Below are 56,534 nucleotides of genomic sequence, written 5' to 3'. Positions count from 1 at the left end.
CAGGCACCGATGCCGTGAACCAGGAGGCGCAGCGAATCAAGACGCGCCTGCCCTGCCTCGAGTTCGAGGCCGTCTTTCTTCTCGAGCTGCTGCCGCAGACCGCCGCTCGCCGCGTTGCGAGGGTTCGCGAACGCCGGGAATCGCCGCTCGGCGCTCAGCGTCGCCCGGGCCTCGTCGAAGCCCCTGCCTCGCGAACGCGCCTCGTCGACGACGCGCTCGCGCATCCGAGCCTGCAGGGCGTTGAGCTGCTCGAACGACGCGACGGGGATGAACACCTCGCCGCGCACCTCCACGATCGGCGGGTGCCCGGTGCCGGTCAGCCGCTGCGGGATGCCGTGCACCCGGACCGCGTTGATGGTGACGTCCTCGCCGGTGCGGCCGTCGCCGCGCGTCGCAGCCGAAGTCAGCACGCCGTTCTCGTAGCGCAGGCTGATCGCCAGCCCGTCGATCTTCAGTTCGGTTAGCCACCGCACGGCGCGTCCGGCTGCCGCCTGGGCCTTCTCGCACCACTCGCGCAGTTCGTCGGCGCTGAAGACGTTGTCGAGGCTGAGCATGCGCTCGGCGTGCTGGACCGGGGCGAACATGGTGCCGGATGCTGCGCCGACGGAGAGCGTCGGGCTGTCCTGCCCCTGCAGTTCGGGGTGGAGACGTTCGATGGCCTCGAGCCGCCGCATCCACCCGTCGTAGGTGGCATCGTCGACGAGCTCTGCGTCGGCGCCGTAGTACGCGTCGCGCGCGCCGAGGATGCGCTCGACCAGCAACGTGACCTCGTCGCGCGCCTCATCGAGGGTGAGGTCGGGGAGTTCGTCGACGCCGTCAGCCATCCCGTCAGTTTAGAGAGCGGCGCAGACATCTCCGCGGGGTGGACACCACCGCGCCGTCGCGTCAGACGATGGCCGGGACCGCCGACACGGTGCGGGCGATCGTGAACTGCCCGAGCACGCGTGTCCCGTCGTAGAGGACGGCGGTCTGGCCGGGAGCGACCCCGTCGAAGGGCTCGTCCGGCACCACGGTGACCCAGCCGTCGGCAACCGTCGCACGCGCGGGCACCGGATCCGAGTGCGCACGGATCTGCACGTCGCAGGCGAACGCCGTCTGAGCCGGCGCGCGACCGGCCCAGGAGTGGCGCTCCCCCGCGATCTCGGCGGTCGCGAGGGCCTCCTTCGGACCGACGACCACCGTGTTCGACACCGGGCGCACCTCGAGCACGAACCGGGGCTTGCCATCGGCGGCCGGAACCCCGAGCTGGAGCCCCTTGCGCTGACCGACGGTGAAGGCGTGCGCGCCGTCGTGACGACCGATCACCGCGCCCGATCGATCGAGGATCTCGCCCTGCTCGGCGCCGACGCGCTCCGCGAGCCATCCGCGCGTGTCGCCGTCGGGGATGAAGCAGATGTCATGGCTATCGGGCTTCTGCGCGACGGTCAGCCCGCGCTCGGCGGCCTCTGCCCGCACCAGCGCCTTCGACGGCGTGTCGCCCAGCGGGAAATACGTGTGCGCCAGCTGCTCGGCCGTCAGCACGCCGAGGACGTAGGACTGATCCTTCGCGGAGTCGGACGCCCGGTGGAGCTCGAGCCCGTCGGGTCCGTCGACGAGGGTCGCGTAGTGCCCCGTGCACACCGCGTCGAACCCGAGCTCGACGGCGCGCTCCAGGAGAGCGGCGAACTTGATCTTCTCGTTGCAGCGCATGCAGGGATTGGGGGTGCGGCCCGCGCGGTACTCCGCCACGAAGTCGTCGATCACGTCGTCGCGGAAACGCTCGGAGAAGTCCCAGACGTAGAACGGCATCCCCAGCTTGTCGGCCGCCCGCCGGGCATCCATGGCGTCCTCGATGGTGCAGCATCCCCTGCTGCCGGCGCGGAGCGTGCCGCCTGCGCGCGAGAGGGCGAGGTGCACGCCGACGACCTCATGGCCCGCGTCGACGGCTCTGGCGGCCGCGACGGCCGAATCGACGCCACCGCTCATGGCTGCAAGAATCCGCATTCCTCCAGTCTACGGAGCGCCGCGCGCCGGGGCTCAGCGAGCGGCGGCGGCGCGCTCGTAGGCGAGCGGCAGCGCACGGGCGACGGCCTCAGCATCCGCGGCGGTGGAGGTGCGTCCGAAAGTGAACCGCAGCACCGAGCGCGCGTCGCGTTCGCTCCGCCCCAGAGCCAGCACGACGTGCGAGGGTTCGGGAACACCGGCCTGGCAAGCCGACCCCGTCGACACCGACACCCCGGCCTGATCGAGCAGGAACAGCAGGGTCTCCCCCGCCGCGCCGGGGAACAGCACGTGCAGATTGCCCGGGATGCGGTCGACCGGGTCGCCGAGCACCTCGGCTTCCGGAAGGGCGTCTCGGATGCTGCGTGCCAGCGCGTCGCGAAGATTGTCCAGACGCCGCGCCTCCTCTTCGCGCTCGCCCACGGCGAGCTCCGCGGCCACGGCGAACGCGGCTGCGCCGGCGATGTCCTGCGTCCCGGCTCGGAGGCCCCGCTGCTGCCCGCCGCCGTGCTGCAGCGGCGTCGGGGTCGCCGCCCGGCCCACGACGAGCGCACCGACACCCACGGGCGCTCCGACCTTGTGCCCCGATACGCTCACCGCGACGAGCCCGGTGGGGCCCGCCGCATCCGCCCGCCACCGCCGGAAGGACACCGGCAGGTGTCCGAAGGCCGAGACGGCGTCGAGGTGGAGCGCGACCCCCGCGGCTGCGGCGGCAGCGGCGAGCCCGGCGGCGTCGTTGACCGTGCCCACCTCGTTGTTCGCCACGAGAGCGGTCGCGACCGCCGCGCCGGGAAGCGCGTGCGCGAACGCGCCGGGATCGATGCGACCCACCGCGTCGAGGGGCACCGGGACGACCGCGGCGCCCTCGTGGTCGGCGAGCCAGCGGACGGCGTCGAGCGTCGCGTGGTGCTCACCATCAGGCAGCACCACAGAGGCGGCAGCCGGACGCCGTGACCACCACAGTCCCTTGAGTGCGAGGTTGATCGACTCGGTACCACCCGAGGTGAACACCACCTCGACCGGGTCGCAGTCCAGCACCGCGGCGAGACGCTCGCGAGCGCCCTCGAGCACGCGGCGGGCCGCCTGTCCGCCGCCGTGGATCGACGAAGCGTTGCCCACGACGTCCTGGGCTTCGAGCCACGCGGCTCGCGCCTCGGGGCGCAGCGGCGTCGTGGCCGCATGATCGACGTAGACGGCCACGCCGCCTCCTTGCGTAACTTTCCGGACTTCCGGCCTCATTACTCTAGGACGCATGGTCCGCACCGAGACGCCCTCCGTCCTCTCCGGCCCCCGCTTCCTCGGTCCCGCGCTCGATGACCTGGGCGTGCGACGGGGCGCGGACGGGATCGCCACCCTCCGGGTGTGGTCGGGCACCGCCGACGCGATGGATCTCGTCGTCTTCGACGACACCGATCTCGACTGGGCGACCGCGGTGCTCCCGATGTCCGACGCCGGTGACGGCGTATGGAGCGTCACGAGCGAGCTGCTGCGTCCCGGCGCGCGGTACGCGATCCGGGTCAACGGTCCGCACGGCTCCGGGAACACCTTCAACCCGACGACACTCCTGGTCGAGCCGTACTCCCGAGGCCTCGTCTCCGGCGGATACGAAGACTGGCGCTCCGTCGTCGTCGACGGCGGGTTCGACTGGGGCGACGCGCGCAAACCGCGCATCCCTCTCGATCGGACGGTTATCTACGAAGGTCACGTCAAGGGCCTCACGAAACGCCACCCCGATGTGCCCCCGGCGCTCCACGGCACCTACGCCGGCCTCGCGCATCCCGCGATGATCGAGCATCTGCAGACGCTCGGTGTGACCAGCGTCGAGCTCCTGCCCGTGCACGCTTTCGCCACCGAGCCACGGCTGCTCCAGCTCGGGTTGACGAACTACTGGGGGTACAACTCCCTCAACTTCTTCACCCCTCACGGTGCCTACGCGACGGCCGAGAGCCGGCGGGAGGGGCCGGAGGCCATCCTCCGCGAGTTCAAGGGCATGGTGAAGCTGCTCCACGAGGCGGGCCTCGAAGTGATCCTCGACGTGGTCTACAACCACACGGCGGAGGAGGGCATCGGAGGACCGCGCACGAGCTTTCGCGGCATCGACAACCGCAACTACTACCGGCAGACCGAAGACGGCACGTACATCGACGTCACCGGGTGCGGAAACGCCGTCGACACCTCGACCGACGCGGCCGCGAGACTGGTGATCGACTCGTTGCGCTACTGGGCTCAGGAGGTGCAGGTCGACGGTTTCCGTTTCGACCTGGCGGCCACACTCGGCCGTGACGAGACTCACGCGTTCACCCCGCAGCATCCGCTCCTGCAGGCGATCCTCCACGACCCCCAGCTCGCCGACGTGAAGATGATCGCCGAGCCCTGGGATGTCGGGATGGGCGGATGGCAGACCGGCAACTTCGGGGCCGGCTGGTCGGAATGGAACGACCGCTACCGCGACCGTGTGCGCAATTTCTGGCTGAGCGACGTCGACTATGCGCGACGAGCCGACACCGCGCCCGTCGGGGTCGGCGGCTTCGCGACGCGCCTCGCGGGGTCGTCGAACACCTTCAGCGTCGAGCGCGGGCCCCTGGCGAGCGTGAACTTCGTCACCGCTCACGACGGCTTCACCCTCCGCGACCTCGTCTCGTACGACGTCAAGCACAACATCGGCAACGGCGAGCACAATCGCGACGGCGCCGACACCAACCGCTCCTTCAACCACGGCGCCGAGGGCAAGACCGACGACGAAGGCATCCTCGCAACGCGCCGCAAAGCGATGCGCAACCTGCTGGGCACGCTGCTGCTGTCGGCGGGCGTACCCATGCTGACGGCGGGCGACGAGTTCGCACGCACCCAGCGCGGGAACAACAACGCCTACTGCCACGACTCGGCGCTGACCTGGCTGTCGTGGCAGCACGAGCCCTGGCAGGAAGACCTTTTCGCCCACGTGCGCGAGCTGATCCGCCTCCGGCAGGCCAACCCCGCGTTGCGCCCGACGCGCTTCGCTCGCTCCGGCGAGTCGACGCCGTCCGCCTCGGTGATGGCCTGGTACGACGAGCGCGGCGAGACGATGTCGGAGGACCGGTGGACGAACCCGGCGCACCGCACGCTGCAGTACGTGGCCACCTCCACTCCGGAGTTCGAGGACCCGAACACGGTGCTCCTGATGGTGCACGGCGACGAACGCCCCATCGACGTCACCCTTCCTCTGCTCGACGGCGTCGCACGCTACGTGCCGGTCTGGTCGAGCGCGGACGAGCGGCCCGCCGCGCAGGACGGCGCTTCAGCGCCCGGCGACACCGTCTCCCTCGTGGGCACCTCGATGCGACTTTTCGTCGCTGAGTGATCACGACGCATCTGTCAACCGCTTCCGGTCCGCTGTCATGCGCCGGAGAGCCACGGTAGGTTTCAACCGTGGCTCCGACGACGCGAACTCCTTCCCCCTCGGCGTGGCGTAGCGCCTCGTCCATCCCTGTCCGACCGGTGGTCGCGACGCCCTCTCCGGGGGCGACGCAGACTCCTCGCATTCCGCTTGCCCTCCCCTTTCCGCAGGTTCCGGGCGGCAGGTTCGACCCGTCCGCCTACGTCGGCGAGGCGGTGCCGTTCACCGTCACCGCCTTCCGTGAGGGCCACGACCGCATCGGCGTGCACGTGCGGCTGTTCTCTCCCGGCGGCGACGAGTCGCTGCACCGCCTGAGCGCGCTCGGCGACGGCTTCGACCGGTGGTCGACCCTCATCGTGCCGCTCGAGCAGGGCGTCTGGAAGTTCCGTTTCGAGGCGTTCGCCGACGACTTCACGACCTGGCAGCACGCGGCCGACGTGAAGATCTCCGCCGGCGTCGACGCGGCGCTCATGCGTGAGTCGGGTGCGCTCCTGTTCAGTCGGGCCGCGAAAGAGAAGTCGCGCCCGGCCGAAGAACGGCGCCTGCTCGAGCGCGGCGCCGTGACCCTCCGCGACCCCGCAGCATCCGACGAGACCGCACTCGAGGTCGTCCGCTACGCCGAGATCGAGAAGTCCTTCGCCCGGCGCCCGCTCGCGTCGCTGGCCACCGTGGGCGACGAGCACTCGCTCCTCGTCGAGCGCGAGCGCGCCGGTGTCGGCGCCTGGTACGAGTTCTTCCCGCGTTCCGAGGGTGCCGTGCGCGCCGAGGACGGCACGGTCGTGAGCGGCACGTTCCGCACCGCCGCCGCGCGACTGGCCGGGGTCGCCGGCATGGGCTTCGACGTGCTCTACCTCCCGCCGATCCACCCGATCGGCGAGCGGAACCGCAAGGGACCCAACAACACGCTCGACCCCAAGCCGGGCGATCCCGGATCGCCGTGGGCGATCGGCGGTGCCGCGGGCGGACACGACGCGATCCACCCCGACCTCGGCGACCTCGACGATTTCCGCGCCTTCGTGGCGGAGGCCCGACGCCACGACATCGAGATCGCTCTCGATCTCGCCCTGCAGGCCTCCCCCGACCACCCCTGGGTAGCCGAGCACCCCGAGTGGTTCACGACGCTCCCCGACGGCTCGATCGCGTACGCCGAGAATCCGCCGAAGAAGTACCAGGACATCTACCCGGTCAACTTCGACAACGACCCGGAGGGCATCCGCGCCGAGGTGCTGCGCGTCGTCCGCCACTGGATCGCGCAGGGCGTGAACATCTTCCGCGTCGACAACCCGCACACGAAGCCGCTGCAGTTCTGGGAGTGGCTCATCGCGACGGTCAACGCCGAATCCCCCGACGTCGTCTTCCTCGCCGAGGCCTTCACCCGCCCGGCCCCGCTGCAGGGGCTCGGGATGGCCGGGTTCCAGCAGAGCTACACCTACTTCACCTGGCGGAACACCAAGGAGGAGCTCACCGAGTTCCTCACCGGTCTCGCCCACGAGACGGCCGACTTCCTGCGGCCGAACCTGTTCGTCAACACCCCCGACATCCTCACGGAGTATCTGCAGTACGGCGGTCGGCCGGCGTACAAGACCCGCGCGGCGCTCGCCGCCACCGCGGCTCCCACGTACGGCGTCTACGCCGGGTACGAGCTCATCGAGAACGTCGCACGGCCGGGGTCGGAAGAGAACATCGACAACGAGAAGTACGAATACAAGTTCCGCGACTGGGCCGGAGCCGAGGAGCGCGACGAGTCGATCGCGCCGTACCTGCGCCGCCTCAACGAGATCCGCCGCGCGCATCCCGCGCTCGCGCAACTGCGCAACATCTCGTTCCACTGGACCGACGACGACGCGATCCTCGTCTACTCCAAGCACATCGACGCGGCGCTGAGTCCGACCGGTCGCGACGACACGATCATCGTCGTGGCGAACCTCGACCCGCACTCTGCTCGCGAGACCACCGTCCACCTCGACACGAGGATCTGGGGCGTGGACGGCGCAGCCGGTGAGACGTTCGAGGTGGAAGACCTCGTGACAGGAGCCCAGTGGACGTGGGGCCAGCACAACTTCGTGCGTCTCGACGCGTTCGTCGAGCCCGTCCACATCCTGCACGTGAAGGAGACCCGATGAGCCGCTCATCCACCCCCGACGACGTCGTCCTCGACACCATCGCGACGGGCAGCTACCACGATCCGCACTCGGTGCTGGGCGTCCACACCGACGCGGACGGCACCGGGGTGGTGCGCACGCGACGTCCTCTCGCGTCGACCGTCACGGCGGAGCTCGCCGACGGCTCGAGCGTCGAGTTCAGTCATCTCCGCGCCGGGATCTGGGAGGCCGACATCGCCGCGGCGCCCGGGCGCTACACGATCACCGCGACCTACGACGACGGATCGTCGCACACCGCCGATGACCCGTACCGGCACGTGCCGACCATCGGGGAACTCGACCTGCACCTGATCGCCGAGGGGCGTCACGAAGAGCTGTGGCGGGTGCTCGGCGCGCACGAGCGCGTGCTCGACGGCACAGCGGGAGTCGCATTCGCGGTGTGGGCACCCGATGCGCGCGCGGTGCGCGTGATCGGTGATCACAACGGCTGGGACGGCCAGGCGCACTCGATGAGGTCCATGGGGGGCAGCGGCGTCTGGGAGCTGTTCATCCCCGAGATCGGTGTCGGCGCCCGCTACAAGTTCGAGATCCTCACGCGGGCGAGCAACTGGATCGAGAAGGCCGATCCGATGGCCCGTCTTGCCGAAGTTCCCCCGGCCACCGCATCCGTGGTCACCTCCTCCGACTACACCTGGACCGACGACACCTGGATTGCCCAACGGTCCTCGGCGCCGGTGACCGATCAGCCCATGTCGATCTACGAGGTGCACCTCGGCTCGTGGCGGCCCGGCCTCGGCTATCGCGACGCGGCCGACCCCCTGGTGGAGTACGTGACCCAGCAGGGGTTCACCCACGTCGAGTTCATGCCCCTGGCCGAGCACCCGTTCGGCGGATCGTGGGGGTACCAGGTGACCGGGTACTACGCTCCGACGAGCCGGTTCGGCGGACCCGACGATCTGCGGTATCTCATCGATCGTCTGCACCAGGCGGGCATCGGCGTGATCATGGACTGGGTTCCCGGGCACTTCCCGAAGGATGCTTTCGCTCTCGCGCAGTTCGACGGCGAGCCCCTGTACGAGCACCCCGACCCTCGGCGCGGCGAGCACAAGGACTGGGGCACGCTGATCTTCGACTACGGCCGCAGCGAGGTGCGCAACTTCCTCGTCGCGAACGCCCTCTACTGGTTCGAGGAGTTCCACGTCGACGGGCTGCGCGTCGACGCGGTCGCATCGATGCTCTACCTCGACTACTCGCGCAACGAGGGCGAGTGGGCTCCGAACCAGTACGGCGGCCGCGAGAACCTCGAGGCGATCAGGTTCCTGCAGGAGGTGAACGCCACCGCCTACAAGCGCTACCCCGGCATCGCGATGATCGCCGAGGAGTCCACGAGCTTCCCCGGGGTCACAGCCCCCACCTCGCACGGCGGGCTCGGCTTCGGCTTCAAGTGGAACATGGGGTGGATGAACGATTCGCTCCAGTACATCTCCCGCGACCCGCTCTACCGCGCCCATCACGAGGGCGAACTGTCGTTCTCGTTCGTCTACGCGTTCACCGAGAACTTCGTGCTGCCGATCAGCCACGACGAGGTCGTCCACGGCAAGGGCAGCCTCTTCGGCCGCATGCCCGGAGACCACTGGCAGAAGCTTGCGAACATGCGCGCCTACCTGGCATACATGTGGGGGCACCCGGGCAAGCAGTTGCTCTTCATGGGCCAGGAGTTCGGCCAGATGTCCGAGTGGTCAGAGGGCCGAGGACTCGACTGGTGGATGCTGGAGCAGCCCGCCCACGCTCAGCTCCACGACTTCGTGGCAGCGCTGAACCGCGTGTACCGCGAGGAGTCGGCTCTCTGGGCGCGCGATCACGACGGCGCGGCCTTCGGCCGGCTCGGGGGGCCCTCGTGGAACCCGAACGTCTCGGCCTTCTCGCGCCGAGACTCGCACGGGAACACCGTCGCCGTCATCGCCAACTTCTCGGGTGAGCCGGTGCACGACTACGCCATCGACCTGCCCGCGGGCGGCGTATGGACCGAGGTGCTCAACAGCGATGCCACCGTCTACGGAGGTTCGGGCGTCGGAAACTACGGCGTGGTCCACGCCGACGACCACGGGCGCGCGACCCCCACGCTCCCCCCGCTCGGAGTGCTCTTCCTGAAGCACACCGCCTCCTGACCGCGAAACCCGTTCCACGCAACGAGACCCCGACATCATGTCGGGGTCTCGTTGCGTGGAACGCGGTCTCGCCGGTTTAGAAGAGAAGCGACGTCAGGCGGCGGCGCGCGACGCCGACGCGCGGGTCGGCATCGCCGACCAGGCCGAACAGCTCGAGCAGGCGCTCCCGCACCGGAGCGCGGTCGTCGGAGGGGAGAGCCGCGAACAGCTCGAGCAGGCGATCGAACGCGTCCTCGACGTGGCCACCGGCGATGTCGAGGTCGGCCACCGCGAACTGCGCCTGGATGTCGGAGGGTGACGCAGCGGCAGCCGCCCGAGCGGCCTGCAGGTCGAGCCCCTGCACGCGATCGAGCAGACGCACCTGGCCGAGCCCGGCGCGGGCGTCGTCGTCACGCGGGTTCTCGGCGAGAGCCTTCTCGTAGGCGGCGATGGCACGCGGGTAGTCGCCCGCCTCGATGGCTTCGAATGCCTCGGCGTGGAGCGGCGGCAATGCGGGCTCCTCGGGCTCGGCAGCATCCGCCGGCTCTTCCGTGACCGACAGCGAACCGGTCACGCCGTTCTGCGCGGCCAGCTGAAGGAGCTGCGCGAAGACCTCGCGCACCTGCTGCTCGGGCACCGCGCCGGTGAACATCGGCACCGGCTGTCCCGCGACGAGTGCGACGACCATGGGGATCGACTGGGCACGGAAGCCCTGTGCGAGCTGCGGGTTCGCGTCGACGTCGACCTTCGCCAGCACGACGCGTCCGCCGAGCTCGATCACGACCTTCTCGAGGATCGGGCTGAGCTGCTTGCACGGCCCGCACCATTCGGCCCACAGGTCGACGACGACCGGAACGGTGCGCGAGAGCTCGAGGATCTCGCCGAACGTCTGATCGGTGACGTCGCGAACGAGGGCTCCGGCGTCGCCGGACGGCGCCGGCGGTGCCGCTCCCTCGGCGGGGGGCTGCGGACGGTTGCGCAGGGTGGACAGGTCCACCGCTCCGCGCATGACGGCACCGGGTGCGGGCGTGCTCACGGGATCACCTTTGCTTCGAGGATGCTGGACCGATACCCGAGCAGACGGATCTGCTCGCTCGAGCCCTGGGCGGGGACATAGAAGAAGAGCTGGTCGGAGTAGGTGGTGAAGAAGCCCGTCGACGACTCCTCGACGCCGGTGAGGGTCTTCACCGCCGGGTTGTCGAGCAGCTTGATGACGGCATCGGTGTTGGTCGGCTTCACCGTGTCGTTGTCGTTGACATTCACCGCCACGATCGCGCCGCCCTCGAGCGTCGCGAGGGCGAAGGGTTCCTGCGACCCGGCAACCGACTCGAAGGCGATCTCGGCCGTGTTCGTGCCGGTCTGCGCCAGATCGGCGGTGCGCTGGTCCTTGTTCGCCTGGATGCCGGCGAGGAGAAGGTCGCCCTGCGTGTCGAACTTCGACCAGTACTCGCTGTTCTCGCCGTTGTTGATGACGTCGGCGTACGCGGCGGCGAGGTCGTCCGGCGCGAGCGAGAGGAAGCCCGAGTCGGGCGGCACCTGGTATGCACCGACATAGGATGCGGCGACGTCGGGAAGCTCGGTGGATGCTTCGAGGCTCGCCACGTACATCGCCTTGTAGTCCGACCAGGGGTCTTCCTGGGTCAGGAGCATGATGGTCGGGGCGACAGTGGTGTCGGCGTCGTTCTCCACCACGGTCAGCACCGAACGGGGCCAGCCGTCGAACGCCTGCGGCAGCACGATCTCGACGGGCGACGCGGGGATCGCCGGCAGGGCGGGGTGCTCGGGGATCGCGGCGCGAAGGGTGTAGTTGGTCTGGCGCTCCGCCAGGGCCGCGCCGCCGAGACGGGTGGCGGCGAGACCTGCGTCGCCCGCGGCATCCGCCGAAGCGATCGTCGCGGCCATCTCGGAGACAATCCGCTCCGCCTGGTTCTCGGTGACGGCCGGGGCCTGCTGACCCTCGGGCACGATCACCGTCTCGGTGGGCGTCGGGGTGGCCGAGCTGGCGAGGTCGGGCCACGCGTCGGCCGAGCAACCGGCGAACAGGAGGGTCGTCGCCGCCACCGCAGGCACGACGACGAGGGCGCGTCGACGCGACGACACCGACCTGCGCGAGGCGGGGGCACCGGAGGTGATCACGCCCTTGTCGGCACCCTCGACGGCGAGGTCGATCGGTTCGGTCACAGGCATGGGCAGGCCCTTCCTGCGCGGGCCGCGCGACCGGCGCGAGTGCCGGATCGCGAGCACGTACAGGAAGATGCCCACGAGGAGCACGATCGATCCGCCCACGATCAACGGGCCGGCCCAGGGGGTCGTCACTAGAACGGGCCACGACAGCACGATGGTCGACGGTGCGGGTTCGCTTCCGTCCGAGGCGAGCAGCACGCTCATGGTGTCGGGAAGCTGGAGCGGCATGGTGAGCGAACCGTCGCCCTGGAACTCTTCCAGCCACAGGTCGGATCCTGCGGGGTTGCGCACGACCGGAGCGGCCGCGTCGTCACCGGCGGACTCGCCATCGGTGGCGGCCTCGTCGGCCGCCGCACCCGCAGACGCGCTGGGGCTCGGAGTGGATGTCGGGGTGGGTGTCGGGGTGCTCGTCGCATTCGACACGGCGCCCTCGCCGTCGACGGTGACCTCGGTGAAGGTCGTGTCGGCGAGCCACGCGCGAAGATCGGCGGTGCGCCCGTAGGCGGCGAAGACCGCCCCGTCGCCCTCGGCGGTCACCGTCTGAGCGCCGGGGAGACGGGTGAGGACCGCGCCGTCGATGAGCGTGTAGGCGGCCGAGCCGTCGGTCTGGATCGTCTGCGTCTCGGTAGAAGGACCTTCGAAGACCGTCCGCTGGGCGATGCCCGCTCCGATCATGACGGCAGCGATGAGGAACGCCACCACGGCCCACACGAAACGCACGAATACACCTACCCCATCGCCGGTCTCCGGGGCGGAAACCGCTACTCGACATTCCAGACTATCCAACACCGCCTGAAAGTTGTCCCGATGGGCCCGCTTCCGCGAATCACCCCCGCCGCGCCGTATTCTGACCTCACCCCCGGTAACGACCGGTCCGAGTCAGGAGCAGCGCACCGTGAAAATCCACAACCCGTTCCGCGTCGCGCTCGTTGCGACGCTGGGCGTCGGCGTCGGGCTTCTGCTGATCGGCAGCATCCAAGCACTCTCGACGATCCTGCTGTACGTCGGAACGGCTCTGTTCCTCTCACTCGGCCTCGAGCCGATCGTCGGCTGGCTCGAGAAGCGCCGACTGCCGCGCTGGGCGGCGGTGCTCGTCACCATCCTCGGCGTCCTCGCGGTCTTCGCCGGTATCATCCTCGCGGTCGTGCCGATCATCGTCGACCAGATCGTGCAGCTCATCGGTCAGATCGACGTCATCGTTCAGACGAGCAACCTCGACGACATCGTCGAACAGGTGCGGCAGTGGGTGCAGACGAACTTCCCGGGCATCAACGTCGACCAGGCGTGGCAATACGTCGAGAACTGGTACACCTCTCTCGACGTCGGCTCGATCGGCGGCGAGATCGGCGGCAGCATCATCGCGATCCTCGGCGCCGTGATCACCGGTTTCGGAGGGGCGTTCATCGTGCTCATCCTGACGATCTACTTCACCGCCTCGACCCCGTCGCTGAAGTCCGCGGTGTATCAGCTCGTTCCCGCCTCGAAGCGTCCGCGCTTCATCGACCTCGCCGAACAGATCGTCGACTCGGTCGGCTTCTACGTCATCGGCCAGATCAGCCTCGGCGTCATCAACGGCGTGCTGAGTGCGATCTTCCTGACGATCATCGGCGCCCCGTTCCCGGCCGTGCTCGCCGTCGTCGCCTTCTTCTTCTCGCTGATCCCGCTCGTGGGCACCTTGACCGGCTCGACGATCATCGTCTTGACGTGCCTGATCCCGGGGCTCGGCGGCGGGGGCGGCCTGTTCGGTCTCCAGTCGCCGACTCTCGCCCTCGTCGCGGCGGTCTACTACCTCGTCTATATGCAGATCGAGGCCTACATCGTCTCGCCGCGCATCATGAACCGCGCCGTGTCCATTCCCGGGGCGGTCGTCGTGATCGCCGCCCTCGCCGGCGCGGCGCTCGGCCAGCTGCTCGGCGCGCTCGTGGCGATCCCGGTGGCTGCCAGCATCCTGATCATCTACCGCCAGGTGATCATTCCGAGGCAGAACGAACGCTGACGCGGGTCAGGACGCCTCGGGGTTCTCCGGCCATTCGGTCGGTAGCGGCAGGGCGCCCGGGTTGACCGCTGTGACGATCTCGGTGAGCACGCGCGCGGTCTGCGCCTCGCCGACCCAGAGGTGCTTCCCGCCCTCGACGGCGATCAGCTCGGCATCGGGGATCGACGCGAACCGTTCGGCGGCCTCGGCCGGGCGCAGGTAGTCGTCGAACTCGGGGACGAGGATCACGACGCGACGGTCGTCACCCGCCCACGCGGCCACCTCTTCAGGCGTTGCCCGGTGCAGCGGAGGCGAGAGCAGGATGATGCCCTCGATGTCGTGCTCGCGGGCGTACTTGAGCGCGAGCTCGGTGCCGAACGACCACCCCACGATCCAGGGTCGGGGCAGGCCCCGCTCGCGAACCACGTGCATGGCCGCAGCGACGTCGAACCTCTCCCCCACCCCTCCGTCGAAGGTGCCCTCGCTCGTCCCCCGCGGCGAGGTGGTGCCCCGGGTGTTGAAACGCAGGACCGCCAGATCGGCGAGGGCAGGCAGCCGCGCCGCAGCCTTGCGGATGATGTGGGAGTCCATGAAGCCGCCGGCCGTGGGTAACGGATGCAGCGTGACGAGGGTCGCTACCGGTGCGGTGTCTTCGGGCAGAGCGAGCTCTCCGACGAGGCGGAGGCCGTCGGAGGTCTGCAATTCGATGTCCTCGCGGCGCGCGGGGAGCACGATCGGTCCTCGGATCTCCATGTCAGCCCAATCTCCAGCAGTGCGTGTGCCAGTGTCGTCGATTCGCGAGGTCGGCAGCATCGCCGAGGACGCCGTCTGCGCGCCAGGTCACGACGTGCGCCGTGCCGGCCGCGATCGTGCGGCCGCACCCCGGGCAGGTGTAGGCCTTGACGGCCTTCGACGCCGAGATGGGCTGAACGGTCCATTCGGCGCCGCGACGGGTCTCCGAGCGCTTCCACCCTGCGATCAGACGGTCGAGGGAGTCGTCCGACGAGGAGGGGTCAGGACGACGGCGATGTGAGCGGGGCATGACGCGGCTCGCTCACCACCAGTGGTTGCGGGTCCAGAAGTCGTACGCGGCCGACCAGCTGCCGTACCGCCCCTCGGCGTATCCCGTCGCCCATCGCAGGTTGTCCACCGGGTCGTAGCCGTTGCCCGGCACCTTGCTGCACGGCAGGGCCTGCACGAGCCCGCAGGCCCCCGACGAGGCGTTGGTGGCGTTCGGGTTCCAGCTGCTCTCGCGCGACACGATGTAATCGACGTAGCCCCGGTCGCTCTCGGCGATGCCCGCGGCGGCCATCCACTCCGCGGCCGATCCGCCGCCGGTGTACTGCGGGCGCGCGGAGATCGACTGCGGAGATGTGCCGCCCGACGCGCTCGCACTCGGAGTCGGCGTCGGGGTCGGCGTGGGCTTCGGGGTCACGTAGACGGAGTAGCCCGCCCTGTCGAGCGATGCCGCCGCGCCGTCGGCCCCGCTCGCGAACGACTGGGCGTCGTCCATCGCGACGGCGTAGAGCGAGACGCCGTCCGACTCCGCGGCTCGCGCGTCGACGACCGCCCCTCCGAGAGGGCCGACGTAGGCGACCGCGAACGCCAGTGCGGCGCACCCGGCGAAGACCGACAGGACACCGCGACGCCGCGACCAGCGCGGCTGCGGACGCACGGAGGCCACCGGCGAGACGACGTCGACCGTCGCGTCCGACCGACGTGCGAGGCGGCGCGAAGAAGCGCGAGTCAGGTCGGTGCCGGGAGTCACAATGCGGTCGAGTCTAACGGGCGGGCAGCGGGGCTGTCACCCGCGTGGGGCGCGTCTGGTCACCCGACCGCGAGCATGACCTCGACGACGGCGTCGAGCACGGCGTCTACCTGCGTCTCGCTGTATCCGCCGCGTTGCATGCGGAAAGCGACCGCCCGTACCTGGTCGGGTGTGACGGGGTCGCCCGACGCGATGTAGCGGGCGATCTTGTCAGCCACGAGATCGACCTCGTCGATGCGGTAGCCGTACCGGAGCACGCCGACCCGGTCGAAGCGATGCCTGCGGGGCCTGGTGAGCCTATCGAGCACGACCTGCGCGGTCTGACGCGATTCGGCGACCCAGGCGCGGGCTCCGCGCCGCGACATGGCCTGCTCGCGCTCACGAGCGGCGAACGCGTCTTCGATCCTTCCGAGCGCGGCGTCCACGGGGGCGATCGCGTAGCCCTTCTTCACGAGAGGGAACGCGGTCTCCCGAACGACCGCGGATCGCAGGGTGCCGGGCTCATCGGCTTCGAATGCGGCTCGCGCCTGCGCGAGGAACGCGTCGACGGCACGCTTCTCGTACCCCTTCTGGCGCCCGAACGTCTCGGGGAACGGCGACTCGGTCGCGGCCGTATCGACTTCGGAAGACATCGTCAGGACACCGCCAGAGGTGAGAGGAGGTAGAAGAGCGCGAGCGCAGCCGTCGCCGACGGAAGGATCGAATCGAGACGATCGAGCACTCCGCCGTGTCCGGGGAGCCAGGAGCTCATGTCTTTGATGCCCAGGTCTCGCTTGACCATCGACTCTCCGAGATCGCCGATCGTGGCCGTTCCCAGAATGACCGCACCGATGATCAACCCCGTCCACCACGGCAGGCCGAGCATGTACAGCGACAGGAGCACGCCGGCGATCAGCGCCGCCACGAACGCGCCGCCGAAACCTTCCCACGTCTTCTTCGGACTGATCCGCGGTGCCATCGGGTGCCGACCGATCGTCAGCCCCGTGACGTAGGCGCCGGTGTCGGCGGCCACCGTGATGATGATGAAAGCGAGGGCCCACCACTCCCCGCCGTCCTGGCTGAGCAGGATCATCGCGAGGCTCCCGAGGAACGGGACGTACAGGACGACGAGACCGGTGATCAGCACGTCGGACAGAACCGCGCCGTACGTGCGCCCGTCGTGGGAGAACATCTGCCCGAGGAGCCGCCAGACGATCAGCACGACGACGACGACCACCGTGAGCACCCAGTGCAACCAGAGATCGACGAAGTAGCCGCTCAGCATCAGCACCACGCCGCCGAGCAGCTGCGGGATCAGGTCGACGCGGCGGCCCGACGCTCGCAGAGCACGGACGAACTCGAAGACGCCGAGCGAGGTCGCGCCGATCGCGAACAGCAGGAAGATCCACTTGAAGAAGATCAGCGACGCGACGACGACGACGCCGATCGCAACTCCGATGACGATCGCGAGGATGAGATCACGGCCCGTGCGCTGCTTGATCCGCTCGTTCGCCTCTTCGAACTCCGCCCGCGCGTGCGCGACGTGGGTCTCGAACTCCGCGCGCGCCGAACGCGCGCCGGACGCCGTCGTGGCGGGGGCATCGGCCGCGCTGTGCGCGCGTCGGAGCCCACCGCTCTCACGGCGGCTGATCGGAGGATCGGACGGCTCAGAGCCTTCCGACCCGGGGGCGTCGGTCACGGGGATTCTCAGACCTCGAGCAGCTCTGCTTCTTTGCGCTTGAGTGCATCGTCGATCGCGTCGACGTGCGCACGCGTCAGGGAGTCGAGCTCCTTGTCGGCACGGGCGATCTCGTCTTCGCCGATCTCGCTCTTCAGCGCATCGAGGTCATCCTTCGCCTTCCGACGGATGCCGCGGACGTGCACCTTCGCGTCCTCGCCCTTCGTGCGCACGATCTTGACGTACTCCTTGCGACGCTCCTGCGTCAGCTCGGGAAGCGTCACCCGCACGAGGTTGCCGTCGTTCGTGGGGTTCGCTCCGAGGTTCGGCATGTCGCGGATCGCCTGTTCGATGGCCTTCAGCGCCGACTTGTCGTAAGGGGTCACGACGAGCGTGCGAGCCTCGGCGTTGTTCAGCGATGCGAGCTGCGCGAGCGGCGTCGGCGTGCCGTAGTAGTCCACGAGGATCTTCTGGAACATCTGCGGGTTCGCCCGCCCGGTGCGAACGGTGGCGAAGTCGTCCTTCGCCGCCTCGACGGCGCGATCCATGCGCGTTCCTGCATCGGCCATAACTTCGGCGATCACGGTGACTCCATTCGTAAAACCTGTGCCATAACTCTAACGGCGGTGCGGCGCGCTTCCCGGGCGCGACGAACCGTCATACCGAGACGCGCGTACCGATCGGCTCCCCGACCAGCGCACGGGTGACGTTGCCGGCGGGCTCCATCCCGAACACGCGCATATCCATCCGGTTGTCCATGCAGAGGCTGAAGGCCGTGGAGTCCACGACCTTCAGGCCGCGTTGCAGGGCGTCCATGTAGGTGATGTGGTCGATACGGGTCGCCGTCGGATCCGTGCGCGGGTCGGCGGTGTAGACGCCATCGACCCCGTTCTTCGCGACCAGCACCTCGGTGCAACCGGTCTCAAGAGCGCGCTGCGCGGCCACCGTGTCGGTGGAGAAGTACGGAAGCCCGGCGCCCGCACCGAAGATGACGATGCGACCCTTCTCCATGTGCCGGACGGCGCGGCGCGGGATGTAGGGCTCGGCCACCTGTGTCATCGAGATGGCCGACTGCACGCGCGTGGCGGCACCCGCCTGCTCGAGGAAGTCCTGCAGGGCGAGGGCGTTCATGACCGTACCCAGCATGCCCATGTAATCGGCACGACCGCGGTCCATGCCGCGCTGGCTGAGCTCGGCGCCGCGGAAGAAGTTGCCTCCGCCGACGACGATGGCGATCTCCACCTGGTCTACGGCCGCGGCGATCTCGCGGGCGATCTGGCTCACGACGTCGGGATTGACCCCCAGTTGCCCCCCACCGAATGCCTCCCCGGAGAGCTTCAGCAGAACCCTGCGTCGGGTGGAGTTCTCATCGATCACGGGTGTCGTCCTCTCGTCGGGTTCAAAGGTACCGCGCGCATGTCGCGGGCAAGACAAGAGCCCGGGATGCTGATGCATCCCGGGCTCTGGAGACGAGCTACGCGCCGACCTTGAAGCGGGCGAAGTCGGTCAGGGTGATGCCGGCGTTCTTCGCGACCTGGGCGATGGACAGCTTGTTGTCCTTCGCGTAGTCCTGGTCGAGCAGCGACACCTGCTTGAAGAACGCGTTGACGCGTCCTTCGACGATCTTCGGAAGAGCTGCTTCCGGCTTGCCCTCGTTGCGGGAGATCTCGGTGACGATCTCGCGCTCCTTGTCGACGTCGGCCTCGGGCACGTCGTCGCGGGAGAGGTACGACGGGTTGGCGAACGAGACGTGCTGCGCGATGCTGCGCGCGGTCTCCGCGTCGTCACCCGAGTAGGCGAGGACGACGCCCACCTGGGGCGGGAGGTCCTTGCTCGTCTTGTGGAGGTAGATCTCGAAGTGGTCGCCCGACAGGGTGCGGACGCGACGCAGTTCGACCTTCTCGCCGATGATCGCTGCCTCGTCGGAGATGAGCTGGTCGACCGTCTGGCCGTTCGCGTCGGCGGCGAGAGCCGCCTCGGCCGAGTCCGCGGCGGCGGCGGCCGCAGCATCCGCGACCTTGTCGGCGAGGGCGATGAAGCGCTCGTTCTTCGCGACGAAGTCGGTCTCGCAGGCGAGCTCGACGAGGGTGACCTTGCCGTTCAGCTCGCGCGCGGCGACAAGGCCCTCGCTCGTGGAACGGTCGGCACGCTTCGCGTTGCCCTTCGCTCCCTTGAGACGGAGGATCTCGACGGCCTTCTCGACGTTGCCGTCAGCCTCTTCGAGCGCCTTCTTCGTGTCGACCATGCCCGTGCCGAGCTGCTCTCGCAGCGCCTTGATGTCGGCGATGGTGAAGTTTGCCATGGGGTGCTGGCTCCTTGGTTCGTATGTGGGTGACGGATGCCCGGCGCGCCCGCCGCTCCGACCGGGGTCGGAGGGCGGGCGCGCCGATCGTAGCGTCTGCGGGGAAAGCGCCGGTTACTTGGCGTCGGCGGCTTCGGCGGCGGCGACCTCTTCGGTCGACTCGCCGGCGGCGGCCGCGACGGCCTCGTCGTGCGCCTCGGCGCCCAGGGCGTCGGCGATCGACTCGGTGGCGCGCTCGGTCGTCTCGACCTGCTCGTCGGCGACGAGCTCGGTGGCCTCGGCCGTGGCCTCACCCAGGTCGGCGACCTTCTCGGTGTCGGCCGACGACTGCGCCGGAGCACCCTGCTCGAGCAGCTCGCGCTCCCAGTCGGCGAGGGGCTCGGCCTCGGTGGCCGCCTCGTCGGTGGGGTTGTGGCGCTGGATCAGGCCCTCGGCGGCGGCGTCGGCGATGATGCGCGTGAGCAGGCTCACCGAACGGATCGCGTCGTCGTTGCCGGGGATCGGGTACTGGAACTCGTCGGGGTCGGCGTTCGTGTCGAGGATGCCGATCACGGGGATACCGAGCTTCTTGGCCTCGTCGACGGCGAGATGCTCGCGCTTGGCGTCGACGACCCAGATGGCCGAGGGGGTCTTCTGCAGGTTGCGGATACCGCCGAGCGACTTGTGGAGCTTGTCGAGCTCGCGCTTCTTCAGAAGGAGTTCCTTCTTGGTGAAGCCGCTCTCGGCCGGGTTCTCGTAGTCGAGCTCCTCGAGCTCCTTCATGCGAGCGAGGCGCTTGGAGACCGTCTGGAAGTTGGTGAGCAGACCGCCGAGCCAGCGCTGGTTCACGTAGGGCTGGTTGACGCGCGTCGCCTGCTCGGCGAGGACTTCCTGCGCCTGCTTCTTCGTACCGACGAAGAGGATGGTGCCGCCGTGGGCGACCGTCTCCTTGACGAACTCGTACGCCTTGTCGATGTAGGTCAGCGACTGCTGGAGGTCGATGATGTGGATGCCGCTGCGCTCGGTGAGGATGAAGCGCTTGACTTTCGGGTTCCACCGGCGGGTCTGGTGTCCGAAGTGGACGCCGCTGTCGAGCAGCTGGCGAATGGTGACGACGGCCATGGCCGTTCTCCTGTTCTCGGCGCGCGCACGCGCCGTCTGCGGTTGATCTCGCCGGTCCGGAGGAGCGGCGGGCCTGGTGCCCGGCGCGCACCCACCCTGAAACTTCTCAGGGACCGATGGGTGCGGGATGCCGCGCGGTGCGGTTCGAAGAACCACGAAGCGCTGAGGGCACGCGGAGTCACCCCGATACACGGGGTGCAACGTCTACTCTATCAGCGCGCCCCGCTTCCCGGGCACGCCCACCGCTCGGGACCGGCCTCTCCTCCCCAGGCCGCCGAAGGCAAGACCTTCACCACCGCGTGACCGGCGGCCGCTCCCCTGGCGCTCCGAGAGGCGAGGCTCGCTGGCATGTCGACACGCGCCCCATTCCTGCCGATCGCGGCGGCTGCTGCCGCGGTCGCACTCATCGCCACCGCCGATGCATCGTCGGCCGAGACGGTCGACCTCTCGGCGCTCGGATGGCGCTGGCCGGTCGACACCGTCCAGGTCGTCGAACCCTTCGCCGCGCCCGCGCACGCCTACGGCCCGGGCCACCGCGGGGTCGACCTGGTGTGGGACGGGGGTGCCGTGCGTGCACCGTCCGGGGGGATCATCGCCTTCGCCGGGCCGGTGGCCGGGCGCGGGGTGGTGACCATCGACCACGGCGGGGGCCTGGTGACGACACTCGAGCCGGTCGAGCCGCGGGCGACGATCGGTTCCGTCGTCTTCGGAGGCGACATCGTGGCCGCTCAGGGCGAGGGCGGGCACACACCGCCGGGGGTGCTCCACTTCGGAGTGCGCCTCGATGGGAACTACATCAACCCGATGCTGCTGCTCGGCGGCGTGCCGCGCGCGGTACTGCTCCCCTGCTGCTGATCAACCGATGCGGTTGCGTTGTCCGTCGACCGTGACGTTCGACACCGCAGCGGTGACCGTGTTGTCGTTGCCCGAGACGACCACGTCTCCCCCGCCACCCGGTGCGGTGACCGCGTTGCGATCACCGCGGATCGTCAGAGCACCGACCGATGAAACCTCCAGCGACGCGTCATTGCCGTCGACCGTCGTGTCGCCGATGGCTTCGGCGGTAAGGGCGATGCGGTCTCCCGCGACCGACACCGCGCCCACGCTCGCTCCCCGAGCGTCGACGGCCACCGCGTTCCCCTCGATGCGAACGAGCGGACACTGCCCGGTCAGCACGATGGTTCGATCGCTCGCGGTGATGGTCCGCGCCTGACCGCCGCAGTCGTCCGCGTCTTCGACCGACGACGACGGGGTCGACGAGGATCTCGCCGAGGTAGTGGGTGTGCCGGATGCGGACGACGAGGCGGATGCGGACGGCGTGGCCGAGGCGGCCGGCGCGCCGTCGGAAGGGAGGCGCGTGACGATGGGCTGCGGCACCGCGGAGCATCCGGCCACGAGGAGCGCACTCACGAGGGCGAGGGCGGCGGCGAGAGAACGGGCTCGGGTGCGCATTTCACCACCGTAGCGTCGGGGGTCGGTTCAGGCGCGGGGGTGGGCGAGGCGGTACGTGGCCGCCAGACGTTCGCTCGAGACATGGGTGTAGATCTGGGTGGTTCCCAGACTCGCGTGGCCGAGGATCTCCTGGACGGCTCGAAGGTCGGCGCCCCCATCGAGCAGATGCGTGGCCGCGGAGTGGCGGAGGGCGTGGGGGCCGACGCTGGCTCCCACGAGCGGCGCCAGTGTGCGCGAGACGAGGTCGTACACGCTGCGGACGCCCATTCGACCGCCGCGCGTACCGAGCAGGAGTGCTCTGCCGGCCGCCGCCGCACGAGAGGCGAGCACCGGACGACCGCGCACGAGATAGGCATCGACGGCGCGCCCCGCGGGAGCGCCGAACGGAACGACGCGCTCCTTCGACCCCTTGCCGAGCACACGCGCGGTGCGACGTTCACGGTCGACGTCGTCGACATCGAGACCACAGAGCTCGGAGACCCGCATCCCCGCCCCGTAGAGCAGCTCGAGGATCGCGTGGTCGCGGAGCGCGATCGCGTCGCCCTCGGCGGCGATGTCCGTCATGGCATCGAGGGTCTCGCGCAGTGCATCGGCCGTCGCGACGCGAGGAAGAGTTCGACCGCGTTTGGGTGTCACCAGACGCAGTGCCGGATCGACGGCGACCAGCCCCTGCTCGGCCGCCCACGCGAAGAACCCGCGGACGGTGGCCGTTCGCCGCGCGATCGTCGACCGCGCCGAGCCGGCCTGGGTCGCAGACCACAGCCACGAGCGCAACTCCTCGAGATCGATGCGATCGAGGTCGACGTCGCCGACATGAGATCGGAGGTCGGCGAGATCGGAACGATAGGCGCGGACGGTGGCGGGAGAGAGTCGGCGCACCTCCGTCAGCTGACGGAGGTAGACCTCCACCGCTCGCTCCCATTCCATGTGCCCAGCATGCCTTCCGTTGCCGGCGCCGCGGTGTGCCGCGTCGGCGCGTCATCGGGTGGAGGGTGCTCGTCGCCACCCGTCCGCCCGCTCGAGAGCCTGCCCCGACAGCTCGGCGAGGGCGATCAACCCTTCCGCCTCCTGAGGTGCGATGCCGCTGCGCCGAGCGATCTCATCAGCGCTACGTGACTGCCGGGTGCTCATGGCGTCGAGCACACGGGTCATCTCATCGGTGCGGGTCTCATCGAACGACAGAGTGGGTGCGTCGCTCAGGCCGAGCATCTCGCGCACGTCGCCAGCGCACGTGACGAGCGCGCCGTCGAAGTCACGGATGACGCGATGGCACCCGGCGGATGACGCACTCGTGATCGCTCCGGGAACGGCCCCGAGGGGCCGGCCGAGGGCGGCCGCGTGCGCGGCGGTGTTCAGCGAACCGCTGCGCACACCTGCCTCGACGACGACGGTCGCGTCGGCCAGCGCCGCGATCAGCCTGTTCCTCGCGAGGAAGCGCCATTTCGTCGGGGGCGTTCCGCACGGGGTCTCCGCGAGGACTGCGCCGGAGCGCGCCGTCGCATCGATCAAAGCGGCATGACCCGAGGGGTAGGGCCGATCCACTCCCCCGGCCAGCAGAGCCACCGTCCGCCCACCGACGTGGAGCGCGGAGCGATGCGCGACGCCATCGATGCCGTATGCGGCACCGGAGACGATCGTGATCCCGGCCGATGCGAGCTCCGCCGCGAGTTCCCCGGCCACGTGTTCGCCGTAGGCGGTCGCTGCGCGCGCCCCCACGATGGCGACCGTTCGCCGGTCGTCGGCGACGAGCGCGGTGTCGCCCCGCGACCACAGCACGAACGGCCCGTGGACGCCGAGGTCGGCAAGACGGCCCGGCCACCCGGGGTCGCCGGGGAGGATCAGGCGAGCACCCGTCCGACGCGCGGACTCGACGGCCGCCCGCACAGCCGTCGCGTCGCCGCGGGTTCTCCACCGGGCGAGGCCCTTCGCCAGATCGGACGCATCGATGCCGTCCGTCGTCAACGACTGACCCGCGACCAGGCGCCGCAGAGCCTCGGCGGCGCCCCACTGCTCCACGACGCGTCCGGCCACTCCGTCGCCGGGCTCGACGACGACCCCCCAGATCAACCGAGCGAAGGCGTCCATGAGCGTCGCATCGTCGTCGTCGACCTCGCGCACGCCCGAGAGCGCCGCACGGGCGGACGCGGCGGTCACCTCGATCCGCATCACGCCGGCACTCCCTTCTTCAGGTACAGCGCGCGACCGACGTCGCCCACGTCGATGGCTCCGCGCCCCGCCAGATCAGCCAGCGACCATGCCACGCGCAGCACGCGGTCGTAGCCCCGCAGCGTCAGCATCCCCCGATGCAACGCCGCGTCGATCGGGCGCCTCACCACCGGGGCCGGGGCCAGCGGCCCCTGCCGCAACCACGAGCCGGGCACCTCGGCGTTGCGCCGCCACGGGGTGTCACGCAACCGGAGTGCTGCCCTCGCCCGGGCCTCGCCCACCTTCTCGCGTGCGGCGGAGGTCGTCATCGACCCACCGAGCGAAGGATCGTTGCGGGCGACGACCACTCGTCGCATCGATAACTCGATGTCGATGCGATCGAGCAGCGGCCCGGACAGCCGCGAGAAGTAGCGCCGAATAGCTTGGGGCGGGCAGACGCACTCCGCCCCGGGCACGGCGAAGTTTCCGCACGGACAGGGGTTCGTGGCGACGACCAGCTGGAACCGGGCGGGGTACGCGGCTGTGATTCCGGAGCGATGGATGACGATCGACCCCGACTCCAGAGGCTGGCGCAGCGCGTCGAGCGCGCTCGAGGCGAACTCCCCCGCCTCGTCGAGGAAGAGCACCCCCTCACTCGCACGGGCGATCGCGCCGGGACGAACGATCTTCGATCCGCCGCCGACCAACGCGGCGATGCTCGTGCTGTGATGCGGCGACTCGAAGGGTGGCACCCTCGAAAGCCGGGTCACCGGCTCGCCCGAGAGCGACCGCACCGAACCGACGGCCAGCGCGGCGGCCTCGTCGAGGGGAGGCAGGATGCCGGGGAGACGCTGCGCGAGCATCGTCTTGCCCGCGCCGGGTGGTCCGCTCATGAGCAGATGGTGCCCTCCCGCCGCGGCGACGAGCAGCGCGTCGATCGCCTCGCGCTGGCCGATGACGTCAGCGAGTTCCGGCACCTCGTCGGCGGAGACGTGTTCGCGGGCCAGCGCCACCGGCTCTACCGCGGGGATGTCGATGTCGAGCCCGTGCCACCGCACGACCTCGGCGAGGCAGCTCGCACCGCACACCTCGATCCCGTCGACGAGCTCGGCCTCCGCGAGGTTGGCGCGAGGCACGACCACACGTCGAATCCCGGCGCGTGCCGCCGCCGCGACTGCGGGGAGAACGCCCGGGACCGGACGCAGACGCCCGTCGAGACCGAGTTCGCCCAGATGTACGGTCGACGCGACGCCCGCCGCATCCATCTCACGTTCCGTCGCAAGCGCCGCGACAGCGATGGCGACGTCGAAGCCGGATCCCTGTTTCGGCAGGCTGGCGGGAGAGAGGTTCACGGTGAGGCGCCGTCGCGGAAGCGCCAGGCCCCTGTTCACGCAGGCGTTGTGCACGCGTTGCACGGCCTCGCCAAGGGACTTGTCGGGGAGGCCGATGATCACGAACTTCGGCGTCTGCTCCGACAGGTCGGCCTCGACCTCGACGATCGCTCCTTCGAGGCCGTTGAGCGCGACCGACAGAGTGCGTGCGACGCTCACAGCGCGTCTTCCAGGTGCTCGAGCACGCCCGTCGCGGGATCGGCCCCGGTGATCGCGATCGCGTCGAGACGAAGCCTGCGCCCCCGGGCCTCCTGCGGGTGCGCGGCGATCCACGCTGCCGCGAGACGCCAGAGCCGCGTGGCCTTCCGGTCGTCGATGGCCTCGAGGGGGTGACCGAACGCCAGTGACCGCCGGGTCTTGACCTCGACCACCGCCAGCGTCCGTTCGCGGACGGCGACGATGTCGACCTCCCCCTGGGAACACCGCCAGTTGCGGTCGATGATCCGGTATCCGAGGGTGATCAGGTGGTCGGCGGCGCGCTGTTCACCGGCGCGTCCGAAATCGTCCTTGGCTGCCATGCCCCCATGGTGCGCGGAGCGGGGAGCTCAGACGGGGCTTCTCCGACGAGCTGTGGGCGCAACGGATGATCCGCCTCCTGGGGAGGAACGGATGCTGCGGCGTCAGCTGTCGAGCGAGAGTTCCTCGGGCAGCTGGAAGTCCCGCCGCGAAAGCTCCTCGACGTTCACGTCCTTGAACGTGAGCACGCGCACCGACTTCACGAACCGGTCGGCCCGGTAGATGTCCCAGACCCAGACGTCGGTCATCGAGATCTCGAAGTAGAAGTCGTGCTCGGTATCGCGACGAACGACGTTCACCTCGTTCGCAAGGTAGAACCGCCGCTCGGTCTCGATCACGTACTGGAACTGCAAGACAACGTCGCGGTACTCCCGGTAAAGGGCGAGTTCGAGTTCGCGGTCATAGTCCTCGAAAGCATCGTCATCCATGGTTGCTCCATCCTACGGGCGCGCGCGTGCGCCCGGCACAGCGGGGGGTCAGAAGAGCGTCGGTGCGTCTGCGATGGCCCAGGAGTGCCGGTGATGGGCGCTGAGGCCGTTCGTGGATATCGCCTCGCGGTGGTCGAGACTCGCGTATCCCTTGTTCCGCGCCCACTGGTATGCGGGCAAGTCGTCGTGCAGCGTCACCATCAGCGCATCCCTCGCGACCTTGGCGATCACGGAGGCGGCGGCAGCGCTGGCGCAGTCGCGGTCTGCCTTGATGATCGGCGTGACACGCAGCCCCTGGGCACCGGCGGGGGTGATGTAGTCGTAGTTGCCGTCGAGGATCACGATCGCCGTCTCGGGCACGACCCCGTGTGCGCGCAGGTCGGCCAGCGCCCGGACGGCGGCGAGACCGAGCGCCGCCATGATCCCGATCTCGTCGATCTCGACCGAGCTCGCCCACCCCACCGCGCTCTCCGACACCCACGATGCCGCGCGAGCGGCGACGTCGGCACGCCGGGGTTCAGGAACCAGCTTGGAGTCGCGCAGCCCTGCCGGGATGCGTGTGCGTGACAGAGCGGGATCGACGACCGCAGCACCGACGGCGACAGGACCCGCAAGGGCGCCCCTCCCGACCTCGTCGCAGGCGATCACCAGGGGGTAGTCCTTGAGCAGCCGACGCTCCAGCGTCAGACGCGGCTCGATGACGGTCACGACGCCGTCTCCGGGGGGAGCGTCACGGCGCGGCCTCCGGCGCGGGCACCCCCGCGAACACCTCGTGGTGGAAGTCGATCAGCCCGAAGCGGTCGAAGGGCCAGGTGATGAGGAACGCGCGACCCACGACGTTGTCGACGGGAACGAACCCTCCCCCGGGCTGATCCTGGTGGAAGCGGGAGTCCTGCGAGTTGTCGCGGTTGTCGCCCATCACCCAGATCGAGCCGTCGGGCACCGTCACGTCGTACTCCATGACATCGGGCGCTGTCTTGCCGGGGAGGAGGTTCAGGTAGGCGGTCTCGTCGATCGCCTGCCCGTTCACCGTCGTCTGCCCGAGGGCGTTGCAGCAGACGACGTGGTCGCCGCCGACGCCGATGATGCGCTTGATCAGGTGCTCGTCGCTGTCGGGGGCCGCGAGGCCCACGAGCGAGAGCACCCACTCCACGCTCTCGGTGAAGGGCGAGACGGGCACCCGGGCCGCCTTCTCGAGCCAGCCGCCGGGATCGCGGAAGACGACGACGTCACCACGGTCGTACCCGCCGAAGCGCGGGGTGATCTCATCGACGAGGATGCGGTCGTTCTCGATCAGCGTCTGATTCATCGACGCCGACGGGATGTAGAACGAACGCACGAGGAAGGTCTTGACGAGGAACGACACCAGCAGCGCGATCAGAACGATGACCACGACGTCTCGCAGGAACGTCAACCATCCACGACGCGGTTTGTCCTCCGCCAGAACGGGGGCCGTTTCGTCGGCGGGGGCGGCCTGGTCACTGCTCATGGGATGCCTCACTCGGCTCGCCGCCGTTCGGGAACCGCACACACAAGGTTCGCACACGCTCCGCCGCCTGCGGTGCACCGGACCGCCCATCTCGACCGATGTCGGACGGGTACGACGAACGCCCCGGGCATCAGCCCGGGGCGTTCGAGAGAAGCGACTCAGCGAGCGTCGCGCTTCTCCTTGATCTTGGCCTTCTTGCCGCGGAGGTTGCGGAGGTAGTAGAGCTTCGCGCGACGCACGTCACCGCGCGTGACGACCTCGATGTGGTCGATCACGGGGCTGTGCACGGGGAAGGTGCGCTCCACGCCCACCTGGAAGCTGATCTTCCGGACCGTGAAGGTCTCGCGAACACCGTCGCCGGAGCGGCCGAGCACGATGCCCTGGAAGACCTGGATACGGGAGCGGTTGCCCTCCGTGATGTTGACGTGGACCTTCACGTTGTCACCGGGGGCGAAGGTCGGGATGTCGGTGCGGAGCGAAGCCGCGTCGACTGCGTCGAGGATCTGCATGATCGTCTCTTCCTGCGGCCGCCACAGGTCGACAGCATGATGTGTTCAAGAATGGGATGACGCGTCCGTGCCGCGAATGCGGCGGGTTCCCCTGTGGCAGAACCGGTCAGGACACAAACGTCTATTCTGCCATGGATGCGGCAGCGGTCCAAAACCCCCTACGACTGGTGAGGGCGCTCCTCGAGGACGACGACCGTCGGATCTGCTCTCGGGGTGGACGACGGCCGCGTCGGCGGAATGTACCCGGTGCCGTCAGCTGTGCGCAGGAGCATGACCGATGCCCGGCTCTCGCGCCAGAGTTGCGCGACGCTCGCCCAGAAGACCCCCACCGCCGCGAGAATCGCCAGGACGAGCGAGAGAGCGAACCACGACGAGAAGAATCCCGTCGCGATGATCAGCGCGTGCCAGACCGAGAACGCCAGGACGTCCCACCACGACACGGCGCGCTCCGCGCGAACGCTCCCGCGGGAGCGGACGAGCAGAGCGAGCACGGTCTGCCCGACCAGCACCGACGGGGCGGCGATGAACAGCACCCAGAGGAAGGCGAGCCCGCCCGCCTGGAACACACCCCACCCGACGAGAAGCCAGAGGGGCAGCACCACGGCAGCCGGGAAGAGCCAGTGGAAGAACAGCCGTCGGAGCCACATGCTTCGATGCTACGCGGCGGTCTCGACGTCTCTGCCGTTGCAGGGCGAGCCCGAAGCATCCTCTCGGATTCGCGCCGTGACGAATAGGTCGCACGGTCGTGTCGCGGAAGAATAGAGCGGTCGAAAGGACACCCATGATCGAACTGCGCACCCCGGCCGAGATCGACGCCATGCGCCCGGCGGGTCGCTTCGTCGCCGAGACGCTCGCCGCACTCCGCGATGACACCAAGGTCGGCACGAACCTCCTCGCCATCGATCGCCGCGCGCACGAACTGATCCGGCGCGCCGGCGCAGAGTCCTGCTACATCGACTACCACCCCTCGTTCGGCGCGAGCCCGTTCGGCAAAGTCATCTGCACATCGATCAACGACGCCGTGCTGCACGGGCTCCCCCACGACTACGCCCTCCGCGACGGCGACCTGGTCTCGCTCGACTTCGCCGTCGCGATCGACGGATGGGTCGCCGATTCCGCGGTCTCGTTCGTCGTCGGAACCCCGCGCGACGAGGACCTCGCCCTCATCGACACCACCGAGCGCGCCCTCGCCGCCGCCATCGACGCGGCTGTGGTGGGCCAGAAGATCGGCGACATCTCGTCAGCGATCGCCGCCGTCGCCCATGCGGACGGCTACTCGATCAACACCGACTTCGGCGGCCACGGTGTCGGCCGGGTCATGCACGGCGATCCTCATGTGCCCAACGACGGAAAAGCCGGACGCGGGTACCCGCTGCGCGAGGGGCTGGTCGTCGCACTCGAACCGTGGTTTCTGGCCACCACCGACAAGCTCGTCACCGACGCAGACGGCTGGACCCTGCGCAGCGCCGACGGTTCACGCGGGGCGCACGCCGAGCACACCGTGGCCATGACGTCCGACGGCCCGATCGTCCTGACCGACCGCTCGTTCCTCGGCGTCGACTGACGCGCGGAAGGCTACTCGGGCAGCAGGTCGGGACGACGCTCGCGCGTCCGCTCGATCTGCTGCTCGCGACGCCACGCGGCGATCGCCCCGTGATTGCCGCTGAGCAGGATCGGCGGCACCTCCCGCTCGCGCCATGAAGCGGGCTTCGTGTACGACGGGTACTCCAGCAGGCCGTCCTCGTGCGATTCCTCGACAAGGCTCGCCGGGTTGCCGACGACGCCCGGCACGAGACGGCCGATGGCCTCGATCATCGCCATCGACGCCACCTCTCCCCCGTTGAGCACGTAATCGCCGAGACTCACGAGCCGCACGCGGCCGATCGTCTCCGCGTACGAGAACACACGCTCGTCGATCCCCTCGTAGCGACCGCAGCCGAACACGAGGTGGGACTCCTGGGCGAGCTCGCGAGCCGTGGCCTGAGTGAAGACCTCCCCCGCGGGCGAGGGGAAGATGATGACCGGATGCTGCGCCGTGGGGTCGTCGCCGGCATCCGCCACGATCGAATCCAGCGCTGCGCCCCAGGGCTCGGGCTTCATCACCATGCCGGCGCCGCCGCCGTAGGGCGTGTCGTCCACCGTCCGGTGACGATCGTGCGCCCAGGAGCGCAGATCGTGCACACGTACGTCGAGAATGCCCGCGCCGCGGGCCTTGCCGAGGAGCGATACCTCGAGAGCGTCGAAGAAGGCGGGGAAGATCGTGACGACGTCGATGCGCACGTCAGCGGTCCGTGTCGTCGCCCTCGGAGGACTCGGTCGCCGCCGGCTCCGCCACGTCGGCCTTGCCGGCGGCCGTCTCGGATTCGTCGGACTCGAGCTCCTCGAACAGACCTGCCGGAGGGGTCACGATGACGCGCCCCGCGGAGATGTCGACCTCGGGCACAATTGCCTTCACGAAGGGGACGAGGATCTCGTCGTCGGCGGCGCCCGCGGGGCGCACGGCGAGCAGATCCTGCGAGGGGAGATGATCGACGCGGATCACGCGGCCCACGACGGCACCGTCACGCACGACGTCGAGGCCGACCAGCTGGTGGTCGTACCAGGCGTCGTCCTCGACGGGGGCGGACTCAGCATCCTCGTCGATCCAGAGGATGGCGCGAACCAGCTCTTCGGCTCCGCTGCGGTCGTCGACGCCCTCGAAGAAGGCGACCGGGTGGCTGTTCATCCAGCGGAACTCGCGCACGGTGAGCGGCTTGCCGTGCCACGGCGACGACTCGGGAACCTGGAGCGTGAAGGTCGACCCTGGCGCGAAACGACCGTCGGGGTCGTCGGTGTAGAGCTCGATCTTGAGGGCACCCTTGAGCCCGTGCGCCTTGACGAGGCGACCCACGCGCAGCTGGGTGCGGGCCGGACGCGGGGAGTGCGCGCGGCCTTCGGCGGGCACGTCAGTCATCGGCGACGTCGACCCGCACGCGGCGACCGTCGGCGAGAGCGCCGACGACCGTCCGCAGGGCTTTGGCCGTGCGTCCGCCGCGCCCGATCACGCGACCCCGGTCATCGGGGTGGACGTGCACCTCCAGCACGTCACCGCGAGGCGACGTGGAGGAACGGATGGACACGGCGTCGGGGTGATCCACGATCCCCTTGACGACGTGCTCGAGCGCGGCGGCGAGCAACGGCTTACTCGGAGGCGGACGCCGCGTCGGCGTCGCCCTCAGCGTCGGCCGGGGCCGCGGCGGGCTTGTCGGCCTTGGGCTTGATGACCGACTTCTTCGAGGAGTCGACCTCGAAGGGGACCTTCTCGGCCTTGGTCTTCAGCGTCGACGTCGCGTTCGCGTCGCCCTTGAAGGTGCCCCAGTCGCCGGTGATCTTGAGGATCGCGAGCACCTGCGGGCTCGGCTGAGCGCCGACGCCGAGCCAGTACTGCGCGCGCTCGGAGTCGACCTCGATGAACGAGGGCTCCTCGGTGGGGTGGTACTTGCCGATCTCTTCGATGACACGGCCGTCGCGCTTGGTGCGCGAGTCGGCGACGACGATGCGGTAGTACGGCGCACGGATCTTGCCCAGGCGCTTGAGACGGATCTTTACAGCCACGATTCTCCTGAATGTGTGGAAAGCGAACGAACCGAACGCCTGGAGAGTGGGGTGCACACCCGGCGGAAGCTCAAATAGGTGGACCGGGAACTGGATAGAGGGTCGAGTACCGGGTCCGACCCTCTATTCTGCCAGATGACGGCGCGTGCCGCGAAACGACGGCTCGCGGATCACGGGATGTCAGAATGTGGCCATGACGGTGCCCTTCGCGACATCCCCCCGTTCGACGGTCGGGATCGAGTGGGAACTCATGCTCGCCGACGCGGATACGGGCGACCTCGTCCCGCGCGCGCCCGAGATCCTGGATGCGCTGGAGGACTCCACGGCGCTCGAGCGCTTCACCGTCACGGGCGAGCTCCTGACGAACACGGTCGAGATCACGAGCGGTATCGGCGACACGGTCGCCGCGGCCGTCGATGACGTCGCGGACGCGATCGCCGCCGTCCGGGCCGAGACCGAGCCGCGCCATCTGGAGCTGCTCTGCGCCGGCAGCCACCCCTTCGCGCAGTGGTACGACCAGCAGGTCACCGACAAGACCCGGTACGAGAGCCTCATCGAGCGCACCCAATGGTGGGGGCGCAACATGATGATCTGGGGCATCCATATCCACGTCGGCGTGGAGGACGTCAACAAGGTGCTGCCGATCATCGCCGCCCTCACGACCTACCTGCCGCATCTGCAGGCGCTCTCGGCCTCCAGTCCGTTCTGGGCGGGCGAGCGCACCGGCTACGCATCGAATCGCGCATTGGTCTTCCAACAGCTCCCGACGGCCGGACTCCCCTGGCCGCTCGACGACTGGGCGCAGTTCGAGGGCTATCTCGACGACATGGCGCGCACCGGCGTGATGGCCGATGCGTCCGAGGTGCGATGGGACATCCGCCCTGCGCCGCGCTGGGGAACGATCGAGGTGCGTGCCTGCGACGGCATGTCGACCCTTCCCGAGCTTGCCGCCGTCGCCTCGCTGGTCCAGACGTTGGTCGAGCAGTTCTCGCGCGATCTCGACGAAGGGCGGGAACTCCCCCGCATCCAGCCGTGGTTCGCCCGGGAGAACAAGTGGCGAGCGGCACGCTACGGGCTCGACGCCAGGGTCATCGTCGACGCGGACGGACGCGAAGAGCCCGTCGTCGAGCACCTGCACGAGACGATCGATCGGCTGCGCGATGTCGCGTCGGAGCTCAAGTGCGCGCGCGAGTTCGAGGGCCTGCAGACGATCCTCGCCACCGGCGGCAGCTCCGCGCGCCAGATCGCGGTCGCCGACGCGGCCGACGGCGATCTCCGCCAGGTCGTGCAGCACCTGATCCGCGAGTTCCGGGGCGGACCCACGCTGCGCGAGCACCTGCTGTCATCGCTGTAGCGCGCAGCGTCCGCCCCTCCCTGCGCCGAAAGCAGGAGATGGCGCCGACGAAGGACGATCTGCGGCGAAACGTCCTACCCTCGCGCCAGGTCCTACGCTCAGAACCTCGGCGGTGCGAGGTGCAGCCCCTGCGCCACCGCGAGGAGGAGCGTTCGCTCGACGAACGCCCAGTCGAACATGACCTGATACCAGTCGAACCGCAGCGTGGTGAAGCCGCGGAGCGCGAGCCTGGCGTCGGCTCGGATATCGCGCCGGCGATCCTGCGCGTTCGAGTGGTGCGCGAATCCGTCGAGCTGCACGAGCAGGCGTTCTCCGATGACGGCGTCGAGCGGATGCCCGTCTATCCACACTTGCTGGCGCACCGCGAGTCCGAGGGCCCGCACGCCGTGCACGAAGATCGACTCGAGTCCGGAGTCGCTGAGCGCCGACAGATGCTCGGCGATGTCTGCGGCGGCCGTAGACCTCCACATCACGCGTGCGAGCTCGGAGGGCTCGACCATGCCCAGCCGAACCGCCGATTCCCACACCGCGAATGCGTCTCGACGCGACTGACACCGAGCGACGTGGAACAGCACGTCGATGAGGGGGTCTTCGACGCAGTGGGGAGGCACGGGCATGGGCCCATTCCCCCAGTGAACGACGAGCGACCCTCCTTCCACGCGCGAGGCGGTGGGTTTGACCGCCACATGGACGAGTCCGTCGCTGGGTGGAACCCAGAGGCCCCATCGGGCCGCGGCGCCGACCACCGACCTCGATGGCCGACCTCGCTACGGCATCAGCATCACGCGTCACCAGCCACGACCGACGCACCCGGTCTACGCGGCCGGCCGCCACCGCGTCGGCCATGGCGCGCTGAGAATACCCCGCGCCCCGGGCGGTGGCGGAATGTGCGATCCCGCCGTTCTCTCGGAGCCACGCGGTGAAGGGAGGACGACGCATCCCGCCACGTTCGCTCACGACGGGCCCCCGTGACGGCGCCAACCGGTGCCGCCGTGGAGAACTGCCGTTCTCAGCGTGCTGGGGAGGACGAGCCGGGCGCGATCAGCCGTGCCCGGCGTAGGTCATGGCGCGGAGGTAGGACGACACGCGGAGAAACGGCCTGTGTGCGCGCCATCTCCTACGTTCGACACGGCGCAGGCGACGCGTCAGCCGCGGCCGAGCATCTTCTGCAGCTCGGCGAGGTCGGCCTCCGACGGAGCGGCGCCCTTGGCACCACCGAGGCCGAAACCCGACCCCGTCGGAGCGGCGGGGGCGGATGCGGCGATGCCGGCGTTCTCGGCGGCGCGCTTGGCCGGGTTGCCCGATCGCGACCCCTTCGCCTTCTGCTGCTTGCCTCGCTTGGAGGAGGCTCCCGGACGCCCCGCTCCGGGAACCGGACCCATGCCCGGGATGTTGGGCACCCCGCCGCGGGCCATCGTCTTCATCATCTTCGCGGCCTGATCGAAGCGCTGTACGAGCGCGTTCACGTCGGTGACGGTCATGCCCGAACCGCGCGCGATGCGCAGGCGCCGCGAACCGTTGAGAAGCTTCGGATTGCGACGCTCGGCGATCGTCATCGAACGGATGATCGCCTCCGTGCGATCGATCTCGCGCTCGTCGAAGTTCTCCATCTGCTGCTTCATGGAGCCCATACCCGGGAGCATCCCGAGCATCTTCTTCATCGAGCCCATCTTCTTCATCTGCTGCATCTGCTCGAGGAAGTCCTCGAGGGTGAAGGTCGAGGTCGCGAGCTTCTCGGCGACCTTCATCGCCTCTTCCTCGTCGAAGGCCGACTGCGCCTGCTCGATGAGGGTCAGGATGTCACCGAGGTCGAGGATGCGGCTCGCCATGCGGTCGGGATGGAACGGCTCGAGGTCGTCGAGGCCCTCACCGGTCGACGCGTAGATGATCGGACGGCCGGTGACCGAGGCCACCGACAGAGCCGCTCCACCGCGCGCATCGCCGTCGAGCTTCGACAGCACCACTCCGGTGAAGTCGACGCCCTCCTGGAAGGCCTTGGCGGTGTTGACGGCGTCCTGACCGATCATCGCGTCGATGACGAACAGCACCTCGTCGGGATCGGTCGCCTTGCGGATGTTCGAGGCCTGCTTCATCAGCTCGGCGTCGACGCCGAGGCGGCCGGCCGTGTCGATGATGACGACGTCGTGCTGCTGGCGTCGCGCGTGCTCCACGCCCGCCTTCGCGACCTTCACCGGGTCGCCGACGCCGTTGCCCGGCTCGGGGGCGAAGATCGTCGCACCGGCCTGCTGCGCGACGACCTGCAGCTGGTTGACGGCGTTCGGACGCTGGAGGTCGGCGGCGACGAGGAGCGGGGTGTGACCCTCCTTCTCGAGCTGCTTCGCGAGCTTTCCGGCGAAGGTCGTCTTACCCGACCCCTGGAGACCCGCGAGCATGATCACGGTCGGCGGGTTCTTCGCGAACTGCAGCCGACGCTGCTGCCCGCCGAGGATGCCCACGAGCTCCTCGTTGACGATCTGCACCACCTGCTGAGCCGGGTTCAGCGCCTTGTTGACCTCATCGCCCAGGGCGCGTTCACGCACGGAGGCGGTGAAGTCCTTGACCACGGGCAGAGCGACGTCGGCGTCGAGGAGGGCGCGACGGATCTCGCGCACGGTCCCGTCGACGTCCGCGGGCGTGAGCTTGCCCTTGGTGCGGAGGTTGCGGAACGTCTCTGTGAGACGGTCGGAGAGCGTGCCGAAAGTAGCCATGATCCGACAAGTTTACGCGAGCGGATGCGGCGCGCCGGCGTGGGCGCGTAGCATCCGCCGCTGCTACGCCGGATCCTCGTCGAAGAGCGTCAGCTGCAGATCGGCCGGGCCTCGCAGGCGACTGTTCAGAGAACCCCACGGGGTGACGCGTGGCGAGGCGATCACGCTCCCTCCGCCCTCCGCCAGCCGCTCGGTCGCCGCCGCACCGCCCGACACCTCGAGGCCCAGGCGGATGCGGTCGCTCGTGTCGCCGTCGGTCTCGACGCGATCGATCATCTCGACCTGAGCGGTGTTCGCCAGTTCGAGGGTCGCGACCCCGGCATCGAGGATCGTCACGCGCGCGTCGCCGTCGCCCTCGTACGCAGCCCTCTCGGGCATCCCCACGACGTCGCGGTAGAACGCCACCGCGGCTTCGTAGTCGTCGGCGCGGACGACGACGCGCAGTTGCCGCACCGCCCCTCCGCCACCGGCGGGCGCGACGGCCTCCAGCGCTCGCGACAGGATCGCGCCGAGCGGAGTGCGGCCCGCGCCGGAACCCGCCCATCGCGACAACGCCGCCAGCACCGCTCCCCCGTGCGCCGCACCCAGCACCTCGGCGCGCAAGGGATCGACACCCCCGGCGACGAGTCTCTCGGCGACCGCCCTCGCGATGCGCGCGCGCCGCACCGCCGACTCGCGCTCGATCTCGTCGGTGAGTCCCATCGTGTCGGCCTGCGCGAGCGCCAACGCCAGGGTGTCGGGATCGAATCCGTCGAGCAGATCCCTCAGCGCGCCACGGACCACCGCGTCGACGTCGCCGCCGTCGTGGTCGTGATCGAGCGCTGCGTCCAGGCTCGCGACGCGCTCATCGAAGCCCGCCCAGAGCACATCGCTCTTGGTCGCGAAGTAGTTGAAGAAGCTGGAACGGCTCACTCCGGCGCGCGTCGTGATGTCGGCGACCGAGGTCTCGGCAAAGCCCTTCTCGAGGAAGAGCTCGGATGCCGCTTCCGCCAGGGTCTCTCGAGACGACGCGCGAGGTCGCCCCCCGCGCTGATCGGGTGCCATGTTCTCCAGGGTAGGCGCGTGGGCATGACCTCCACGCACCCGCGGAGGTTGTTAGACTCCATGCAACAACCCCGGCGGAGGTCGAGATGATCGAGATCCTCGAGGCGGGCCTTGCCCCGCACTACGTGCCCTACCCCGATGGGTGGGCACTGCAGCGACGCATCCACGCCGACGTACTCGCCGGAACCAGGGCCGACACGCTGATCGTGCTGGAGCACGAGAGCGTCTACACGGCGGGCACCCGCACGCAGGAGGCCGATCGCCCGCGCGACGGCATTCCCGTCGTGGATGTCGACCGGGGAGGACGCATCACGTGGCACGGCCCGGGGCAACTCGTCGGATACCCCATCGTGCGGCTGCCGGAGCCCATCGACGTCGTCGCGCACGTCCGACGCCTCGAGCGCGCGCTCATCGCCGCGCTGCGCCTCCACGGCGTCGACGGCCGTCAGGTCGAGGGACGCAGCGGCGTCTGGGTGCGTGGGCCGCTGTCCGACAACAAGATCGCGGCGATCGGAGTCCGCGTCGAGAAAGGCGTCACGATGCACGGGTTCGCCCTCAACTGCGACAATTCGCTCGCGCCCTTCCGTCAGATCGTCCCGTGCGGCATCTCGGATGCGGGCGTGACGACCGTGAGCGAGGTGGTGGGCGCAGCCGTCTCGCCGCGCGACGTCGTCGCAACGGTGACGACGGCATTCGCGTCCGAGTTCGCGGCGGTGGCCGCGTGAGCGTCGCCGCGCCGGAAGGGCGCAGGATGCTGCGCCTCGAGGTGCGCAACGCTCAGACCCCGATCGAGCGCAAGCCGGAGTGGATCAAGACCACCGCGCGCATGGGGCCCGAGTACACCGCGCTGCAGTCCCTCATGAAGACGGAGGACCTGCACACCGTCTGCCAGGAAGCCGGCTGCCCGAACATCTTCGAATGCTGGGAAGACCGCGAGGCGACGTTCCTCATCGGCGGCTCGCAGTGCACCCGACGATGCGACTTCTGCCAGATCGACACCGGCAAGCCCGCCGATTACGACACCGACGAGCCGCGCCGCGTGGCGGAGAGCGTACAGCGCATGAACCTGCGCTACGCGACCGTCACCGGCGTCGCCCGCGACGACCTCCCCGACGAGGGCGCCTGGCTCCACGCCGAGACCGTGCGCCGTATCCACGCCGACAACCCGGGCACGGGCGTGGAGATCCTCGCCACCGACTTCTCCGGCAACCCGGTTCTTCTCGATGAGGTCTTCGACGCGCGTCCCGAGGTCTTCGCGCACAACGTGGAGACCGTACCGCGGATCTTCAAGCGCATCCGTCCGGCCTTCCGCTACGACCGCTCGCTCGGCGTCCTCACCCGCGCCCGCGCGGCGGGCCTCATCACCAAGTCGAACCTCATCCTCGGCATGGGCGAAGAGCCGGCGGAAGTCGTGCAGGCGCTCCGCGACCTGCGCGAGGCCGGGACCGACATCATCACCATCACGCAGTATCTGCGACCCACTCCCCGCCATCTGCCGGTCGCGCGCTGGGTGAAGCCCGCCGAGTTCGTCGAGTTCAAGGAAGAGGCGGAGCGGATCGGATTCCTCGGGGTGCTGGCCGGCCCGCTCGTCCGATCGTCCTACCGCGCGGGTCGGCTCTGGGCGCAGTCGATGGTGTCGCTGGGCCGTGACATCCCGCCGCATCTCGCGCACCTGGCGAAGGACATCGCCTCCACCGACGAGGGCTTCGCCCAGGCGGTCTGAGTCCCTACGCGCATCGGACCTGCGACGCGGAGGCGAGTCGGGGAGCGCCGCCCCGCGTGGACGATCAGTCGGCGCTGGTGACCGACTGCACGATGCCGTCCGAGCCGAGGTTGACCAGCAGCACGTCGTCGGTGGCCTCGGGGTCCAGCGCGTACTCGAGCACGGCGAAGGGATCGTCTCCCCCGTGCTCGTCGGCGAGGATCGTCATGCTCATGAGCTGCAGCGAGCGGATCACGTCGATCTGCGTGTCACCGGAGACGTCCACGAGCAGGTCGTCCAGTTCTTCGCCCAGGAGCTGCTGCTGCTGGAGGATGTACTCGATCACCTCGCTCGTGCGGTCGTCCAGCTCGGAGACCATCGCGTCGCGCGCCGTACGGTCGATGCCCTCCAGGGACGAGACCATCCCGGCGGCGGCGTCGAGCGCCTCCTGCGAGACGTCGTCCTGGTCGGGAGCCGTCAGGTCGACCGTCACCGTCTGGTCACCGAACTCCACGTTCTCGGACCAGAAGATCGATCCGTCCGGACCCGACTCGAGGAGTCCGAAGAAGTCGTGCTCGATCGCCATGGCCCTATGAAACCAGTCCGGCGGTCACGACGGTAGTCGCCGCACCGCACACGGCCGGGCCCGCCCCGACGCCCGTCATCAATCGACCAGCGCCGAGGCGAAGACGTGCGGCGTGAAGCCCGTGAGATCTCCGATCCCCTCGCCCTGTCCGAGCAGTTTGACGGGGATGCCGGTGAGCTCCTGAACAGCGAGGACGAAGCCCCCGCGGGCCGACCCGTCAAGCTTCGTGAGCACGAGGCCGGTGACCCCGGCGCTGTCGAGGAAGGCCTGCGCCTGCATGAGACCGTTCTGCCCGGTCGTCGCGTCGAGCACGAGCAGCACCTCGCTGATCGGCGCCTGCTTCTCGATGACACGCTTGATCTTGCCGAGCTCGTCCATCAGCCCGCCCTTGGTGTGCAGGCGTCCCGCGGTGTCGACGAGCACGATCTCCGTGCCGGTCTCCTTCGCGTAGGTGATGGTCTGGAACGCGACGGATGCAGGATCCTGGCCCTCGTGCTGCGGGCGCACGATGGCGGCGCCCCCGCGCTCCGCCCAGGTCGCGAGCTGGTCGACGGCGGCCGCCCGGAAGGTATCGGCGGCTCCGACGACGACCGAGCGCCCGTACCGCTGCAGGAACTTGGCGAACTTGCCGATGGTCGTCGTCTTACCGACGCCGTTCACCCCCACCACGAGCACCACCGCGGGGCGCTCGGTGAGGCGGAGGGTCGTGTCGAACTTCGCGAAGTGCTCCTCGATCGTCTCGCGAAGCATCCGCTGAAGATCCTTCGGGTCGGTCGTGCGGAAGCGCTCGACCTTCTCGCGGAGCTCGTCGATGATGCGCTCGGTGACGTCTGGACCGAAGTCGGCGGTGATGAGCGCCGTCTCGAGGTCGTCCCACGTGGTCTCGTCGATCGTGGGTTTGACGAACATGCCGCGCAGAGCACGGCCGAGCGACCAGGGATTCTCAGCCATGCATCCAGCCTACGGTCAGCGAGCGGCGCGGTCGCCGACGCGCTGACCGACCACGGCGGAAACGCCGTCTTGGCGCATCGACACACCGTACAGCGCATCGGCGATCTCCATCGTGCGCTTCTGGTGCGTGATCACGATGAGCTGGCTGCTCTCGCGGAGACGCTCGAAGACGCCCAGGAGACGCCCGAGGTTCGCGTCGTCGAGAGCGGCTTCCACCTCGTCGAGGATGTAGAAGGGGCTGGGCCGCGCGGTGAAGATCGCCACGAGGAACGCCACGGCGGCCAGCGACCGTTCGCCGCCCGAGAGCAGTGAGAGCCGCTCGATCTTCTTACCCGCGGGGCGCACGGTCACCTCGATGCCGGTCGTCAACGGTGCGTCGGGATCGGTCAAGGCGACGCTGCCCGTTCCGCCGGGGAAGAGGATCGGGAAGATCTCGCCGAACGCGACCTTCATGTCGTCGAACGCCGCGATGAAGATCGTCTGCATGCGCTCGTCGAGCTCGTCGATGATCGTCATGAGGTCGGCGCGCGTCTGGGTCAGGTCGGTCAGCTGCTCGGTGAGGAACGAGTGACGCTGCTCGAGCGCGGCGAACTCTTCGAGCGCGAGCGGATTCACGCGCCCCAGCTGACCCAGTTTGCGCTCGGCTTCCTGCAGTCTCCGACGCTGCGCCGCGCGGTCGAAGGGAACGGATGCTTCGTCCGCGGCGTCGTCGCTGTCTCGGCCGTCGGTCGGGATGGGCTGATCGGGGCCGTATTCGGCGATGAGAATATCCTCGCTGAGCCCCAACTCCGAACCCACCCGCTCGAGGAGGCTGCCGGCGTGCAGACGCTTCTCGTGGATCTGCAGCTCGAGGCCGTGGACGCTCTCGGTCAATCCGGCGAGACGCTCCCTCACGGCCGTCTCCTGGGCGCGCACCCCCGCGAGCTCCGCCGTGACCGCCGTGCGCGCCGATTCAGCCTCGGCGAGTTCGACGCGCGCACGGCTGACGGAACGGTCGACGGAGTCGAGGAGGGCGGGGAGCTGCTGCGCGACGTCTGCCGCGATCTCGCGCTGCGCACGTCGGAGGACGGCGCGCCGTGCGGCCGCCTCGGCAGCGGCGCGTTCGCGTTCGCGCTGCCTCTCGAGCTGGACGATGCGGGCCTCCCCGGCACGCACCCGCTCGCGGAGCGTCTCCACGTCGAGCCTCGCGCGCATCTCGCCGTCGCGCGCGGCCTCCAGCTCGGCGAGCATCCCGTCACGAGCGGATGCGTCGAGGATCGGACGCGGCGCCTCCTGCGCCGCCTCGAGGGCTTGCTGCGCCACCCGGGCCGCATCCTCGGCGCCGGTCACCGCGGCGGCGGCTTGCGCCAGCCCCGCGGCGAGTCGCTCGCACTCCGCGGCAGCCGCCTCGAAACGTACGGTCGCGCGGTTGACCTTCTCGGCCTGCGACGCGACATTGGCGTCATGCTCCCGCAGGGCGGCGAGCGTGTCCTTGGTCTTCTGGCGGGACTCCCGGTGCACGACGGTCGCATCGGCGAGGGCCTCGCGGAGCGAGTCGGCGACGACGACGATCTCCGACAACCGAGCGGCCGCAGCATCCCGTTCGGCGGCGAGTTCCAGGCGCGAGCGGCCTTCGCCCGAGCCGGCCCTGATCGTGTACGCGGTGACGGTCTCGCCGGTGCGCGTGACGATCGTCGCGTGCACGAGCTCGGCGGGCAGGGCAGCCGCCGCGGCACGCGCCGCGTCGAGGTCTTCGGCCACGAACACGTCGGCGAGGATCCCGAGCACACCCGCCGGCGCCGTGACCACCTCGCGGGCGGCGACGAGTCCGGCGGGCGCGGTGTTCGACGCCGCGGCGACCACGGGCTCGGCCACGGTGATGTCCACGACGCCGAGGTCGTCGTCACGGGCCGACGAGGCTGCCGAGAACGCGTCGTCCCACGCGTCGACGAGCAGTCCTTCCGCGAGCGTGCCGAGCGCCGCCGCGATGGCGGCCTCGAAGCCGGCGGTGACCTTGACGCTGTCGGCGAGCAGTCCCCGCACCCCGCGCCCACCCCGCGCGGCGAGTCCCGCGGCGGCATTGCGCACGTCGAGGGCTCTCCCGAGAGCCGTCGTCTGCGCGGTCAGCGACTCGACCTCGCGCTCCGTCGCATGCAGCCTCTCGCGGAGCGACTCCACCGTGCTCTCGGCCTCCGCCGCATCGCGTTGCGCGCGCTCATACGCGGCCGCGTGCTCGGCCACCGATTCCTCGGGCACGTCCACGGGCTCGAGCGCCTCGAGCGCCTGTGCGGCCTCGTCTCGTCGAACGGTCGCCGCATCGAGGGCGCGCTGCTGTCGCTCGACACCCGCGAGCATCGCGGTCAACGCCGACGTCGCCGCCTCTGCGCGGCCGCGGAGGGCGGTCAGCCGCATGTCGTGCTCGGAGACGAGGGCGCTCTGCGCGGCGATGTCGGTGTCGAGGGCGTCCAACTCGGCTCGAGCGCGCGAGACCTCGCGGGTCGCGGCCGACGCCGCGTCCTGCGCATCGCCGAGTCCTTCGGCCATCTCGTCGATCTCGGTCCGCACGTCGTCGATCGAGGCCTGCGACACTGTCGTCGCCATCGCCGACGGGTCGACGTCGTCGGAACCGAGAAGCGACAGACGCTGACCGGCGAGCGAGTAGAGCCCGCGCAGTCGCTCCTGGACCTGTTCGAGGGAGAACGCGACGCGGCGCGCGGCGTCGACGGCCTCGGAGCGCTGCTCCGCCTCCAGTCGTTCGACCCGGGCACGGATGTTCTCCGCCTGATCCTGGAGCACGAGTCTCTCTGTATGGCGCTCGTGCTCGGTGCGGGCGTGGTCCGCGAGCTCGCGACGGAGCGCGACCAGCTCGTCCGCGAACAGCCGCGCCTTGGCATCGCGCACGACGGCTGCGATCGTGGCGGCCTCCCGTGCGATCTCGGCCTGGCGCCCGAGGGGCTTGAGCTGCCGGCGCAGCTCGCCGGCGAGATCGCTCAGCCGCGTGAGGTTGGCTTCCATCGCCTCGAGCTTGCGAAGCGTCTTCTCTTTGCGGCGGCGGTGCTTGAGGATGCCCGCCGCTTCCTCGATGAATCCGCGGCGGTCTTCGGGCGTGGCCTGCAGCACGCTGTCGAGGCGGCCCTGCCCGATGATCACGTGCATCTCGCGCCCGAGGCCCGAGTCGCTCAGCAGCTCCTGCACGTCGAGGAGGCGGCAACTTTCGCCGTTGATCGCGTACTCGCTCGATCCGGTTCGGAAGAGGGTCCGGCTGATCGATACCTCGGAGTACTCGATGGGCAGCGCCCCGTCGGAGTTGTCGATCGTGAGCTGCACCTCCGCGCGACCGAGCGGGCCACGCGTGGAGGTGCCGGCGAAGATGACGTCCTCCATTTTTCCGCCGCGGAGGGTCTTCGCGCCCTGCTCCCCCATGACCCAGGCAAGGGCGTCGACGACATTCGATTTGCCCGACCCGTTCGGACCGACGATGCAGGTGACGCCGGGCTCGAGGGCGAACGTCGTCGGCTGGGCGAACGACTTGAAGCCCTTGAGCGTGAGGCTCTTCAGATGCATGGCGTCGTCCTTCGGATCAACGCATCACGGTACCGGAAAGAGCGCCGCTCCCCTCCTCGGCGTCCCGCCGACCCACCGATGCTGATCGATGACACGCCCGAACTCCCGGCATTTCTGGGAATACGCTTGACGTTCGCTGTGCCACGCGAGTATCGTCTCACCCTGCTACGAGGTCGAAAGGAGGTCACCATGATCCAGCCCACTTTTATGGATAACGCGTTCCGCGTCCGCGCTGGGGTGACCCGTTCCTTCGTCGCCCTCCGCCCGACCGCCGGCTGACGCCTCGGTCTCTCCGTCGCCCTCCCCGGGCGCACGCTCGCGCTCCGCGTTCGAGCTCTCCGACGCATCCGGCGTCCCCTCCCTCCGGCGACCACCCTCGCCCTTCGCGCGCGTCGACCTCTCGACCGCGCACCGCTTCGAAAGTGACTGCCATGAACGATCTGGTCTCGCCCGTTCGGTCGACCGACCGCGCCGAGCATGACCTCCTCCGGGCGGTCGTCCACCCCGGCGTCCGCATCTCTCTCGTCGACCGACTCTCCCTGCGTCTCGGGCTGTGGCTGTTGCTGAGAAGCACCCGCCGCATCCACCGCGTGCGCGATCACGCCGATCACGCCCGTCTCCTCGCTCTGCACCGCGCCGAGCAGGAGCGCGCGCGTGCTGACGCGTGGACGCAGTTCGACCGACGACGTCCCTTCTGACCCCTACCTGCCGGCCGCTCACGCGGCGGCCGGCGCACCCCTCTCGAAGGAACACCGATGAACACCCCTCCCGCCGGACTCGAGATCCGGCCCATCGCCATCCCTCGCACCATCGGCGACGCCGACGCCGACGACTTCATCGCCATGACGCAGGTGCGCAACCTGGTCTACGCGGAGATCTCCGGGCACGACGACGGCCGGATGACCCCCGCCGAACTCCTGCCGAACTATGCGCCGGACCCAGCGGAGATCCGTCACTGCTGGCTCGTCCTTCTCGACGGCGAACCCGTCGGACGCATCGGTGTCGACGTTCCCCAGGAGGAGGGCTCGCGCGTCGTCTACTGGCTCATCGAACTGCGCCGCTGCGTCTGGGGCCGCGGCATCGGCACCGCCTGCTACGCGCTCGTCGAATCGACTGCTCGCCAGCATGGTCGTCGCGTGCTGCAGGCATGGGCAGAGCATCCGCCCGCGCCCGGCGAACGCCTGCAGCCACCCACAGGTTTCGGCAGCATCCCGCTCGACCACGTCGCACGGTTCCTTCAGCATCGCGGTCATCAGCTCGAGCAGGTCGAGCGCATCAGCGCCCTCGACCTCCGTGACGGACTCCCCCGGGTGCGCGAGTTGTGTGAGCGTGCCACCGAGGCTGCGGCCGGCTACCGCACCGTGCAGTGGCGCCTCCCGACTCCGCCCGAGTTCGTCGAGGGATACGCCTGGATGAAGTCGCGCATGAACACCGACGCTCCCGCGGCCGGTCTCGAGTTCGACGAGGAGACCTGGGACGCCGCCCGCGTCGCTCGCGCCGACGCGAAGATCGTCGATGCCGGACGCACCGCCCTGGTCACCGCTGCGCAGCACCTCGAGACGGGCGATCTCGTCGCGTTCAACGAGCTCGTCATCAACAACGACCTGACCGAGGCCACCTCCCAATACGACACTCTCGTGCTCTCGTCGCACCGAGGTCACAAACTCGGGATGCTGGTCAAGTGCGCGGGCCTGCTCGCCTGGCTCGACATCGCACCGCGCTCGCCGCGGGTCCTCACGTACAACGCGGAGGAGAACCGGCCGATGCTCGACATCAACGAAGCCATCGGTTTCGAACCGATCGGATACGAGGGCGCCTGGAAGAAGGTGCTCAGCGACCCGTCGACAGCGGCAGCCGCTGACACCGCGGGCAGTAGTGGCTCGAGCGGTTCGTGAACGACACGCGCATGATCGGTCGCCCGCACCGGGCGCACGGTTCCCCCGTGCGCCCGTACGCGTTGAGCGAGTGCGCGAAGTAGCCTGCCTGCCCGTTCACATTGACGTACTGGGCGTCGAAGCTCGTGCCGCCTTCGGCCAGGGCCTTCTGCAGCACCGCTCGCACTTCCGCGAGCAAGCGGTTCACGGCCCGCGTCGACAGATCGAGCGCGCGGGTCTCCGGATGGATGCGCGCCGCCCAGAGGGCCTCGTCGGCGTAGATGTTGCCGATGCCGCTCACGACGGTCTGGTCGAGGAGCACACGTTTGATCCCCGATGCCTTGCGGGCGAGCACCGTGCGGAACGCACCGTCGCGGAAGGCGGGGTCGAGCGGATCGCGCGCAATGTGCGCGACCTGACGCGGAGCGAGGGCGGACTCATCGCCCCTGCCCCCGGCGGCACCGTCGGGTGTCGGCTCGAGAGAGTCGATCGCGAGCGAACCGAACGTGCGTTGATCCGCGAAGACCACGGCGATCTCACCGTGCGTCGGATGCTGAAGATCGAGCCGCACGCGTTCATGGCGCTCCACGGGTGCCCCCGACGTACGAAGCAGCATCTGCCCGCTCATGCCGAGGTGCGCGATCATCGCGTTCCGCTCGGGACCGGTGACGTCGAGGGGCAGCCAGAGGAACTTCCCCCGACGCACCGCGGCGGTGAACGAACGACCCGTCAGAGCACGCTCGAATGACGGGCCGCTGTCACCGTGGCGGGTGAGCGCGCGCTCGTCGAGCACGGTCACCGCCGCGATGCGCGCGCCGGAGACGGCGGGCGCGAGGCCGGTGCGGACGACCTCGACTTCGGGAAGCTCAGGCACGTCCGCCGAGTTCGCGCCACGCGGCCAGCGCAGCCACCATCTCGGCCTGCTTCTTGCTCGTGCCCTGGCCGTGGGTGACGACGTCGCCGACACGAACCGTGGCGGTGAACCGCCGGTCGTGATCGGGGCCGGTCGCGTCTACCTCGTAACTCGGCGCGGACGCCCCCTGCTGAGCTGCGAGTTCCTGAAGACTCGTCTTCGGATCCATCGCCGCACCGTAGCGCTCGGGATCGTCGAGAAGGGGTTCGACCAGCCGCAAGACCAGAGCCGTCGCCTCGTCCTGGCCCGCCGACAGGTAGACCGCACCGATCACGGCCTCGGTCGTGTCGGCGAGGATCGAGTCCTTGTCGCGTCCCCCGGTGAGCATCTCTCCTCGGCCCAGGAGCACGTGGTCGCCGAGACCGATGCGTCGCGCGACCTCGGCGAGAGCCACGGTCGATACGACGCTGGCACGACGCTTGGCGAGCGAGCCTTCGTCGAGGTCGGGATGCCGCGTGAACAGACGCACGGTCACGGCCTGCCCCAACACGGAGTCGCCGAGGAACTCGAGGCGCTCGTTGTGCGGGATGTGGCCGTTCTCGTACGCGAACGAACGATGAGTGAGGGCAAGCGACAGAAGCTCGGGGTCGATATCGACCCCGAGCCTGTCGATGAGCGTCTGGCGCTCAGCAGAAGCGACTGTCACGGCACCTGCCGCGGACGTCAGACGTCGGCGACCTTGCGTCCCTTGTACTCCAGGAACAGCTCGGTGCCCTGCGAGTCGGTGACGACCTTGGCCTGGTGCGGACGGCTGTACACGACCTTGCCGTTCTCGACCGTGGTCGTCAGCGTGATGGGGGCAGCCTTCCACTGGGCACGACGCGAGCGCGTGTTGGAGCGGGAGACCTTCCGCTTCGGGGGGTTACCTGCCATGACTAGCTCTTCTCTGTGACGGTGTCTTCGGATTCGGGCGTGGCGCTACGGGGCGCTTCGCCGTCAGGGTCTGAGGGGTACTGCTGGAGCGCGGCCCATCGAGGATCGACGGGCGTTCGCTCATTTTCGCCGGTGCTCTCGGTCAGTCGCTCGCCTGTTTCCGGGTCGAGCCCGAGGCAATCCGGCTGACACACCGGCTGGAACGGAAGCGAGAGGACAATGGCGTCCCTGATCAGAGTTTCAAGATCTACGTAATCGTCTTGAACCTCGAAATCAACCGCTTCGTTTCCAGGATACGTGAAAAGCTCCTGAAACTCGACTTCGACAGGCTCGGCGATGTCTTGCAGGCAGCGCCCGCACACCCCGGTCAGTCGCGTGTCGGCGGTACCGGTGACAAGGATGCCCTCGTGCACCGATTCGAGGCGCACGTCGAGGTCGAGCGGTTCACCCGCCGGGATGGACACGAGGCCCTCGCCCCACTTCTCGGGCGTGTCGAGATCGAGCTCGAACTCGCGCATCTCCCCCGGGTGGTGGACGATGTCGCGGACGTGCAGCATGAAGGGTCCGGGTCGGCGAGTTCTCACGGTCGTCCATGCTACCCGCCGGGAGCGGCCGCGGCTCCGTCAGCGGGCGCTGGTACCGGTATCGAGGAACCGCGCGACGGCCGGTGGAACGAACGGCGAGACGTCTCCGCCGAGGGCGGCGACCTGGCGCACGAGCGAACTCGAGACGAGCGCGTGGGCCGGATCGGGCAGGAGGAAGACGGTCTCGATGTGCGCGAGGTGGCGATTGACGATCGCCATCGGCGATTCGTACGCCACGTCGATCTGCGACCGGATGCCTTTCACGAGCACACCCGCCCCGACATCGGTGGCGTAGTCGACGAGGAGGCCCATGCTCCACGCGGCCACGACGACGTCACCCTCGATGCCGTCCTCGGCGATCGACTGCTCGAGGAGCGCCTGACGCTGCGCGATGGGGAGCAGTGCCTCCTTGCCGGGGTTGTGCACCACCAGCACGTGCAGCTGGTCGTAGAGCGCTGCGGCTCGGCGGATGACGTCGATGTGTCCGAGCGTCGGCGGGTCGAACGACCCCGGTACGACGGCGATCCGGCTGTCCATGTCGTCAGCCTATCGAGGGACGACGGCACAAACCTGAACCTCGCGACCCGATGGGTCAGGAACGAGCGAGAGCTGCCCGCTCCAGCGCACCGACTCGTCGATCGATCGCGGCGGCGAGAGCGGGATGCTGGGCGAGGGTCGGGTCATCGGCGAAGATGCGCTCGGCCGCTGCACGCGCCTCTGCGATCACGTCGGCGTCTGTGACCACGCGCAGCAGGCGCAGCGACGAGCGAGCACCCGACTGGACCGCACCGAGCACGTCGCCCTCCCCGCGCAGCTCGAGGTCGACCTCGGCCAGCTCGAAGCCGTCGAGGGTGCTGGCCACCGCCTCCACCCGCGCGCGCGCCGACGTGCCCGTCGACGCTTCGGTCACGAGGAGGCAGATGCCGGGGAGGCCGCCTCGCCCGACTCGGCCTCGCAGCTGGTGCAACTGCGAGACACCGAAGCGGTCGGCCTCGAGGATCACCATCGCCGACGCGTTCGGCACGTCGACACCGACCTCCACGACGGTCGTCGCGACCAGCACGTCGATGTCGCCCCGCGAGAACGCCTGCATGACGGCGTCCTTCTGGTCGGACGGCATCTTGCCGTGCAGGATCTCCACGCGCAGCTGCGCGAAGGCGGGGTGACGCGAGAGCACGTCGGCGACCTGCACCACGCCCCACCGAATGCGCGGAGCCGCGGCCTCCGCCTCGGCCACCATGTCGTCGGCGGTGTCGTCTTTCGTCGAGGCTTCCGCGTCGATCGCGGGGCACACGACGAAAGCCTGTCGCCCCTCGGCGACCTCTTCGGCGACGCGGTCCCACACCCGGGCGAACCACCCCGGCTTCTCGGCGACGGGTGCGACGAACGACGAGATTCCCGCGCGTCCCGCGGGCATCGTGCGAATCGTGGAGACGTCGAGGTCGCCGAACACCGTCATGGCCACGGTGCGCGGAATGGGTGTCGCCGTCAGAACGACGGTGTGCGGGGTGGAGCCCTTCGCGCGGAGCGCCTCGCGCTGCTCGACGCCGAACCGGTGCTGCTCGTCCACCACCACGAGACCGAGATCGGCGAACGTGGTCGACGCGCTCAGCAGGGCATGGGTTCCGACGATGATGCGCGCTTGACCGGATGCGGCGCGCAGCGCGGCCTTGCGTCGCTCGGCGGCCGGCAACTGCCCCGTGAGAAGCGTCGGCATCAACTCGGGGGCGAGCTGAGGACCGAGCATGCGGGCGATCGAACGCACGTGCTGCGCGGCGAGCACCTCGGTCGGCGCGATCAACGCCGACTGGCCCCCCGACTCGGCGACCTGCAACATGGCCCGCAGAGCCACGAGGGTCTTACCCGATCCGACCTCGCCCTGGATCAGACGGTTCATCGGCCACTCGCCGACGAGATCCGCCGCGACGGCATCGCCCACCGTGACCTGGTCGGGGGTTCGATCGAAGGGAAGCAGTGCGTCGAAGCGTTCGAGGAGCCCGCCGGGCGCGGCGGGGCGCCGCGTCGCCGACATGGCACGCACGAACTGCCGCTGCTGAAGGAGCGCGGACTGCAGGACGAGCGCCTCGTGCATGCGAAGCGTCGCGACGGCTGGTCCGACCTGTTCCTCGACGTCGGGCCGGTGCACTCTCTCGAAGGCCGTCCGCGCTTCGAGCAGACCGTGCCGCGCGCGAAGAGTCTCGGGGAGCGGATCATCGATCGGGCCGAGCCCGGCGAAGACGAGGGCGATGGCGTCGGAGATCATGCGGCTGGTCACCGTGCTGGTGGCCGGATAGATGGGGATGGGCAGATTCGCGTTGGCCTCGGCCGTCATGCGCGCCTGCTCGACGTCTTCGAACAGCTCGTAGTCGGGATTGGTCAGCTGCGTCGCGCCCCGATACTCGCCCACCTTGCCCGAGAAGATGCCCCGGCGCCCCGGGTAGAGCTCTGTGATGCGCCACGGCTGGTTGAAGAACGTGAGGCTCATGTGCCCGTCGCCGTCGGTGATGACGACCTCGACGAGCGACCCGCGTCTGTTCTGCATGCGACGCTCCCCCGCGCGCACGACCTCGGCGACGATCGTCACGGGCTCGCCGAGGGGAAGGGAGGCGATCGGTGTCAGCTCACCGCGCTTGGCGTACCGACGCGGGTAGTGCCCGAGCAGTTCACCGACGGTCGCCATGCCGAAGGCACGGTCGAAGGCGGCAGCCGTCTTGCCGCCGACCACGCCGTCGAGACGCGACGCGAGAGTCAGGGCGGGCATGGGGAAAGTCTAGGCAGGATCACCGACATCGCCGGCGGACGCCGCCCTCGGCGCCTCGCGGGTGTTTGTAGGGTGAGACGGTGACCCGCATCATCTCCGGCTCGGCCGGAGGCACCGTGCTCGACGTGCCTCCGAGGGGCACCCGCCCCACGAGCGAACGCGTCCGCGAGTCGCTCTTCGGCGCGCTCGACGCCGCCGGGCTCGTCGACGGCGCGAGAGTGATCGACCTCTATGCCGGATCGGGCGCGCTCGGACTCGAGGCCGCGAGCCGGGGCGCAGCATCCGTCGACCTCGTGGAGCACGCTGCGCAGGCGGTGTCGCTGATCCGACGCAACGCCGAGCGGGTCGCGAAGGCGCTCGGAAGCCCGCCGCCGATCCGAGCGCACCGCGCGACGGTCGCCGGATTCCTCCGAGACGCGGCGGGACCCTACGACCTCGTCTTCGTCGACCCGCCCTACGACGTCTCGGACGCCGACCTGACCGAGGCCCTGACCGCCCTCGCCCCGCACCTGTCGCCGGACGCCGTCGTGGTGGTCGAGCGCGCCAAGCGGTCCCCCGGTCCGCGCTGGGTCGACGCGGGCCTGGAGCCCCTCCGCGACCGCGTCTACGGGGATACGGCGATGTGGTGGGGTCAGCCCCTTCCCGCGTCCCAGTCCCTGTAGGGATCCCACCCGCCGGGCTTTTCGTACGGGACGCCGTCCACCGTCACCGGCGCATCCACGCGGGAGCGAACCTCGCCGATCGCACGGAACCCTTCCGGCAGGGCTGCGCCCCGGGGGAAGGTCGCGAGCAGCGCGTGGTCCTCCCCGCCCTCGAGCGCCGCGTCGGGGGAATCGCCGAGCAGCGCTCTCGCGATGTCGAGGGTCACGCCGGAGGCGTCGGCCATGCGTCGTGCATCGAGGGCGAGTCCGTCGGAGACGTCCATCATCGCCGTGGCTCCGGCGACCGCCGCGATCGCTCCCCCGGCGATCGGGGGACGCGGCGCCAGCTGCCGCTTCAGCCCCTCGGTCTCGGCGGCGGTCAGCCCCGCCCACGCGCGCGGATCGATCGCGACGGGCGAACCGGCGGCGTCGACGAAGCTGCGGAACAGCACCGACAGACCCAGGGCCGCGACGCCGAGGTCGCCCACGACGGCCACCGTGTCGCCGACGGCCGCCCCCGAGCGTCGAACGGGTTCCCGCCCGTCGAGCGACCCCAGGGCGGTGACGGCGATCGTGAGTGTGTCGGAGACCGTGAGGTCGCCGCCCTCGACCGCGCACCCGGGGGCGAGCTCCGCGCAGGCGGCGGCGAGCCCCGCGGCGAGCCCGTCGACGAACGACACGGGGAGGTCGTCGGGCATGGCGAGGGCCACGAGCAGGGCGGTGGGGCGCGCGCCCATCGCGGCGACGTCGGCGAGGTTCACCGCGGCGGCCTTCCACCCCAGGTCGAACGGGCTCGACCACGCCAGCCGGAAGTCGGGGCCGTGCACGAGGGTGTCGGTCGTCGCGACGACCCGCCCGTCGGCCGCGTCGAGCACGGCCGCGTCGTCGCCCGGCCCGACGATCGCCCGGCTCGTGGGAAGACGGTCGAGGATGCGGCGGAGGATCGCCCCTTCGCTGAGGTCGCCCACGGTCTGCTCCTGCACGGTTCCACGCTAGCGCTCGGCGCCGCCACCCGATCGCGCGGCGGGTACCCTGGAGAGGTGATCCGCCTGCCCCGCCTCCTCGCCGCGGGCGTGGTGCTCGCTGCCGTCACCGGGCTCTCCGCGTGCGCCGGCACCGTCTCGATGGACGCCGCACCGAACGCGAACGACCCCGCGTGCGCCGACGTGTCGGTGAGGCTTCCCCAGACCATCGCGGGCGAGTCCCGCCGGTGGACCGACGCTCAGGCGACGGGGGCCTGGGGCGACCCGTCGACGATCCTCCTCACGTGCGGCGTCGCCGTGCCCGGGCCCTCCACGCTCTCGTGCGAGACCGTCGAGGGCGTCGACTGGCTCGTCGACGGGACCGACGCCCCGTTCTACCGTTTCACCACGTTCGGACGCACCCCCGCCGTCGAGGTCTACCTCGACTTCGACGTCGTCGGCAGCGCCGACACCCTCCGCGCCGTCTCGCCGATGCTCGCGCGTCAGTTGGCCGAGACCGGCAGCGTCTGCACCGACCGGCCCGCTACCGACGGCTGACGGGCCGCCGGCTCGGCAGAACACGTCGGTTGGCCGAGACAGCACGCCTGGCGGTGTTCCTCACCCCGGATGCTGGGTCTCAGCGTCGACCGACGTCACGCGCGCTCGAGAGCCTGTTCGATGAGATCGGTGATGAGCGCCTCGTACGACAGGCCGGACGCGATCCAGCACTTGGGGAACATCGAGATCGGCGTGAAGCCCGGCATCGTGTTCAGCTCGTTGACGACCGGGCCGTCCTCACCGAGGAAGAAGTCCACGCGCGCGAGTCCGCGACCTTCGACGGCCGCGAAGGCGCGCAGCGCAGCATCCTGCACCGCCGCCGTCTCGGCATCGCTCATGGCGGCGGGGCAGACGACGTCGACGCCGTCGCCGCCGAGGTACTTGCCCTCGAAGTCGTAGAACTCGCGGCTCGTGAGCACGATCTCGCCGGGCAGCGACACCCGCGGCTCCCCGCCCGCGCGCGCTCCGAGCACACCCACCTCGATCTCACGCCCGGCGATGCCCTGCTCCACCAGCACCTTGTCGTCCTCAGCGAAGGCGATGTCGAGCGCTCCGGCGAGCTCTCCGAGGTCGTGCACCTTCGACACCCCCACCGATGAGCCCGCCCGGGCGGGCTTCACGAACCAGGGGAAGGACAGCTCGGACGCGCGCTCGGCGATCGCCGCGGCGTCGCCGGTCCACTCCGCGCGTCGCACCGTGATCCACGGCGAGACCGCGATTCCCGAGTCGCGCAGCACGATCTTCATGAAGTGCTTGTCCATGCACAGCGCGGAATCGAGCACCGCTCCCCCGGCGTACGGAATGCCGAGGGTGTCGAAGAAGCCCTGGACGGTGCCGTCCTCCCCGTGCGTTCCGTGGAGGATCGGCAGAACGACATCGATCTCGCCCAGCTCTTCCTCCGTGCCGTCGGCACGGCGCACGACGAGCGTGCGTTCGCCGGCGTGCGGCCAGAAGACCCGGGTGCCGTTGTCTACGACCTCCGGCAGAGCGTGCGCGTCGAGCGCGAACTTGTCGGGGTCGTCGTCCTCGAGCACGAACACCCCGTCGCGGGTGATCCCGACGGGGAACACCCGGTAGCGATCGCGATCAATCGCCCGCAGCACCCCGCCCGCCGTGGCGGAGCTGATCGAGTGCTCGCTGGATCGACCGCCAAAGAGCACCGCTACCGCTGTCCGAACCATTCTGCGTCCTCTCGCCCTTGGGCGTATCGTCGTCGGTCGTCAAGTGTGGCGCGATGTCGCGCGGGTTCATGGTGCCGTCCAGCACGCGCTTGACCTGAGCCACGATCGGCATCTCGACCCCCGCCTTGCGGGCGAGTTCGAGCACGGGCGTCACCGATGACAGACCCTCGGCGGTCTGCTGCATCTGCTTCACCACGTCCTGCAGGCTGTAGCCCTGACCCAGCAGGCGTCCGGCTGTGTTGTTCCGGCTCAGCGGCGACTGGCACGTCGCGATGAGGTCGCCCAGGCCCGCGAGTCCTTGAAGGGTCTCGGGCTGCGCACCCTGCGCCACCGCGAAGTCGGTCATCTCGACCAGCCCCCGCGTGATGATCGAGGCCTTGGTGTTCTCGCCGTATCCGACGCCGTCGACGATGCCGATCGCGACGGCGATGAGGTTCTTCAGCACGCCCCCGAACTCGGTGCCGATGACGTCGGTGTTCACGAAGGAGCGGAAGTAGCGGTTGCGAGCCCGCCGTGCCACAGCCTCGGCGGTCTCCCTGCTGATGGAGGAGATCACGGCGGCCGTGGGCTGCTCGCGCGCGATCTCGAGGGCGAGGTTGGGCCCCGACGCCACGGCGATGCGCTCCGGGTCGCACTGCAGCTCCTGGGCGATCACCTCGCTCATCCGCAGCCCGGTGCGCTTCTCGACGCCCTTCATGAGCGACACGATCGGCACGTCGGTGGCGTCGACGAGCGGTCGGAGCGCCTTCAGATTCTCGCGCAGCGCCTGGCTCGGCACGGACAGGTAGATCTGGGTCGCCCCCTCGACAGCCTCCGCCAGGTGGACGCTCGCCGACATCTCCCGGGGAAGGTTGATACCCGAGAGGTACTGGCTATTGCGCTTGGCCTCGGTGATCTCCTGCGCGATCTCGGCGCGACGCGCCCACATGGTGACGTGCGCCCCGCCGTCCGCGAGGATCTTGCCGAAGGTCGTGCCCCAGCTCCCGGCTCCGACGACGGCGACGCGCGGCAGTGCAGCATCCGATCTACGACTCAAGGCGGCCCGTCTCGGTCTGGCCGTGAGCGGACGGGTTCCAGCGCTGCTCGGGCGGAGTGCCGCCGCGCAGCCGCGCCAGGAGTCCCGAGATCCGGTCCATCAGCACGTCGGTGGCCGCAACGAGCGTGGACGGGCGCGACACGTCGGCACCGTGCTCGGACGGCAGGATCGGGTCGCCCAGCACCACGCGCACGCGGCGACGCAGCGGCCAGAGCCTGATCTTGCCGTAGCGCGGCATGATCTCCTGCACACCCCAGTGCGCCATCGGCACCAGGGGGATGTCGCCGGCGATCGAGAGGCGGACGGCCCCGGTCTTCCCGCGCATCGGCCAGAGGTCGGGGTCGCGGGTGAGAGTGCCTTCGGGGTACACGATGACGCCGCGCCCGTGCTCGACGAGCTGCTCCGAGCCGCGGATCGTGTCGCGGGCGGCCGACGCCGACGAACTGCGCGACACCGGCACCATCCCGGTGGCGCGGAGCGCCGCACCCAGGACGGGCACGCGGAAGAGGCTCTCCTTCGCCATGAAGCTCGGTGCCCGGCCGAGCCGCCAGACCACGACGGCGACGACCAGCGGATCGAAGTTCGAGTAGTGGTTCGGGGCAAGAACGAACGCTCCCTCGCGCGGCAGCTTGTCGGCGTCCTCGATCTCGATCTTGGCGAAGATGCCCGTGAGGGGCACGACGACGGCCGCGAGCGGCCAGAAGACGCTCGGGCGGGATTTCTCGCGCGATACGGCGCGACGACCGGACGCCACGGCTATCCGATGACGTCGAAGTCGGCGCCGAGGGTGTCGAGCTTGGCGAAGAGCTTCTCGTACCCGCGACGGAGGATGCCCACGTTGCGCACGACGGACTCCCCCTCGGCCGCGAGAGCGGCGATGAGGTAGCTGTAACCGCCCCGCAGGTCGGGGACGACGACATCGGCACCCCGGAGCGGGGTGGGTCCGGTGATGACCGCGGCCTGCTCGAGCGCTCGCCGCGGAACCCGGCGTGCGGGATCGGCGATCCCGTTCGGGTGCACGACGATGTCGGCCCCCATCTGCACGAGGGCGCGGGTGAAGCCGAGGCGGTTCTCGTACACGGTCTCGTGGACGGTCGACACGCCGTTCGCCTGGGTCAGAGCGACGACGAGGGGCTGCTGCCAGTCG

The 56,534-nt window shown here is 69.6% G+C and carries 58 protein-coding genes (2 of these 58 cut by a window edge); 13 read left to right on the top strand and 45 right to left on the bottom strand.

Going from position 1 to position 56,534, the window contains the following annotated elements; all coding sequences use genetic code 11:
- The 3 genes from ligA to DEA06_RS02680 form a co-directional block, all read right to left on the bottom strand.
- A protein-coding gene (gene ligA / locus DEA06_RS02690) for an NAD-dependent DNA ligase LigA (RefSeq protein WP_116646391.1) crosses the window boundary here: on the bottom strand, positions 1–824 show its beginning. Its footprint begins 1,561 nt before the window's first position; 824 of the gene's 2,385 nt are visible here — the first part of the coding sequence; its start codon is at positions 822–824; its stop codon lies beyond the left edge, outside the window.
- 61 nt (positions 825–885) lie between these two features.
- Positions 886–1,983: a tRNA 2-thiouridine(34) synthase MnmA gene (mnmA, locus tag DEA06_RS02685; protein WP_116646390.1), complete on the bottom strand. Its 1,098-nt coding sequence runs from the start codon at positions 1,981–1,983 to the stop codon at positions 886–888.
- Between the two features lie 33 nt (positions 1,984–2,016).
- Positions 2,017–3,180 (bottom strand): cysteine desulfurase family protein, encoded by a 1,164-nt coding sequence (locus DEA06_RS02680; protein ID WP_116646389.1) that lies wholly within the window; start codon positions 3,178–3,180, stop codon positions 2,017–2,019.
- A 52-nt stretch (positions 3,181–3,232) separates the two neighbouring features.
- Between DEA06_RS02680 and glgX the strand changes: the two genes are divergently transcribed.
- The 3 genes from glgX to glgB all read left to right on the top strand — a co-directional run bounded on the left by glgX (position 3,233) and on the right by glgB (position 9,626).
- Positions 3,233–5,320 (top strand): glycogen debranching protein GlgX, encoded by a 2,088-nt coding sequence (gene glgX / locus DEA06_RS02675; RefSeq protein ID WP_116646388.1) that lies wholly within the window; start codon positions 3,233–3,235, stop codon positions 5,318–5,320.
- A gap of 137 nt (positions 5,321–5,457) precedes the next feature.
- Positions 5,458–7,479 carry an alpha-1,4-glucan--maltose-1-phosphate maltosyltransferase gene (locus tag DEA06_RS02670; RefSeq protein WP_240606811.1) on the top strand — a complete coding sequence of 674 codons (2,022 nt, stop codon included), beginning with the start codon at positions 5,458–5,460 and terminating at the stop codon, positions 7,477–7,479.
- Positions 7,476–9,626 (top strand): 1,4-alpha-glucan branching protein GlgB, encoded by a 2,151-nt coding sequence (gene glgB, locus DEA06_RS02665; protein WP_116646386.1) that lies wholly within the window; start codon positions 7,476–7,478, stop codon positions 9,624–9,626. Before DEA06_RS02670 ends, glgB begins: the two co-directional genes overlap by 4 nt.
- A gap of 76 nt (positions 9,627–9,702) precedes the next feature.
- Here the strand turns inward: glgB and DEA06_RS02660 are convergent, their stop codons facing one another.
- Positions 9,703–10,641: a tetratricopeptide repeat protein gene (locus DEA06_RS02660; RefSeq protein ID WP_116646385.1), complete on the bottom strand. Its 939-nt coding sequence runs from the start codon at positions 10,639–10,641 to the stop codon at positions 9,703–9,705.
- Positions 10,638–12,509, bottom strand: coding sequence for a glycosyl transferase (locus DEA06_RS02655; protein WP_116646384.1), 1,872 nt, complete (start codon positions 12,507–12,509; stop codon positions 10,638–10,640). Before DEA06_RS02655 ends, DEA06_RS02660 begins: the two co-directional genes overlap by 4 nt.
- A gap of 175 nt (positions 12,510–12,684) precedes the next feature.
- On the opposite strand from DEA06_RS02655, the gene DEA06_RS02650 reads away from it, so the two are divergent.
- On the top strand, positions 12,685–13,785 hold the full coding sequence (locus DEA06_RS02650; RefSeq protein ID WP_116646383.1) for an AI-2E family transporter: 1,101 nt from the start codon (positions 12,685–12,687) through the stop codon (positions 13,783–13,785).
- Positions 13,786–13,791: 6 nt separating this feature from the next.
- On the opposite strand, the gene DEA06_RS02645 is transcribed toward DEA06_RS02650, so the two are convergent.
- The 9 genes from DEA06_RS02645 to rpsB form a co-directional block, all read right to left on the bottom strand.
- Positions 13,792–14,517 carry an alpha/beta fold hydrolase gene (locus DEA06_RS02645; RefSeq protein WP_116646382.1) on the bottom strand — a complete coding sequence of 242 codons (726 nt, stop codon included), beginning with the start codon at positions 14,515–14,517 and terminating at the stop codon, positions 13,792–13,794.
- Between the two features lies 1 nt (position 14,518).
- Positions 14,519–14,806 (bottom strand): hypothetical protein, encoded by a 288-nt coding sequence (locus DEA06_RS02640; RefSeq protein ID WP_116646381.1) that lies wholly within the window; start codon positions 14,804–14,806, stop codon positions 14,519–14,521.
- Positions 14,807–14,818: 12 nt separating this feature from the next.
- Positions 14,819–15,532, bottom strand: a complete 714-nt coding sequence (locus DEA06_RS02635; protein WP_240606776.1) for a transglycosylase SLT domain-containing protein — start codon at positions 15,530–15,532, stop codon at positions 14,819–14,821.
- A 59-nt stretch (positions 15,533–15,591) separates the two neighbouring features.
- Positions 15,592–16,164: a DivIVA domain-containing protein gene (locus DEA06_RS02630; protein WP_116646380.1), complete on the bottom strand. Its 573-nt coding sequence runs from the start codon at positions 16,162–16,164 to the stop codon at positions 15,592–15,594.
- A gap of 2 nt (positions 16,165–16,166) precedes the next feature.
- On the bottom strand, positions 16,167–17,210 hold the full coding sequence (locus tag DEA06_RS02625) for a phosphatidate cytidylyltransferase (protein WP_205781200.1): 1,044 nt from the start codon (positions 17,208–17,210) through the stop codon (positions 16,167–16,169).
- An 8-nt stretch (positions 17,211–17,218) separates the two neighbouring features.
- Positions 17,219–17,773, bottom strand: coding sequence for a ribosome recycling factor (gene frr / locus DEA06_RS02620; RefSeq protein WP_116646379.1), 555 nt, complete (start codon positions 17,771–17,773; stop codon positions 17,219–17,221).
- 73 nt (positions 17,774–17,846) lie between these two features.
- Positions 17,847–18,566: a UMP kinase gene (gene pyrH, locus DEA06_RS02615; protein WP_116646378.1), complete on the bottom strand. Its 720-nt coding sequence runs from the start codon at positions 18,564–18,566 to the stop codon at positions 17,847–17,849.
- Positions 18,567–18,663: 97 nt separating this feature from the next.
- Positions 18,664–19,491: a translation elongation factor Ts gene (gene tsf / locus DEA06_RS02610; RefSeq protein ID WP_116646377.1), complete on the bottom strand. Its 828-nt coding sequence runs from the start codon at positions 19,489–19,491 to the stop codon at positions 18,664–18,666.
- 114 nt (positions 19,492–19,605) lie between these two features.
- Complete coding sequence (gene rpsB / locus DEA06_RS02605; RefSeq protein WP_116646376.1) at positions 19,606–20,592, bottom strand: 30S ribosomal protein S2; 987 nt, start codon at positions 20,590–20,592, stop codon at positions 19,606–19,608.
- 348 nt (positions 20,593–20,940) lie between these two features.
- Between rpsB and DEA06_RS02600 the strand changes: the two genes are divergently transcribed.
- Positions 20,941–21,447, top strand: a complete 507-nt coding sequence (locus DEA06_RS02600) for a M23 family metallopeptidase (RefSeq protein ID WP_116646375.1) — start codon at positions 20,941–20,943, stop codon at positions 21,445–21,447.
- Here DEA06_RS02600 and DEA06_RS02595 read toward each other — a convergent pair whose 3' ends face one another.
- From DEA06_RS02595 to DEA06_RS02550, 10 genes are all read right to left on the bottom strand, one after another.
- A complete protein-coding gene (locus DEA06_RS02595; protein WP_116646374.1) occupies positions 21,448–22,044 on the bottom strand; it encodes a DUF3060 domain-containing protein in 597 nt (198 codons plus the stop codon).
- Between the two features lie 27 nt (positions 22,045–22,071).
- Positions 22,072–22,971 carry a tyrosine recombinase XerC gene (locus DEA06_RS02590; RefSeq protein WP_116646373.1) on the bottom strand — a complete coding sequence of 300 codons (900 nt, stop codon included), beginning with the start codon at positions 22,969–22,971 and terminating at the stop codon, positions 22,072–22,074.
- 51 nt (positions 22,972–23,022) lie between these two features.
- Complete coding sequence (gene dprA, locus DEA06_RS02585; RefSeq protein WP_116646372.1) at positions 23,023–24,210, bottom strand: DNA-processing protein DprA; 1,188 nt, start codon at positions 24,208–24,210, stop codon at positions 23,023–23,025.
- Positions 24,210–25,739: a YifB family Mg chelatase-like AAA ATPase gene (locus DEA06_RS02580; RefSeq protein ID WP_116646371.1), complete on the bottom strand. Its 1,530-nt coding sequence runs from the start codon at positions 25,737–25,739 to the stop codon at positions 24,210–24,212. The genes dprA and DEA06_RS02580 overlap by 1 nt, the downstream gene beginning before the upstream one ends.
- Positions 25,736–26,098, bottom strand: coding sequence for a YraN family protein (locus DEA06_RS02575; RefSeq protein WP_116646370.1), 363 nt, complete (start codon positions 26,096–26,098; stop codon positions 25,736–25,738). The genes DEA06_RS02580 and DEA06_RS02575 overlap by 4 nt, the downstream gene beginning before the upstream one ends.
- 102 nt (positions 26,099–26,200) lie before the next feature.
- Entirely contained in the window at positions 26,201–26,524 is a 324-nt protein-coding gene (locus DEA06_RS02570; protein ID WP_116646369.1) for a DUF2469 family protein, read from the bottom strand.
- A 48-nt stretch (positions 26,525–26,572) separates the two neighbouring features.
- Positions 26,573–27,232: a ribonuclease HII gene (locus DEA06_RS02565; RefSeq protein ID WP_116646368.1), complete on the bottom strand. Its 660-nt coding sequence runs from the start codon at positions 27,230–27,232 to the stop codon at positions 26,573–26,575.
- A gap of 22 nt (positions 27,233–27,254) precedes the next feature.
- Positions 27,255–28,013, bottom strand: a complete 759-nt coding sequence (lepB, locus tag DEA06_RS02560) for a signal peptidase I (RefSeq protein ID WP_116646367.1) — start codon at positions 28,011–28,013, stop codon at positions 27,255–27,257.
- A gap of 158 nt (positions 28,014–28,171) precedes the next feature.
- Positions 28,172–28,522, bottom strand: a complete 351-nt coding sequence (gene rplS / locus DEA06_RS02555; RefSeq protein WP_116646366.1) for a 50S ribosomal protein L19 — start codon at positions 28,520–28,522, stop codon at positions 28,172–28,174.
- A 158-nt stretch (positions 28,523–28,680) separates the two neighbouring features.
- A complete protein-coding gene (locus tag DEA06_RS02550; RefSeq protein ID WP_116646365.1) occupies positions 28,681–29,169 on the bottom strand; it encodes an MFS transporter permease in 489 nt (162 codons plus the stop codon).
- 134 nt (positions 29,170–29,303) lie between these two features.
- On the opposite strand from DEA06_RS02550, the gene map reads away from it, so the two are divergent.
- Complete coding sequence (gene map / locus DEA06_RS02545) at positions 29,304–30,086, top strand: type I methionyl aminopeptidase (protein WP_116646364.1); 783 nt, start codon at positions 29,304–29,306, stop codon at positions 30,084–30,086.
- A gap of 11 nt (positions 30,087–30,097) precedes the next feature.
- On the opposite strand, the gene trmD is transcribed toward map, so the two are convergent.
- The 4 genes from trmD to rpsP are packed head-to-tail and all read right to left on the bottom strand — an operon-like array spanning position 30,098 to position 32,116.
- Positions 30,098–30,802: a tRNA (guanosine(37)-N1)-methyltransferase TrmD gene (gene trmD, locus DEA06_RS02540; RefSeq protein WP_116646363.1), complete on the bottom strand. Its 705-nt coding sequence runs from the start codon at positions 30,800–30,802 to the stop codon at positions 30,098–30,100.
- 1 nt (position 30,803) lies between these two features.
- Positions 30,804–31,475, bottom strand: a complete 672-nt coding sequence (gene rimM / locus DEA06_RS02535) for a ribosome maturation factor RimM (RefSeq protein WP_116646362.1) — start codon at positions 31,473–31,475, stop codon at positions 30,804–30,806.
- Complete coding sequence (locus DEA06_RS02530) at positions 31,468–31,698, bottom strand: RNA-binding protein (protein WP_116646361.1); 231 nt, start codon at positions 31,696–31,698, stop codon at positions 31,468–31,470. The genes rimM and DEA06_RS02530 overlap by 8 nt, the downstream gene beginning before the upstream one ends.
- A 4-nt stretch (positions 31,699–31,702) precedes the next feature.
- A complete protein-coding gene (gene rpsP / locus DEA06_RS02525) occupies positions 31,703–32,116 on the bottom strand; it encodes a 30S ribosomal protein S16 (RefSeq protein WP_116646360.1) in 414 nt (137 codons plus the stop codon).
- Positions 32,117–32,309: 193 nt separating this feature from the next.
- On the opposite strand from rpsP, the gene DEA06_RS02520 reads away from it, so the two are divergent.
- Positions 32,310–33,470: a glutamate--cysteine ligase gene (locus DEA06_RS02520; protein WP_116646359.1), complete on the top strand. Its 1,161-nt coding sequence runs from the start codon at positions 32,310–32,312 to the stop codon at positions 33,468–33,470.
- 98 nt (positions 33,471–33,568) lie between these two features.
- Here DEA06_RS02520 and DEA06_RS16770 read toward each other — a convergent pair whose 3' ends face one another.
- The 3 genes from DEA06_RS16770 to DEA06_RS02505 all read right to left on the bottom strand — a co-directional run bounded on the left by DEA06_RS16770 (position 33,569) and on the right by DEA06_RS02505 (position 37,222).
- Positions 33,569–34,087, bottom strand: a complete 519-nt coding sequence (locus DEA06_RS16770; protein ID WP_240606775.1) for a DUF559 domain-containing protein — start codon at positions 34,085–34,087, stop codon at positions 33,569–33,571.
- Between the two features lie 528 nt (positions 34,088–34,615).
- Positions 34,616–36,178, bottom strand: a complete 1,563-nt coding sequence (gene ffh, locus DEA06_RS02510) for a signal recognition particle protein (RefSeq protein WP_116646358.1) — start codon at positions 36,176–36,178, stop codon at positions 34,616–34,618.
- A 63-nt stretch (positions 36,179–36,241) separates the two neighbouring features.
- The gene (locus DEA06_RS02505; protein ID WP_116646357.1) at positions 36,242–37,222 is read right to left on the bottom strand and encodes a TetR family transcriptional regulator; all 981 of its coding nucleotides are present in this window, start codon (positions 37,220–37,222) and stop codon (positions 36,242–36,244) included.
- An 86-nt stretch (positions 37,223–37,308) separates the two neighbouring features.
- Between DEA06_RS02505 and lipB the strand changes: the two genes are divergently transcribed.
- Together lipB and lipA are read left to right on the top strand one after the other, a co-directional pair.
- Complete coding sequence (gene lipB / locus DEA06_RS02500; protein ID WP_116646356.1) at positions 37,309–37,947, top strand: lipoyl(octanoyl) transferase LipB; 639 nt, start codon at positions 37,309–37,311, stop codon at positions 37,945–37,947.
- Between the two features lie 26 nt (positions 37,948–37,973).
- Positions 37,974–38,945: a lipoyl synthase gene (gene lipA, locus DEA06_RS02495; protein ID WP_116646355.1), complete on the top strand. Its 972-nt coding sequence runs from the start codon at positions 37,974–37,976 to the stop codon at positions 38,943–38,945.
- A 64-nt stretch (positions 38,946–39,009) separates the two neighbouring features.
- Here lipA and DEA06_RS02490 read toward each other — a convergent pair whose 3' ends face one another.
- From DEA06_RS02490 to smc, 3 genes are all read right to left on the bottom strand, one after another.
- Complete coding sequence (locus tag DEA06_RS02490; protein ID WP_116646354.1) at positions 39,010–39,510, bottom strand: DUF2004 domain-containing protein; 501 nt, start codon at positions 39,508–39,510, stop codon at positions 39,010–39,012.
- 78 nt (positions 39,511–39,588) lie between these two features.
- Positions 39,589–40,461: a signal recognition particle-docking protein FtsY gene (ftsY, locus tag DEA06_RS02485; protein ID WP_116646353.1), complete on the bottom strand. Its 873-nt coding sequence runs from the start codon at positions 40,459–40,461 to the stop codon at positions 39,589–39,591.
- Positions 40,462–40,476: 15 nt separating this feature from the next.
- Positions 40,477–44,004, bottom strand: a complete 3,528-nt coding sequence (gene smc / locus DEA06_RS02480) for a chromosome segregation protein SMC (protein WP_116646352.1) — start codon at positions 44,002–44,004, stop codon at positions 40,477–40,479.
- Positions 44,005–44,435: 431 nt separating this feature from the next.
- Between smc and DEA06_RS02475 the strand changes: the two genes are divergently transcribed.
- Positions 44,436–44,702, top strand: coding sequence for a hypothetical protein (locus tag DEA06_RS02475; protein ID WP_116646351.1), 267 nt, complete (start codon positions 44,436–44,438; stop codon positions 44,700–44,702).
- 57 nt (positions 44,703–44,759) lie between these two features.
- Positions 44,760–45,899 carry a GNAT family N-acetyltransferase gene (locus tag DEA06_RS02470; protein ID WP_116646350.1) on the top strand — a complete coding sequence of 380 codons (1,140 nt, stop codon included), beginning with the start codon at positions 44,760–44,762 and terminating at the stop codon, positions 45,897–45,899.
- Here the strand turns inward: DEA06_RS02470 and mutM are convergent.
- The 6 genes from mutM to DEA06_RS02440 form a co-directional block, all read right to left on the bottom strand.
- On the bottom strand, positions 45,835–46,752 hold the full coding sequence (mutM, locus tag DEA06_RS02465) for a bifunctional DNA-formamidopyrimidine glycosylase/DNA-(apurinic or apyrimidinic site) lyase (protein WP_116646349.1): 918 nt from the start codon (positions 46,750–46,752) through the stop codon (positions 45,835–45,837). The genes DEA06_RS02470 and mutM overlap by 65 nt on opposite strands.
- A complete protein-coding gene (gene rnc / locus DEA06_RS02460; RefSeq protein WP_116646348.1) occupies positions 46,745–47,437 on the bottom strand; it encodes a ribonuclease III in 693 nt (230 codons plus the stop codon). Before rnc ends, mutM begins: the two co-directional genes overlap by 8 nt.
- A 17-nt stretch (positions 47,438–47,454) precedes the next feature.
- Complete coding sequence (gene rpmF / locus DEA06_RS02455; RefSeq protein ID WP_028495421.1) at positions 47,455–47,664, bottom strand: 50S ribosomal protein L32; 210 nt, start codon at positions 47,662–47,664, stop codon at positions 47,455–47,457.
- A gap of 2 nt (positions 47,665–47,666) precedes the next feature.
- Positions 47,667–48,221 (bottom strand): DUF177 domain-containing protein, encoded by a 555-nt coding sequence (locus DEA06_RS02450; protein WP_240606774.1) that lies wholly within the window; start codon positions 48,219–48,221, stop codon positions 47,667–47,669.
- A gap of 66 nt (positions 48,222–48,287) precedes the next feature.
- On the bottom strand, positions 48,288–48,785 hold the full coding sequence (gene coaD / locus DEA06_RS02445; protein ID WP_116646347.1) for a pantetheine-phosphate adenylyltransferase: 498 nt from the start codon (positions 48,783–48,785) through the stop codon (positions 48,288–48,290).
- A 55-nt stretch (positions 48,786–48,840) separates the two neighbouring features.
- Complete coding sequence (locus DEA06_RS02440; RefSeq protein WP_116646346.1) at positions 48,841–51,009, bottom strand: ATP-dependent DNA helicase RecG; 2,169 nt, start codon at positions 51,007–51,009, stop codon at positions 48,841–48,843.
- Between the two features lie 80 nt (positions 51,010–51,089).
- On the opposite strand from DEA06_RS02440, the gene DEA06_RS02435 reads away from it, so the two are divergent.
- Positions 51,090–51,671, top strand: a complete 582-nt coding sequence (locus DEA06_RS02435; protein WP_116646345.1) for an RsmD family RNA methyltransferase — start codon at positions 51,090–51,092, stop codon at positions 51,669–51,671.
- Here the strand turns inward: DEA06_RS02435 and thiL are convergent.
- Positions 51,641–52,633: a thiamine-phosphate kinase gene (gene thiL / locus DEA06_RS02430; protein ID WP_116646344.1), complete on the bottom strand. Its 993-nt coding sequence runs from the start codon at positions 52,631–52,633 to the stop codon at positions 51,641–51,643. The two genes, DEA06_RS02435 and thiL, sit on opposite strands and share 31 nt — an antisense overlap.
- Positions 52,634–52,690: 57 nt before the next feature.
- On the opposite strand from thiL, the gene DEA06_RS02425 reads away from it, so the two are divergent.
- Positions 52,691–53,170, top strand: a complete 480-nt coding sequence (locus DEA06_RS02425; protein ID WP_116646343.1) for a DUF3515 family protein — start codon at positions 52,691–52,693, stop codon at positions 53,168–53,170.
- 95 nt (positions 53,171–53,265) lie between these two features.
- Here the strand turns inward: DEA06_RS02425 and DEA06_RS02420 are convergent, their stop codons facing one another.
- The 4 genes in view from DEA06_RS02420 to murA are tightly spaced (each overlapping or abutting the next) and all read right to left on the bottom strand, a layout consistent with a single transcriptional unit that may run on beyond the window.
- Positions 53,266–54,351, bottom strand: a complete 1,086-nt coding sequence (locus tag DEA06_RS02420; protein WP_116646342.1) for a D-alanine--D-alanine ligase family protein — start codon at positions 54,349–54,351, stop codon at positions 53,266–53,268.
- On the bottom strand, positions 54,257–55,387 hold the full coding sequence (locus DEA06_RS02415; protein ID WP_116646798.1) for an NAD(P)H-dependent glycerol-3-phosphate dehydrogenase: 1,131 nt from the start codon (positions 55,385–55,387) through the stop codon (positions 54,257–54,259). The genes DEA06_RS02420 and DEA06_RS02415 overlap by 95 nt, the downstream gene beginning before the upstream one ends.
- Positions 55,377–56,147, bottom strand: a complete 771-nt coding sequence (locus DEA06_RS02410) for a lysophospholipid acyltransferase family protein (RefSeq protein ID WP_116646799.1) — start codon at positions 56,145–56,147, stop codon at positions 55,377–55,379. Before DEA06_RS02410 ends, DEA06_RS02415 begins: the two co-directional genes overlap by 11 nt.
- On the bottom strand, positions 56,144–56,534 hold the final stretch of the coding sequence (gene murA, locus DEA06_RS02405) for a UDP-N-acetylglucosamine 1-carboxyvinyltransferase (RefSeq protein WP_116646341.1). It continues 974 nt past the right edge of the window; the window shows 391 of its 1,365 coding nt (coding positions 975–1,365); its start codon lies off the right edge, out of view — the gene reads right to left on this strand; it ends in the stop codon at positions 56,144–56,146. Before murA ends, DEA06_RS02410 begins: the two co-directional genes overlap by 4 nt.

The organism is Microbacterium sp. Gd 4-13 (assembly GCF_003095395.1).
Lineage (GTDB): Bacteria > Actinomycetota > Actinomycetes > Actinomycetales > Microbacteriaceae > Microbacterium.
Note: the sequence above shows the minus strand (reverse complement) of the source record. Positions and strands in the feature narration are given on the sequence as shown.

Coding starts and splice junctions, on each gene's coding strand:
- DEA06_RS16770 (WP_240606775.1), bottom strand. CDS start 34,087: ATGCCCGTGCCTCCCCACTGCGTCGAAGACCCCCTCATCGACGTGCTG.
- DEA06_RS02630 (WP_116646380.1), bottom strand. CDS start 16,164: ATGTCTTCCGAAGTCGATACGGCCGCGACCGAGTCGCCGTTCCCCGAG.
- DEA06_RS02645 (WP_116646382.1), bottom strand. CDS start 14,517: ATGGAGATCCGAGGACCGATCGTGCTCCCCGCGCGCCGCGAGGACATC.
- DEA06_RS02640 (WP_116646381.1), bottom strand. CDS start 14,806: ATGCCCCGCTCACATCGCCGTCGTCCTGACCCCTCCTCGTCGGACGAC.
- DEA06_RS02570 (WP_116646369.1), bottom strand. CDS start 26,524: ATGGATGACGATGCTTTCGAGGACTATGACCGCGAACTCGAACTCGCC.
- DEA06_RS02450 (WP_240606774.1), bottom strand. CDS start 48,221: ATGCTGCACGTCCGCGACATCGTCCACCACCCGGGGGAGATGCGCGAG.
- DEA06_RS02420 (WP_116646342.1), bottom strand. CDS start 54,351: ATGGTTCGGACAGCGGTAGCGGTGCTCTTTGGCGGTCGATCCAGCGAG.
- rimM (WP_116646362.1), bottom strand. CDS start 31,475: ATGACTGACGTGCCCGCCGAAGGCCGCGCGCACTCCCCGCGTCCGGCC.
- smc (WP_116646352.1), bottom strand. CDS start 44,004: ATGCATCTGAAGAGCCTCACGCTCAAGGGCTTCAAGTCGTTCGCCCAG.
- glgX (WP_116646388.1), top strand. CDS start 3,233: ATGGTCCGCACCGAGACGCCCTCCGTCCTCTCCGGCCCCCGCTTCCTC.
- DEA06_RS02590 (WP_116646373.1), bottom strand. CDS start 22,971: ATGGAATGGGAGCGAGCGGTGGAGGTCTACCTCCGTCAGCTGACGGAG.
- mnmA (WP_116646390.1), bottom strand. CDS start 1,983: ATGCGGATTCTTGCAGCCATGAGCGGTGGCGTCGATTCGGCCGTCGCG.
- DEA06_RS02550 (WP_116646365.1), bottom strand. CDS start 29,169: ATGTGGCTCCGACGGCTGTTCTTCCACTGGCTCTTCCCGGCTGCCGTG.
- dprA (WP_116646372.1), bottom strand. CDS start 24,210: ATGCGGATCGAGGTGACCGCCGCGTCCGCCCGTGCGGCGCTCTCGGGC.
- coaD (WP_116646347.1), bottom strand. CDS start 48,785: ATGGACAGCCGGATCGCCGTCGTACCGGGGTCGTTCGACCCGCCGACG.
- DEA06_RS02440 (WP_116646346.1), bottom strand. CDS start 51,009: ATGCCCGCCCTGACTCTCGCGTCGCGTCTCGACGGCGTGGTCGGCGGC.
- DEA06_RS02475 (WP_116646351.1), top strand. CDS start 44,436: ATGAACGATCTGGTCTCGCCCGTTCGGTCGACCGACCGCGCCGAGCAT.
- DEA06_RS02505 (WP_116646357.1), bottom strand. CDS start 37,222: ATGGCACCCGATCAGCGCGGGGGGCGACCTCGCGCGTCGTCTCGAGAG.
- rpmF (WP_028495421.1), bottom strand. CDS start 47,664: ATGGCAGGTAACCCCCCGAAGCGGAAGGTCTCCCGCTCCAACACGCGC.
- DEA06_RS02575 (WP_116646370.1), bottom strand. CDS start 26,098: ATGGCAGCCAAGGACGATTTCGGACGCGCCGGTGAACAGCGCGCCGCC.
- DEA06_RS02490 (WP_116646354.1), bottom strand. CDS start 39,510: ATGGCGATCGAGCACGACTTCTTCGGACTCCTCGAGTCGGGTCCGGAC.
- rplS (WP_116646366.1), bottom strand. CDS start 28,522: ATGCAGATCCTCGACGCAGTCGACGCGGCTTCGCTCCGCACCGACATC.
- map (WP_116646364.1), top strand. CDS start 29,304: ATGATCGAACTGCGCACCCCGGCCGAGATCGACGCCATGCGCCCGGCG.
- lipA (WP_116646355.1), top strand. CDS start 37,974: ATGCTGCGCCTCGAGGTGCGCAACGCTCAGACCCCGATCGAGCGCAAG.
- tsf (WP_116646377.1), bottom strand. CDS start 19,491: ATGGCAAACTTCACCATCGCCGACATCAAGGCGCTGCGAGAGCAGCTC.
- DEA06_RS02520 (WP_116646359.1), top strand. CDS start 32,310: ATGACGGTGCCCTTCGCGACATCCCCCCGTTCGACGGTCGGGATCGAG.
- DEA06_RS02600 (WP_116646375.1), top strand. CDS start 20,941: ATGTCGACACGCGCCCCATTCCTGCCGATCGCGGCGGCTGCTGCCGCG.
- rpsB (WP_116646376.1), bottom strand. CDS start 20,592: ATGGCCGTCGTCACCATTCGCCAGCTGCTCGACAGCGGCGTCCACTTC.
- glgB (WP_116646386.1), top strand. CDS start 7,476: ATGAGCCGCTCATCCACCCCCGACGACGTCGTCCTCGACACCATCGCG.
- DEA06_RS02595 (WP_116646374.1), bottom strand. CDS start 22,044: ATGCGCACCCGAGCCCGTTCTCTCGCCGCCGCCCTCGCCCTCGTGAGT.
- lipB (WP_116646356.1), top strand. CDS start 37,309: ATGATCGAGATCCTCGAGGCGGGCCTTGCCCCGCACTACGTGCCCTAC.
- lepB (WP_116646367.1), bottom strand. CDS start 28,013: ATGAGCAGTGACCAGGCCGCCCCCGCCGACGAAACGGCCCCCGTTCTG.
- ftsY (WP_116646353.1), bottom strand. CDS start 40,461: ATGGCTGAGAATCCCTGGTCGCTCGGCCGTGCTCTGCGCGGCATGTTC.
- ffh (WP_116646358.1), bottom strand. CDS start 36,178: ATGGCTACTTTCGGCACGCTCTCCGACCGTCTCACAGAGACGTTCCGC.
- DEA06_RS02470 (WP_116646350.1), top strand. CDS start 44,760: ATGAACACCCCTCCCGCCGGACTCGAGATCCGGCCCATCGCCATCCCT.